53 protein-coding genes (2 of these 53 only partly in view) are annotated in these 56588 nt (G+C 64.2%); 10 read left to right on the top strand and 43 right to left on the bottom strand.

Features of this window, described 5'->3' with window-relative positions; all coding sequences use genetic code 11:
- The 14 genes from DIC66_RS09115 to DIC66_RS09050 all read right to left on the bottom strand — a co-directional run.
- Window positions 1-667, bottom strand: the 5' portion of a protein-coding gene (locus DIC66_RS09115; RefSeq protein ID WP_117176305.1) for an MFS transporter. The gene continues 602 nt to the left of window position 1, outside the view; only the first 667 of its 1269 coding nucleotides appear in the window; the start codon lies at window positions 665-667; its stop codon lies off the left edge, out of view.
- Between the two features lie 252 nt (window positions 668-919).
- On the bottom strand, window positions 920-2041 hold the full coding sequence (gene fic / locus DIC66_RS09110) for a protein adenylyltransferase Fic (RefSeq protein ID WP_117176303.1): 1122 nt from the start codon (window positions 2039-2041) through the stop codon (window positions 920-922).
- Between the two features lie 124 nt (window positions 2042-2165).
- Window positions 2166-2867: a LuxR C-terminal-related transcriptional regulator gene (locus DIC66_RS09105; protein ID WP_117176301.1), complete on the bottom strand. Its 702-nt coding sequence runs from the start codon at window positions 2865-2867 to the stop codon at window positions 2166-2168.
- A 22-nt stretch (window positions 2868-2889) separates the two neighbouring features.
- A complete protein-coding gene (locus DIC66_RS09100; RefSeq protein WP_117176299.1) occupies window positions 2890-4830 on the bottom strand; it encodes a type IV pili methyl-accepting chemotaxis transducer N-terminal domain-containing protein in 1941 nt (646 codons plus the stop codon).
- Window positions 4831-4866: 36 nt separating this feature from the next.
- On the bottom strand, window positions 4867-6099 hold the full coding sequence (locus DIC66_RS09095; protein ID WP_147321278.1) for an HD-GYP domain-containing protein: 1233 nt from the start codon (window positions 6097-6099) through the stop codon (window positions 4867-4869).
- Between the two features lie 129 nt (window positions 6100-6228).
- A complete protein-coding gene (locus DIC66_RS09090; protein WP_338052485.1) occupies window positions 6229-8499 on the bottom strand; it encodes a PBP1A family penicillin-binding protein in 2271 nt (756 codons plus the stop codon).
- Window positions 8500-8694: 195 nt separating this feature from the next.
- Window positions 8695-9594, bottom strand: a complete 900-nt coding sequence (locus tag DIC66_RS09085; protein ID WP_117176295.1) for a 2-hydroxy-3-oxopropionate reductase — start codon at window positions 9592-9594, stop codon at window positions 8695-8697.
- Window positions 9595-9627: 33 nt separating this feature from the next.
- On the bottom strand, window positions 9628-10410 hold the full coding sequence (gene garL, locus DIC66_RS09080) for a 2-dehydro-3-deoxyglucarate aldolase (protein ID WP_117176293.1): 783 nt from the start codon (window positions 10408-10410) through the stop codon (window positions 9628-9630).
- 19 nt (window positions 10411-10429) lie between these two features.
- Window positions 10430-11968, bottom strand: coding sequence for a galactarate dehydratase (gene garD / locus DIC66_RS09075; RefSeq protein ID WP_117176623.1), 1539 nt, complete (start codon window positions 11966-11968; stop codon window positions 10430-10432).
- 28 nt (window positions 11969-11996) lie between these two features.
- Window positions 11997-13292 carry a TRAP transporter large permease gene (locus DIC66_RS09070; RefSeq protein ID WP_117176291.1) on the bottom strand — a complete coding sequence of 432 codons (1296 nt, stop codon included), beginning with the start codon at window positions 13290-13292 and terminating at the stop codon, window positions 11997-11999.
- The gene (locus tag DIC66_RS09065; protein ID WP_117176621.1) at window positions 13283-13771 is read right to left on the bottom strand and encodes a TRAP transporter small permease; all 489 of its coding nucleotides are present in this window, start codon (window positions 13769-13771) and stop codon (window positions 13283-13285) included. Before DIC66_RS09065 ends, DIC66_RS09070 begins: the two co-directional genes overlap by 10 nt.
- A gap of 11 nt (window positions 13772-13782) precedes the next feature.
- Window positions 13783-14751 (bottom strand): TRAP transporter substrate-binding protein, encoded by a 969-nt coding sequence (locus DIC66_RS09060; protein ID WP_117176289.1) that lies wholly within the window; start codon window positions 14749-14751, stop codon window positions 13783-13785.
- On the bottom strand, window positions 14748-15698 hold the full coding sequence (locus DIC66_RS09055) for an SMP-30/gluconolactonase/LRE family protein (RefSeq protein ID WP_117176287.1): 951 nt from the start codon (window positions 15696-15698) through the stop codon (window positions 14748-14750). Before DIC66_RS09055 ends, DIC66_RS09060 begins: the two co-directional genes overlap by 4 nt.
- Window positions 15699-15702: 4 nt before the next feature.
- Window positions 15703-16530: an NAD-dependent epimerase/dehydratase family protein gene (locus DIC66_RS09050; RefSeq protein ID WP_117176285.1), complete on the bottom strand. Its 828-nt coding sequence runs from the start codon at window positions 16528-16530 to the stop codon at window positions 15703-15705.
- Between the two features lie 84 nt (window positions 16531-16614).
- Between DIC66_RS09050 and DIC66_RS09045 the strand changes: the two genes are divergently transcribed.
- The 3 genes from DIC66_RS09045 to DIC66_RS09035 are packed head-to-tail and all read left to right on the top strand — an operon-like array spanning window position 16615 to window position 20229.
- Window positions 16615-17394 carry a FadR/GntR family transcriptional regulator gene (locus DIC66_RS09045; protein WP_117176283.1) on the top strand — a complete coding sequence of 260 codons (780 nt, stop codon included), beginning with the start codon at window positions 16615-16617 and terminating at the stop codon, window positions 17392-17394.
- A 60-nt stretch (window positions 17395-17454) separates the two neighbouring features.
- Window positions 17455-18858, top strand: coding sequence for a glucarate dehydratase (gudD, locus tag DIC66_RS09040; protein ID WP_117176281.1), 1404 nt, complete (start codon window positions 17455-17457; stop codon window positions 18856-18858).
- Between the two features lie 9 nt (window positions 18859-18867).
- Entirely contained in the window at window positions 18868-20229 is a 1362-nt protein-coding gene (locus DIC66_RS09035; protein ID WP_117176279.1) for a glycerate kinase type-2 family protein, read from the top strand.
- 12 nt (window positions 20230-20241) lie between these two features.
- Here the strand turns inward: DIC66_RS09035 and DIC66_RS09030 are convergent, their stop codons facing one another.
- From DIC66_RS09030 to DIC66_RS09015, 4 genes are all read right to left on the bottom strand, one after another.
- Window positions 20242-21396 (bottom strand): aminotransferase class V-fold PLP-dependent enzyme, encoded by a 1155-nt coding sequence (locus DIC66_RS09030; RefSeq protein ID WP_117176619.1) that lies wholly within the window; start codon window positions 21394-21396, stop codon window positions 20242-20244.
- Window positions 21397-21492: 96 nt separating this feature from the next.
- Window positions 21493-22341, bottom strand: coding sequence for a phytanoyl-CoA dioxygenase family protein (locus DIC66_RS09025; protein WP_117176277.1), 849 nt, complete (start codon window positions 22339-22341; stop codon window positions 21493-21495).
- 45 nt (window positions 22342-22386) lie between these two features.
- The gene (locus tag DIC66_RS09020; protein WP_117176275.1) at window positions 22387-23247 is read right to left on the bottom strand and encodes a class III extradiol dioxygenase family protein; all 861 of its coding nucleotides are present in this window, start codon (window positions 23245-23247) and stop codon (window positions 22387-22389) included.
- Between the two features lie 17 nt (window positions 23248-23264).
- The gene (locus tag DIC66_RS09015; RefSeq protein WP_117176273.1) at window positions 23265-23618 is read right to left on the bottom strand and encodes a protocatechuate 4,5-dioxygenase subunit alpha; all 354 of its coding nucleotides are present in this window, start codon (window positions 23616-23618) and stop codon (window positions 23265-23267) included.
- A gap of 86 nt (window positions 23619-23704) precedes the next feature.
- Between DIC66_RS09015 and DIC66_RS09010 the strand changes: the two genes are divergently transcribed.
- On the top strand, window positions 23705-24619 hold the full coding sequence (locus DIC66_RS09010) for a LysR family transcriptional regulator (RefSeq protein WP_117176617.1): 915 nt from the start codon (window positions 23705-23707) through the stop codon (window positions 24617-24619).
- A 3-nt stretch (window positions 24620-24622) separates the two neighbouring features.
- Here the strand turns inward: DIC66_RS09010 and DIC66_RS09005 are convergent, their stop codons facing one another.
- The 9 genes from DIC66_RS09005 to DIC66_RS08965 form a co-directional block, all read right to left on the bottom strand.
- Window positions 24623-25501, bottom strand: a complete 879-nt coding sequence (locus tag DIC66_RS09005; RefSeq protein ID WP_117176271.1) for a sugar phosphate isomerase/epimerase family protein — start codon at window positions 25499-25501, stop codon at window positions 24623-24625.
- Between the two features lies 1 nt (window position 25502).
- Window positions 25503-26384, bottom strand: a complete 882-nt coding sequence (locus DIC66_RS09000) for a VOC family protein (RefSeq protein WP_117176269.1) — start codon at window positions 26382-26384, stop codon at window positions 25503-25505.
- Between the two features lie 107 nt (window positions 26385-26491).
- The gene (locus DIC66_RS08995) at window positions 26492-27448 is read right to left on the bottom strand and encodes a Gfo/Idh/MocA family oxidoreductase (RefSeq protein ID WP_117176267.1); all 957 of its coding nucleotides are present in this window, start codon (window positions 27446-27448) and stop codon (window positions 26492-26494) included.
- A complete protein-coding gene (locus DIC66_RS08990; protein WP_117176265.1) occupies window positions 27449-28318 on the bottom strand; it encodes a class III extradiol dioxygenase subunit beta in 870 nt (289 codons plus the stop codon).
- Window positions 28319-28320: 2 nt separating this feature from the next.
- On the bottom strand, window positions 28321-28764 hold the full coding sequence (ligA, locus tag DIC66_RS08985; protein ID WP_117176263.1) for a protocatechuate 4,5-dioxygenase subunit alpha: 444 nt from the start codon (window positions 28762-28764) through the stop codon (window positions 28321-28323).
- A gap of 2 nt (window positions 28765-28766) precedes the next feature.
- On the bottom strand, window positions 28767-29699 hold the full coding sequence (locus tag DIC66_RS08980) for an amidohydrolase family protein (protein ID WP_117176261.1): 933 nt from the start codon (window positions 29697-29699) through the stop codon (window positions 28767-28769).
- 72 nt (window positions 29700-29771) lie between these two features.
- Entirely contained in the window at window positions 29772-30455 is a 684-nt protein-coding gene (ligK, locus tag DIC66_RS08975; RefSeq protein ID WP_117176259.1) for a 4-carboxy-4-hydroxy-2-oxoadipate aldolase/oxaloacetate decarboxylase, read from the bottom strand.
- A 2-nt stretch (window positions 30456-30457) separates the two neighbouring features.
- Window positions 30458-31486 (bottom strand): amidohydrolase family protein, encoded by a 1029-nt coding sequence (locus DIC66_RS08970; RefSeq protein WP_117176257.1) that lies wholly within the window; start codon window positions 31484-31486, stop codon window positions 30458-30460.
- Window positions 31487-31535: 49 nt separating this feature from the next.
- On the bottom strand, window positions 31536-32255 hold the full coding sequence (locus tag DIC66_RS08965; RefSeq protein WP_233505850.1) for a substrate-binding domain-containing protein: 720 nt from the start codon (window positions 32253-32255) through the stop codon (window positions 31536-31538).
- Between the two features lie 115 nt (window positions 32256-32370).
- Here DIC66_RS08965 and DIC66_RS08960 point away from each other — a divergent pair, with 115 nt between their 5' ends.
- Entirely contained in the window at window positions 32371-33279 is a 909-nt protein-coding gene (locus DIC66_RS08960; protein ID WP_117176253.1) for a LysR substrate-binding domain-containing protein, read from the top strand.
- Between the two features lie 74 nt (window positions 33280-33353).
- On the opposite strand, the gene DIC66_RS08955 is transcribed toward DIC66_RS08960, so the two are convergent.
- The 11 genes from DIC66_RS08955 to DIC66_RS08905 all read right to left on the bottom strand — a co-directional run bounded on the left by DIC66_RS08955 (window position 33354) and on the right by DIC66_RS08905 (window position 45294).
- Complete coding sequence (locus DIC66_RS08955; RefSeq protein WP_117176251.1) at window positions 33354-34454, bottom strand: porin; 1101 nt, start codon at window positions 34452-34454, stop codon at window positions 33354-33356.
- A 214-nt stretch (window positions 34455-34668) separates the two neighbouring features.
- On the bottom strand, window positions 34669-35622 hold the full coding sequence (locus DIC66_RS08950; RefSeq protein ID WP_117176249.1) for an AEC family transporter: 954 nt from the start codon (window positions 35620-35622) through the stop codon (window positions 34669-34671).
- A 25-nt stretch (window positions 35623-35647) separates the two neighbouring features.
- Window positions 35648-36499: a shikimate dehydrogenase family protein gene (locus DIC66_RS08945; protein WP_233505849.1), complete on the bottom strand. Its 852-nt coding sequence runs from the start codon at window positions 36497-36499 to the stop codon at window positions 35648-35650.
- A 12-nt stretch (window positions 36500-36511) separates the two neighbouring features.
- Entirely contained in the window at window positions 36512-38416 is a 1905-nt protein-coding gene (locus tag DIC66_RS08940; protein WP_117176613.1) for a bifunctional sugar phosphate isomerase/epimerase/4-hydroxyphenylpyruvate dioxygenase family protein, read from the bottom strand.
- 24 nt (window positions 38417-38440) lie between these two features.
- Window positions 38441-38887, bottom strand: coding sequence for a type II 3-dehydroquinate dehydratase (aroQ, locus tag DIC66_RS08935; protein WP_117176247.1), 447 nt, complete (start codon window positions 38885-38887; stop codon window positions 38441-38443).
- A 73-nt stretch (window positions 38888-38960) separates the two neighbouring features.
- Window positions 38961-39956 (bottom strand): TRAP transporter substrate-binding protein, encoded by a 996-nt coding sequence (locus tag DIC66_RS08930; protein WP_117176245.1) that lies wholly within the window; start codon window positions 39954-39956, stop codon window positions 38961-38963.
- 94 nt (window positions 39957-40050) lie between these two features.
- A complete protein-coding gene (locus tag DIC66_RS08925) occupies window positions 40051-41331 on the bottom strand; it encodes a TRAP transporter large permease subunit (protein ID WP_117176243.1) in 1281 nt (426 codons plus the stop codon).
- Between the two features lie 14 nt (window positions 41332-41345).
- Entirely contained in the window at window positions 41346-41891 is a 546-nt protein-coding gene (locus DIC66_RS08920) for a TRAP transporter small permease (protein WP_117176242.1), read from the bottom strand.
- 165 nt (window positions 41892-42056) lie between these two features.
- Entirely contained in the window at window positions 42057-42761 is a 705-nt protein-coding gene (locus DIC66_RS08915) for a TetR/AcrR family transcriptional regulator (RefSeq protein ID WP_117176240.1), read from the bottom strand.
- 51 nt (window positions 42762-42812) lie between these two features.
- Window positions 42813-44537, bottom strand: coding sequence for a tannase/feruloyl esterase family alpha/beta hydrolase (locus DIC66_RS08910; RefSeq protein ID WP_199534693.1), 1725 nt, complete (start codon window positions 44535-44537; stop codon window positions 42813-42815).
- 16 nt (window positions 44538-44553) lie between these two features.
- The gene (locus tag DIC66_RS08905) at window positions 44554-45294 is read right to left on the bottom strand and encodes a siderophore-interacting protein (protein WP_117176609.1); all 741 of its coding nucleotides are present in this window, start codon (window positions 45292-45294) and stop codon (window positions 44554-44556) included.
- Window positions 45295-45363: 69 nt separating this feature from the next.
- Between DIC66_RS08905 and DIC66_RS08900 the strand changes: the two genes are divergently transcribed.
- Window positions 45364-45798 carry a MarR family winged helix-turn-helix transcriptional regulator gene (locus DIC66_RS08900; RefSeq protein ID WP_117176238.1) on the top strand — a complete coding sequence of 145 codons (435 nt, stop codon included), beginning with the start codon at window positions 45364-45366 and terminating at the stop codon, window positions 45796-45798.
- Window positions 45799-45850: 52 nt separating this feature from the next.
- Here the strand turns inward: DIC66_RS08900 and DIC66_RS08895 are convergent, their stop codons facing one another.
- From DIC66_RS08895 to DIC66_RS08875, 5 genes are all read right to left on the bottom strand, one after another.
- Window positions 45851-46690 carry a DODA-type extradiol aromatic ring-opening family dioxygenase gene (locus tag DIC66_RS08895; RefSeq protein WP_233505848.1) on the bottom strand — a complete coding sequence of 280 codons (840 nt, stop codon included), beginning with the start codon at window positions 46688-46690 and terminating at the stop codon, window positions 45851-45853.
- Between the two features lie 8 nt (window positions 46691-46698).
- Entirely contained in the window at window positions 46699-47538 is an 840-nt protein-coding gene (locus DIC66_RS08890; RefSeq protein WP_117176236.1) for an amidohydrolase family protein, read from the bottom strand.
- A 44-nt stretch (window positions 47539-47582) separates the two neighbouring features.
- The gene (locus tag DIC66_RS08885) at window positions 47583-48446 is read right to left on the bottom strand and encodes a shikimate dehydrogenase family protein (RefSeq protein WP_117176234.1); all 864 of its coding nucleotides are present in this window, start codon (window positions 48444-48446) and stop codon (window positions 47583-47585) included.
- A gap of 117 nt (window positions 48447-48563) precedes the next feature.
- A complete protein-coding gene (locus DIC66_RS08880) occupies window positions 48564-50285 on the bottom strand; it encodes an FAD-dependent oxidoreductase (protein ID WP_117176232.1) in 1722 nt (573 codons plus the stop codon).
- Window positions 50282-51073, bottom strand: a complete 792-nt coding sequence (locus DIC66_RS08875) for a shikimate dehydrogenase family protein (RefSeq protein WP_117176230.1) — start codon at window positions 51071-51073, stop codon at window positions 50282-50284. The genes DIC66_RS08880 and DIC66_RS08875 overlap by 4 nt, the downstream gene beginning before the upstream one ends.
- 137 nt (window positions 51074-51210) lie before the next feature.
- On the opposite strand from DIC66_RS08875, the gene DIC66_RS08870 reads away from it, so the two are divergent.
- The 4 genes from DIC66_RS08870 to DIC66_RS08855 form a co-directional block, all read left to right on the top strand.
- Complete coding sequence (locus tag DIC66_RS08870; RefSeq protein WP_117176228.1) at window positions 51211-52026, top strand: IclR family transcriptional regulator; 816 nt, start codon at window positions 51211-51213, stop codon at window positions 52024-52026.
- Window positions 52023-54383: an FAD-dependent oxidoreductase gene (locus DIC66_RS08865; RefSeq protein WP_117176226.1), complete on the top strand. Its 2361-nt coding sequence runs from the start codon at window positions 52023-52025 to the stop codon at window positions 54381-54383. The genes DIC66_RS08870 and DIC66_RS08865 overlap by 4 nt, the downstream gene beginning before the upstream one ends.
- Before the next feature lie 13 nt (window positions 54384-54396).
- Window positions 54397-55209: a sugar phosphate isomerase/epimerase family protein gene (locus DIC66_RS08860; protein ID WP_117176224.1), complete on the top strand. Its 813-nt coding sequence runs from the start codon at window positions 54397-54399 to the stop codon at window positions 55207-55209.
- Between the two features lie 176 nt (window positions 55210-55385).
- Window positions 55386-56588: the 5' portion of an ABC transporter substrate-binding protein gene (locus DIC66_RS08855; RefSeq protein ID WP_117176222.1), read on the top strand. The gene runs 15 nt beyond the window's last position; 1203 of the gene's 1218 nt are visible here — the first part of the coding sequence; the start codon lies at window positions 55386-55388; its stop codon lies off the right edge, out of view.

Below are 56588 nucleotides of genomic sequence, written 5' to 3'. Positions count from 1 at the left end.
ACACAATGCTGTAGTACTGGCAGTACTTGATCACCTTGGGGTCTTTGAGCGCCTTGAGCTGGGCGGAGAAGCTCTGCGTATTGGGCACCAGGTGGGCCGGGTCGCTGTGGCTGAACAGCCAGAACACCACCACCGTGCAGGCCATGATGGCGGCATACACCTGGGGCACCACGGTCCAGCCAAAGGCCACCAGAATCACCGGCGCGATGAATTTGTTGACGGCCGAGCCCGAGTTGCCCGCGCCGTAAATGCCCATGGCCGTGCCCTGCTTGCTCTTGGGAAACCAGCGCGCGACGTAGGGTGTTCCCACCGAGAACGAGCCACCGGCCAGGCCCACAAACAGGCCGATCACCAGAAAGTGCCAGTAGGCCGTGGCATAGCCCATGAGCCAGATGGCCGGCACGGTGACAGCCATCAGCGTGGCCATGACGATGCGCCCGCCAAAGCGGTCGGTCCAGATGCCGAGCGGCACGCGGATCAGCGAACCGGTGAGCACCGGTGTGGCCATCAAGAGGCCGAACTGCGTGGCGTTGAGGTCCAGCAGCTTCTTGATCGGGATGCCGATGACGCCAAACATCATCCACACCATGAAGCAGACGGTAAACGCCAGTGTGCTGACGATCAGGACCGACCAGGCCTGTTTGGGATTGTGGATATCAGACGCCATGTGCTCTCCTTGGGGACAGCCATGACTTTCGGGCTTGCGGCCCGCTCTGAACATCCTGCCGAGGAAGGCCTGGCAGCGCTAAAAAGAACTAGGGCGCTACAGGCGGACTAGTTCCAAAGTAGTAGAGGGAACAGCGAGTGGCCTGGGGTTGATCTGGCGCAAGGCGGGTGGGGGGTGTTGCGGGGTTGCAGGGGCCGCTGCCCGCAGCGCGTTAGGTGCTGGATGTTGGCGCTCTCATGCACCATGTTCTCTTCAAGCGTAGGGTGTGAATGTGTTGTCGTCTCTGCTCAACAACTGCAAGAGTTTGGGGTGAATGAAGAGCTTTTCTTTGCCCGCTTGCACTTCGCGCAATACGCCATTGGCGACCAGTTCTTTCAGATAGCGGGAGGCCGATTGGCGCTGGGCAATGTTCTTCTCGACCAGGTTGCCAATGCGGCAATAGGGCTGCTCAAAGACCACGTCCACCAGTTCGCGGGTGTAGATCTTGGGCAGGCGCGCACGCACATGGGCGGTGGTGTGTTCGGCCAGCGTGCGGATGGCGGCAATCTTGCCCGTTGTCCACTTGGCAGTTTCTTCCACGGCCTGCAGCATGAAGATGACCCAAGGCTCCAGGTTGCCGGTGCGGGTGGTGTCCAGCAGCAGGCGGTAGTAGTCGGCCTTGTAGGCAATGATGTGGCGGCTGAGGTAGAGGATGGGCAGTGTCAGCAGCTCGGCCTGAATCAGAAACAGGATGTTGAGCACCCGGCCCGTGCGGCCGTTGCCGTCGGCAAAGGGGTGAATGGCCTCAAACTGATAGTGGCCCACGGCCATGCGGATCAAGGGGTCCAACCCGGTCTGGTTGTGCAAAAAGCGCTCCCAGTTGGCAAGCAGGTCGCGCAGGCAGGCTTCGCCCTCGGGTGGGGTGTAGATAACCTCGCCCGTGCGGTCGTTGATGAGCTGGGCACCAGGGGTGCGGCGGATGTCCAGGTCGGCCGCCTTGATGGTGCGGCAGACTTCCACGGCGGTGGCCGTGCACAGCGGGCGTGCGGCTAAGGACTGGTAGCCTGCGTACAGCGCGGTGCGGTAGCGCAGTGCCTCTTTGGTGGCGGCGTTGGCCAGGTTGTCGCCACCCTGGGCGTACTGAAACAGCTGGTCGGCGGTAGTGACGATGTTTTCGATTTCCGAGCTGTCTTTGGCTTCCAGCAGGGGAATGGTGTTGATCAGCATCGTCTGGTTTGGAATCAGCTCTGCCGCCTGCTTGAGTTCGGCCAGCGCAGCGCGGGCCGTGATGCATTGCTTGAGCACGGCCTTGGTCTCCAAGTCTGCCGCAGGCGGCAGCGGAGGCAGTTGGTTCCAGGGTTTGTCGGCTCGCCAAAGGGGTGGGGAATCAGTCATGTCGATGTTTTCTGCTTTTTAAAACATGAAGCCAACACCTGTCGATGCCATCGACATGTGCAAATAACGTGTCTACATTTTCTTATTTCATCGACATATTAAAGCACGTGCCAGGAGCGCAGCGCTACCCCAACCCCCGCGCCGCCGCAAACACCGCCACCTGCACCCGCGAGCTCAGCTTGAGCTTGCGGAAGATGTGCTGCACATGCACCTTGACGGTGGTCTCGGCGATGTCGAGTTCGCGGGCGATGAGCTTGTTGCTGTCGCCGCGCGCAATCAGGCCCAGGATCTCGCGCTCGCGCACTGACAGGGACGCCAGGGCGGCATCGTCTGCGCTGGGCACCGCCTGACCCGCAGGGGCTTGGGCGTTTGCATCGGCAGCAGCTTCCTGAACCGGCGCCTTGGCGCGAAAGGCCGTCACGAACTTGGTCATCATGTCCGGACTGATGACGCACTCCCCGGCCAGCACTTTCTCGATCGAGTCGCACAGCTGCTCGGTCTCCACCGTCTTGAGCAGGTAGCCGTCGGCCCCGGCCAGCATGGCGGCGGCCAGGTCGTCTTCGTTTTCGCTCACCGTCAGCATCAGGATGCGCGCGCCCGGGTAGGCGTCTTTGAGGGCGGGGATGCCCTCGATGCCGCGCACGCCGGGCAGGTGGTTGTCCAGCAGGATCACCTCGGGCTGCACGCCAGTGCAGCAGCGCAGCGCCTCGCCCATGTCACCGGCCTGGCCAGCCAGGCTGAAGCGGCCGTCTTGCAAGAGCAGCGCGATCAGGCCGCGGCGGAACAGGGTGTGGTCATCAACCACCAGCAGGGGAATGGGTTTCATGGCCGGTATTGTGGACGCAGCGCTAGACGCGGCGCTCCAGGGCTGCCAGCGCCTGGGCATCCAGGTGCATGCCGCCCACGCTGGCGCCCGATACCGGGTGCGCGGGCAGGGTCAACACCATGGTTGTGCCCTGCCCCAACTCAGACTGCAGCTGCACCACAGCACCTATGCGCGCCGCGCGCTCCTGCATGATCTTCAGGCCCACATGGGTGCTTTGGCGATCGGGCATGTCCGATTGGAAGCCGCGGCCATCGTCCCGCACGGTGAAGCGCCAGCCCTCGCCCTTGGCAACCTCCAGCACCACCTGCGTGGCCTGGGCGTGCTTGCGCACATTGGACAGGGCTTCCTGCACCACATGCAGCACCTGCACCTGCACATCGGCCGGCAGGGGCAGGCCCTGGCCGCTCACCTGGAAGTGGGTGAGCAGGCCGGTCTGGTGCTTGAACTTCTGCAGCGTCTCCTGCAGCGCGGCTTCGATGTCCACGGTGTTGGTGCGGGTGCGAAAGTGCACCAGCAGTTCGCGCACATCGTTGATGCTTTCGCGCAGGCCGGCATCCAGCTCGTCCAGCGCGGTCTGCACATTCTCGGGCTGGGCTTTTTGCGAGGCGTGGCGCAATAGCTGCACCTGGATCTTGAGGAAGGCCAGCGACTGGGCTATCGAGTCATGCAGCTCGCGCGCCAGGAGGGCGCGCTCCTCACCCACGGCCGCCTCGCGCTCCAGGGCTGCGGCACGCAGGCTCTCCAGGCCGCTGGCCAGGTGGCTGGCCAGGGCATCGAGCAGGTCTTTTTCTTCGGAGCTGAGCTGCACGCTGCTGCGAAAAAACAGGTCAATCTCGCCCAGCACGCGTTGCTGCAGCCGCACCGGTACGCTCACCAGGCTCTCGTAGCCAGCCCGCGCGCAGGCGCGCATGGGGGAGGCGGCATGTTCCAGAATGGGTATCACCCGCGTACGGGCATCGGGCAAGAGGCTGCCGCAGGCGCAGGCCCCGGCCAGCAGGCTGCGCTCGGCCTCCAGCATCTCCTGCGGGAAGCAGTCCGAGGCCAGCATCAGGTAGCGCTGGTTGGCGTCGTCCGACCAGCGCACCGCCACCGCATCGGCATGCACCACCGCACGCACGCGCTGGGCAAAGCCGCGCGACAGCTCCTCAATGCTGGCCGCAGAGGCCGAGAAGGCGCTGATTTCATACAGCGACTCCAGGCGCGCACGCTGCGCCTCGATGTGCTGCGTCTTGACCTGCACCTGTGCCTCCAGCCCGGCGTACAGGGTCTGCAGCTCCGAGGCCATGCCATTGAAGCCGCGGGCCACCTGGCCGAACTCGTCGTCCGTGTCCACCTCCACGCGCGCCGTGAAATTGCCGGACTGGATGCTACGCAAGGCTTGCTGCAGTTGGCCCAGCGGGTTGATCACATACAGATAGCCCGTGTACAGCATGATGACCGCTCCCGCTATGGCCAGGGCCATCATCACGAACTGGGACAGGTTCAGAATGGCCGTGCGCCGGGACAGCTGCTGCTCGATGGAAGTGACCAGGCCATCCACCGCCGCCACGGTCTCTGAGGTGGCCGCCAGCGACTGCTTCACCTCCGGCGGCGCCCGGCCCTGCCAGATACCGCGGTGCGCCAGCCAGAGTGCCTGCACCTGCTCGAAGCGCGCTGTCACCTCCTCGTCCAGCGGCATGAAGAGGGGGCGGCCCGGGTCGCCCGCCTTGAGGAGTGCCAGGCTGTGGTCAAACTCCAGCACCAGATCGGCCACGGCCTGCTCTGAATGGGTGGACTGCGCGGTGCTGTTGAGGCGCCAGATCTGCATGCGCATGCGTCCGGCCTCGTTCACCGCGGCAGCGCCCCCTTCGAGCTGCCAGGTAACCCACAGGGTCAGGCCAATGGACACCAGCGCCACGCACAGCAGCACCGAACCGATGGAGACCAGTTTGGTGGAGAGGGAGTAGCGCTTTTGCAGGGCCATGGGCTTTAAGCGCCAGCCGCCTGTATCTGGCGGCCGCTAGAGCGCGGTTGCGTCCTGCTTGGGAATCAGCCGCAGCATGGCATCGATCTTGATGCTGACCCGGACCTCGCTGGCCACCAGGGTGTGCTTGACCAGCAGCTTCTCGCGCGAGGTGTCGTGCAGGCGGGGCTCGGCAATGGGTTCGTCGTTGCGGTTGAGCACGGCGGCCACCAGGGGCTCGCCGGGCTTGATGCCACGGCGGATCACTACGGCGGTTTCACCATTGACCAGCTTGACATAGGTGCCCGGTGGGCTGACCCCCAGAATGCGGACCAGCGCGGTGCCCACCTCATCGTGTTTGCTGGCCCCCGCCTTCACCACCACGCTGAGCACCGACTCGCGCGCCGTACGGCCCGAGCGTGATTTGCGCGGGCTCATGCCGGCGGTGTAGCGGTCCACCGTCTGCAGGATCTTGGTCATGCGCGGCACAGGCTCCCAATCGGCCAGGGATTCGGGTCCGTGCAGATGCGCATGGTGGCGCTCCACCAGCTCCAGCCACCTGTCGTCGGACACCTTGGCCGCCTGCAGGATTTGCTTGCCCACGGTGGTGTGGCTGTCAATCTCGCTGCGCTGGGCGGGATTGGGCTCGGACTTTTGCGCCGCCAGAATGTCCTGCAGGCGCGTCATGGCCACGTTCATGGTCAGCGCCGCACAGACCAGGCTGCCGCGCTGCTCTTCCGTCAGGTTGAAAAAAGGTGCCAGCAGGTGCACCAGGCTCGCGCACAGCAGGGAATGCATGACGCTGTAGCCATTGAAATGCGTGACCGCGCGGTTGAACAGCAAAAACTGCGAAGCCGATTTGTTCTCTGCCAGCAGGGACTGGATGTGCTTGTCCAGCAGGCGGATTTTTTTCTCGAAGTCGGCGGTGGTGCTGACGCTGGCCAACAGGCCGGCCAGCTTGCTTTCGACCTCACCCCAGCGTTCGGACAGGCTGCCGGTGAGCTTGTCATCTGAATCACCCAGGTTGAGTTTGAGGTGCTTGGAGAAATCCTTGATCGGGGCACCGATGTTGTTGAGCGTGGTGATGCCCTCCATCATTGCGCGTATGCCTTCTTCGGACTCATCGATCTCGACAAAGATCTTGTGTCGGCTGCGCAGGCCTTCGAGCTGCTGCGTGGTCTCAATCCGATGCCCTTTGGCCAACAGGATAGAGCCTGATTCGTCGCGCAACGTGAAGTTCAGCGACATGCCCAGCATCAATAGATTTTTACGAACTTCAATCAGATCCATGAAAAATCGCTCTTTGTTTTGATGGTCAAAGCATGTGGCATGGCTTGATCAGTATTGTCTCCTGCAGAGCACATTTACTCCACGGTTGACTATTATGCCCACAGGGGCGCAGGCGCGAGGGGTTCGGCCCTACGGTTTGACGCCAAACATGTCCTTGAGACGCTGCAGCAGGTCCAGATCCACCGCCGGTGCGGCAGCCGGGCCCTGGAATTCGTCATACACCCAGTCACCGCCCACCTGCGAGACCCCGGCGGGCTGCGGCATCTGGTAGACCGGTTTGCCCTTGAGGGCCGTAGCCATGAAGTCGCTCCAGATGGGCAGGGCCAGGGTGGCGCCAAACTCGCGCCCACCCAAAGACTGCGGCTCGTCATAACCCATCCAGGCTACGGCCGTGGTGGCGCCACTGAAACCGGCAAACCAGCCGTCAAAGGCCTCGCTGCTGGTGCCGGTCTTGCCGGCCAGGTCGGGGCGGCCCAGCTTTTGCGTGGAGGCGGCGGTGCCACTCACCGTCACCTCATGCAGCATGCTGGTGGTGACAAAGGCATTGCGCGCGTCGAGCACGCGGTCGCTCTCCTGCGCCAAGGCTGCGGGCTTGGCCTCAAACAGCATGGCGCCACGCGCATCCACCACCTTCTGGATCAGGTAGGGCGCGATCTGGAAGCCGCCATTGGCAAACACCGAATAGGCACCTGCCATCTGCAGCGGCGTAACCGAGCCGGTGCCCAGGGCCAGCGTGTAGTTCAGCGGATGTTTGGCAGGGTCCAGGCCGAAGCGCGGCAGGAAGTCGTGCGCATACTGCGGCGTGATGGCGCGCAGCAGGCGCACGGCCGCCACGTTTTTGGACATGGCCAGGGCATGGCGCAGGGTGATGGGGCCTTCGTACACATCGTCGTCGTTCTGGGGCGTCCAGGGCTGGCCGCCGGTCTCGGCACCACTGAGGGTGAGCGGCGCGTCATTGATCTGGCTGCCCGGCCCAAAACCTTTCTCGAGCGCGGCCGAGTAGATGAAGGGCTTCATGGCCGAGCCGGGCTGGCGCCAGGCCTGTGTGACATGGTTGAACTGGCTGCTGCCAAAGTCAAAGCCGCCCACCAGCGCGCGGTAGGCACCGGTCTGGTTGTTCAGGGCCACAAACGCCGCGCCCACATTGGGTATCTGGGTGATGGCCCAGCGGCCCTTGCTGTCCTGCTGCACACGGATCACCGAGCCGGGTTTGAGCTTGAGCGCGGCCGGAGCCTTGGGTGAGAGGGCGGCAGACGCCCGGCGCAGGCCGTCGGCAGCCAGCACCACTTCGTCGCCATTGGACAACTGGGCGCGCAGGCTTTGCGGCGTGACCGCGGTAGCCACGGCCGCCAGCATCTTGTCGCTGGGCGGGTGCTGGGCCAGCGTGGCCTCGATCAGCTTCTGGCGCTCCACGCCTTCAGCGGGCAGCGTGATGCTGGCCTCGGCGCCGCGGTAGCCGTGGCGCTGGTCGTAGGCCAGCACGTTGCGGCGCACTGCGTCATAAGCGGCCTCCTGCTCGGCGTTGACGATGGTGGTGGTAACACTGATGCCGCGTGTATAGGCCTCGTCCTTGAACTGGGCCACCATGGCCTGGCGCACCATCTCGGCAACAAACTGGGCGTGGGCGCTGTAGCTTTGCCCCTCCATGCGCACATGCAGGTCCTCCACCTGCGCGGCCTTTTGCTGGGCCTCGGTGATATAGCCCAGGTCGCGCATGCGCTTCAAGACCAGGCGCTGGCGCGCCTGGGCGCGCTTGGGGTTGGCCACCGGGTTGACGGTGCTGGGCGCCTGCGGCAGGCCGGCCAGCATGGCGGCCTGGGCAATCGTCACGTCCTTGAGCGATTTGCCAAAGTAGATGCGCGCCGCGCTGCTGAAGCCATAGGCGCGCTGGCCCAGGTAGACCTGGTTCATGTAGAGCTCCAGGATCTGGTCCTTGGTGAGCGTGCGCTCGATCTTGTAAGCCAGCATGACCTCGGTGAGCTTGCGTGAGAACAATTTGTCCTTGGTGAGAAAGAAGTCGCGCGCCACCTGCATGGTGATGGTCGAAGCCCCTTGTTTGAGGCCGCCGGTGAGGTCGGCAATCACGGCGCGCGCCACGCCCTTGAAGTCCACGCCGCCGTGCTCGTAAAACCGCGAATCCTCAATCGCCAGCAGCGCCTGCTTTTGGATGAGAGGGATGTCCTTGATGGCAATGAACTCGCGCCGCTCCTGGCCAAACTCGCCAATCAGCACACCCTCGCTGCTGTACACGCGCAGGGGAATTTTGGGCCGGTAGTCCACCAGCGCGTCCAGGTTGGGCAGGTCCAGCGGTGTGGCGGCCAAGGCGCTGCCGGCGCCCATGGCACACAGGGCCCACAAGCAGAGCAGGCGCGTGAGGAACAGGGTGAATGAAAAATTCAAGATGGGGCGCGGCGCTGGAGCTGCGTGGTTGGCGCGGTGGGGCGCAGTACAGACAAAGGGCCGGGTGGCATGGGCCCCGATTATCGCAAGCCGCGCCCCCGCGGCCTGCAACAGGCGCTTTGCAGTTGTAAATTTGGGTGAATAGGCCCACTGCCCTGCTGGCTTGGGCCGGGCAGGGCCAGCGCGGCGCGGTTTTCAGGCGGTAGCCGGGGTGCTGGCCACCTGGTGATTGGCCATGATTTCCAGGGCCCGTACCAGGCCCGAGTGGTCCAGATTCTGCAGGCCGTTGGCGCTGCATACCTGCATCAATTGCGCAGCCCCTGCCGTCTGGGGCAGTGCCATGCCGAGTTCGCGGGCGCCCTGCAGGGCCAGGCCCAGATCCTTCTGGTGCAGGCCGATGCGAAAGCCCGGATTGAAGGTGCGCTTGATCATGCGCTCGCCATGCACTTCCAGGATGCGCGACGCCGCAAAGCCGCCCATCAGGGCCTGGCGCACCTTGGCCGGATCGGCACCGGCCTTGCTGGCGAACAGCAGGGCTTCGCCCACCGCGGCAATGTTGAGCGCCACGATGATCTGGTTGGCCACCTTGCAGGTCTGGCCGTCACCGTTGCCACCCACCAGGGTGATGTTCTTGCCCATGCATTGCAGCAGGGGCAGCAGTTTCTCGAATGTCTCTTCGCTGGCACCCACCATGATGGTCAGGCTGGCGGCCTTGGCACCGACTTCGCCACCGGACACGGGTGCGTCCATGTACGCGCAACCCAGTGCGTTGATGCGCGCGGCAAAGTCCTTGGTGACCACGGGCGAGATGGAGCTCATGTCCACCACCGTCTTGCCAGCCGTCAGGCCTGCTGCCACGCCGTTGGCGCCAAACAGCACGGCTTCCACGTCGGGGGTGTCGGGCAGCATCAGAAAAATGACGTCAGCCTTTTGCGCCACCTCGGTGGCATTGCTGCAGGCCAGGCCGCCCGCGGCCAGCAGGTCGGCGGGAACCTGGCTGCGCGTGTTCAGGTACACCGTGTGACCGGCGGCGATCAGATGCCTTGCCATGGGTGCGCCCATGATGCCCAGGCCGATAAATCCAAGTGTGCTCATGTTGTTGAATCGTGAAGGGGGTTGAAAAATGGATCAGGCGGCGTAGCGGTCTTTGAGCGCCTGGGTGGCGCTGCGGAAGGCGCCCAGGTCACTGCCCACGGCCACAAACGTGGCGCCCATGGCCATGTAGCGGCGGGCATCGGCTTCCACCGGTGCCAGGATGCCGCTGGCCTTGCCCGCTTGTTTGGCGGTTGCAAAAATGTGCGCAATGGCGGCCTGCACCTCCGGGTGCGCGGCGTTGCCCAGGTGACCGTAGGTGGCGGCCAGATCGCTGGGGCCCACGAACACGCCATCCACGCCGGGGGTGGCGGCGATATCCGCTGCTGCGGCCACGCCCTGCGGGCTTTCGATCTGCACCATCACGCTGATCTGGCGGTTGATGTCCTGGAAGTAATTGGGCACCGTGCCATAGCGGTTGCTGCGCTGGGCCACTGACACGCCACGCACACCTTCTGGCGGGTAGCGGGTGGCGGCCACGGCCTCGGCTGCATCTTCGGCGCTTTGCACCATGGGGATCAGGAAGTTGTAGAAGCCGGCGTCCAGCAGGCGCTTGATTTCCACCGTGTTGTTGCAGGTGGGGCGCACCACCGGCGCGCTGCGGCTGTCTTTGAGGGCCATCAGCTGCGGCACGAAGGTGATGGCGTCGTTGGGCGAGTGTTCGCCGTCCAGCAGGATCCAGTCAAAACCGGCCACGCCCAGCACTTCGGTGGCTACCGGGCTGGCCAGCGAGCACCAGCAGCCAATCAGGCGCTGGCCCGCCAGCAGTTGCTGCTTGAAGGTGTTGGGGAAGGATTGGTAGGGTGTATGTTGTGTCATGGCTTGGGGCCTTGTGTGTTCAGGTAATGGGTGCGGGGTTGAACAGCACCAATGCGTTGTGCAGCTTCCAGTGTTCGGCCCAGGTTTTCTTCTCGCCGCTGGCCACAGCCAGCAGCAGGTGAAAGAGTTCCCAGCCGACATCGGCAATCGAGGCCTGGCCATCGGCAATGCGCCCGGCGTTCACATCCATCAGGTCGTGCCAGCGCGTGGCCAGGTCGGTGCGCGTGGCCACCTTGATGACCGGGCACGGGGCCAGGCCATAGGGCGTACCGCGCCCGGTGGTGAACACATGCATGTTCATGCCGGCTGCCAGTTGCAGCGTGCCGCAGATGAAATCGCTGGCAGGCGTTGCGGCGTAGACCAGGCCGCGCGTGCTGGCCTTCTCGCCCGGCGAGAGCACGGCACTGATGGGCACGGTGCCGGACTTGATGATGGAGCCCATGGCCTTCTCAACAATGTTGGACAGGCCTCCGGCCTTGTTGCCCGGCGTGGTGTTGGCGCTGCGGTCGGCACTGCCGCGGCCCAGGTAGGCGTCGTACCAGGCCATCTCGCGGGCCATGGCCTGGGCCACCTCGGGCGTGGTGGCGCGGGCCGTCATCTGGTCCACGGCGTCGCGCACTTCGGTGGTCTCGGAGAACAGCACGGTAGCACCGGCGCGCACCAGCAGGTCGGTGCAAAAGCCCACGGCCGGGTTGGCCGTCACACCCGAGAAGGCATCGCTGCCACCGCACTGCACGCCCACCAGCAGTTCACTGGCAGGCACGGTCTCGCGGCGACGGGCATCCAGACGCGCCAGATGCTTCTCGGCCGAAGCCAGGATGGAGTCCACCATGGACATAAAGCCCACGTGCGCCTCGGCCTGCAGGCAGACCACGTCCAGCACCTCGCCGGACTTCAGTTCAATGCTGCCGGGAGGCAGCAGGCGCTCGGGCTGCAGCTTCTCGCAGCCCAGGCTGACCACCATCACCTCGCCACCAAAGTTGGGGTTGCGGCTGATGTTGCGCAGGGTGCGGATGGGGATGATGGCGTCGGGCGCGTCGATGGCCACGCCGCAGCCATAGGCATGCTCCAGCCCCACCACGTCGTCCACGTTCGAAAAACGCGGCAGCAGTTCGGCCTTGATGCGCTGCACCGCAAAGTCCACCACTCCGGCCACGCATTGCACGGTGGTGGTGATGGCCAGGATGTTGCGCGTGCCCACCGAGCCGTCGGCATTGCGGTAGCCCTGGAAGGTGTAGCCCTCCAGGGGCTCCAGCGCTGCGGGCTGGTTGTTGGCCATGGGCAGGTCATCCAGGCTGCGCGCGGCGGGCATGTGCAGCAGGCGCTCATGCACCCAGGCACCAGCGGCGATGTCCTTGATGGCATAGCCGATGGGCACGTTGTAGCGGATGACGGGCGCGTCCTTGGCGATCGCCACCAGCGCCACCTTGTGGCCTTGCGGCACGCGGTCCAGCAGGCGCAGGCCATCGTCCAGCAGCGTGCCCGGACCCAGTCCCCCGTCATTGGCCACGATGGCGACGTTGTCGCCCGCGTGCATGCGGATGGTCAGGGGCTTCATGGGTGTGCTCTGTGTGTTGCCCATGGCTTTAGTTGAACATTACAAAGTGCGGCAGCCACAGCGAGAACGCGGGCACATAGGTCACCAGCATCAGGCACGCCAGCAGGGCACCATAGAACGGCCAGATGGAGCGCATCACCTCACCCACCGATATGCCGCCAATGGCGCAGCCCACAAACTGGGTGCTGCCCACCGGCGGGGTGTTCAGGCCCAGGGCGCAGTTGAGCAGCATCATCACGCCGAACTGCGAGGCATCCATGCCGTACTTCTGGCAGATCGGCAGGAAGATGGGCGTGCAGATCAGCAGCGTGGGTGCCATGTCCAGAAAGGTGCCCAGCAGAAACAGGATGATGTTGACCGAGAGGAAAATCATCCACGGCGTCTGCGTAAAGCTGGCCATCAAATCGCCGGTGCGCTGGGGCACTTCGTACATGGCCAGGAAGTAGCCAAAGGCCGCCGAGATACCAATCAGGAACAGCACCACGCCGGTGGTCTTGCAGGCCTTGGCGCAGGAGGCAATGAAGTCCTTCCAGGACAGGGAGCGGTAGGCCAGGCCGGTGACCAGCAGGGCCCACAGCACCGCCGTGGCCGCCGACTCGGTGGCCGTGAACACACCCGACAAGATTCCCACCAGGATGATGGCAATGATCAAGAGGCCCGGCAGTGCGGCCATGAAACTGTTGAAGACCTCGCCCCAGCCCTTGAAGGCGCCGCGCGTGGGGTAGCCACGCTGGACCGCCACACCGTAGGCCGCCAGCAGATTGAGCAAGGTCAGCAGCACGGCCGGAATCAGGCAGGCCAGGATCATGCCCAGCACGCTGACCGAAGCAATGCCGGCGGTGGCCAGGGTGTAGAGAATCAGGTTGTGGCTGGTGGGCATGAGGGCGCCCACCAGGGAGGCATGGGTGGTGACGTTGACCGCATAGTCGGTGTCATAGCCCTCCTTCTTCATCAGCGGAATCATCACCGAGCCCATGGCTGACACGTCGGCCAGGGGCGAACCGGCCACGCCGCCAAACAGGGTGCAGCCCAGCACGTTGGACATACCCAGGCCCCCACGCACATGGCCTACCAGGCTGTTGGCAAAACGCACGATGCGCTGCGCAATGCCGCCATGCAGCATGAGCTCGCCGGCGAAGATGAAGAAGGGAATGGCGAGAAAGGAAAACACCTGCATGCCCCCCACCATCTTCTGGAACACCACCGCCACCGGCAGGCCGGCCGCGATGATGGTGGCCACCGAGGACAGGCCCACGGCAAAGCCCACGGGCACGCCGATGAGCAAGAGCAGGGAGAAGCTCACTCCCAGAACAGTCAATTCCATGCTGGCACCACTTCCTTGCCCTGCACCAGGGCGATTACATGTTCAATCGTAAAAAGCACCACCAGCACGCCGGCAATGACCAGAGGCACATAGTCCACGCCTGAGGGCACCGGCAGCATGGGCTTTTGGTCATTCCACTTCAGGACCGCCCAGACATAGCCGTTGTAGGCCATGAGTGCGCCGAACGCCCCCACCAGCACATGGATGACGATCTCCAGCTTGAGCCGCAGGCGCTCGGGCAGCAGCGTGATGATGGAATCCATGCCGATGTGGCCTGCATCGCGTACCCCCACGGCCACGCCCAGGGACGTGATGTAGAGCACCAGCAGCAGGGCCAGGGCCTCGGCCCAGGTCGGCGTGTCGTTGAAAACATAGCGCCCGATCACCTGGTATTGCACGCAGGCGATCAGCACGATGAGGCCCACCACCGCCAGCATCAGGCTGAGCTTGGACAGGGTGGCGCACAGGCGGGTGTACAGGGCCATGGGCTTTACTTGGTGTCCTGCACGGCCTTGACCAGACGCTTCATGTCGGGCGTAGCGGCGAACTTCTCATACACCGGGGCCATGGCGTCCTGGAAGGACTTCTTGTCCACTTCCACGATCTCGCTGCCAGCGGCCTTGACCATGTCGAACTCTTTCTTCTCATAGGCAGCCCAGGCCTTGCGGTTGAAGTCCACCGAGGCGGTGGCTGCGGCGCGCACCATGTCCTGCTCGGCTTTGGGCAGCTTGTCCCAGGACAGCTTGGAGAACAGCAGCACCTCGGGGGCCATGGAGTGCTCGGTCTTGTTGTAGTACTTGGCCGCCTCGAAGTGGCGGAAGCCCGAGCCGTAGGAGGGGTAGTTGTTCTCGGCGGCATCCACCAGGCCGGTCTTCAGCGCGGTGAGCACTTCGCCTGCGGGCATCGGCGTGGGGTTGGCACCCATGGCACCTGCCACGGCCACCCACAGGTCCGACTGTTGCACGCGGATCTTCATGCCCTTGGTGTCGGCCACGGTCTTGACCGGCTTCTTGCTGTAGATGGAGCGCGAGCCCGAGTCGTAATAGGCCAGCAGCACAAAGCCCTGGGCTTCGCAATCCTTGGCAATTTCGGCGCCAATCGGGCCGTCCAGCACCTTGTGCAGATGGTCCACCGAACGGAACAGGAAGGGCAGCACCGGGATGTTGGTCTTGGCGCAGATCGAGTTCATGGGGCTGATGTTCACGCGCGTCATGTCCAGCGCGCCGATCTTCACCTGGTCAATGGTTTCCTTTTCGGTGCCCAGCGCGCCCTTGTTGAAGACTTTGATGGAGTGCTTTCCACCCGAGGCTTTGTTGAGCTGCTCGCCCATGAATTTGACGGCTGTGACCGTGGGGTAGTCATCGGAGTTGTGCACGTCGGAGGACTTGAATTCGGTGGCCTGTGCGCTAAGGGCAAGTGCTGCCACAGCGGTGGCGATCAGTTGGGGGGCGTGTTTCATGGTGTCTCCTGGAAATGGTTTTGGGTGGTTGAAACGGGAACAGAAAAATGGGCCAACGCAGGCTCGGCCAGGCCTTGCACAGCGGGCAGGTGGATGGCGAACAAGCCGCCATCCAGTGCATCCGCCGCGCTGCCTGCAGGGCGGATGGTGGTGATGTACAGGGTGCGCATGTCAGCGCCACCAAAGGCACACATGGCGGGCTTGGCTGCGGGCAGAGCTACCGACATGTCCAGCACGCCCGCAGGCGTGTAGCGGTGCACCAGACCGGCGTCGTTGCCGCAAATCCAGTAGCAGCCGTCGGTATCCATGGCCGCACCATCCGGTCGCCCAGCAAAGCCGGCCATATCAATAAAGGGGCGCGGCCTGGTGGGCAGGCCCTGCGCGGTGTCGTAGTCATAGGCCCAGACCTGGCGCACGCTGGCGTGCGAGTCGCTCAGGTACATGGTGCGGCCATCCGGGCTGAAGGCCATGCCGTTGGGCGTAATAAAACCCTGCAGCAGCGAACGCAAGGCGCCATCGGCCTGCAACTGGTAGATCTGGCCCACCGCGCGTGCAGCGGCCATGTCCATCAGCATGGTGCCGGCCAGAAAGCGGCCCTGGCGGTCGCAGCGGCCATCATTGAAACGCATGCCGGGCAGTGCATGGTCCACCGCGGCCAGGCGCGTGAAGCCCAGCGTGTCGTCGCGGCTGGTGTCCAGCGCGAACAGGCCGCTCTCGGCACCCACCACCCATTGCGTGGGGGCGCTGCCGCGCACGATGCAGGCCAGCATTTCGGGCGCACTCCACACCTGGTGCCGGCCGCTTTGCGGCTGCAACCGGTGCAGCTGCTTCGCGGGGATATCGACCCAGTACAGGGCCTGCTCGGCGGCATGCCAGACCGGGCTCTCGCCGGTGCTGTTGTGCACGTCCAGCACGCGCTCGGCGCTGCGGGTGGAAACACGCGACATGGCTTTACTTGCCGTTCTTGTGGGCGGTCATGGGGATGCCGGCCATCAGAAAGCCGCCACCCTGAAACTGCACGCAGGGGTCGCTCAGGTCGGGCTCCGGGGTGCGCGCGTAGATGGCATCCCGAAACACATCCGAGCTGTCCTTCGGCCGGTAGCCGATGGTGCGCACACTGTCGTTGTCATACCAGGCCACCGCGTTGTCGGAGATGCCGAAGATGATGCTGTGGCCCAGCACCGGCGTGGTCAGGCAGGCAGTAATCAGGCGGTGCAGGTCGTCAAAGCTCAGCCAACTCGCCAGCATGCGCCGGTCTTTGGGTTCGGCAAACGAAGAGCCAATGCGCACGCAGGCGGTCTCGATGCCGTAGCGGTCAAAGTACATGCGCGAGAGGTCTTCGCCAAAGGCCTTGGAGACGCCATACAGGCTGTCCGGGCGCGGCGGGTGGGCCGGGGTGATGGTCTCGTTCTGGCGGTAAAAGCCGGTGACGTGGTTGGAGCTGGCAAAGATCACCCGCTTCACGCCGTGCTGGCGTGCGGCCTCGTACAGGTTGTACACGCCCAGGATATTGCTTTGCAAGATGGGATCAAACGGGCCTTCCACCGACACGCCGCCCATGTGCACAATGGCCTGGCAACCCTTGACCATGTCTGACACCTGGGCTGCATCAGCCAGGTCGGCCAGCACGATTTCTTCGCCTTCTCTGGCCGGCCCAAAGTCGCTGCGCGCAGACAGGCGCAGCACCTCGCAATTGGCCTTCAGGCGCTCGCGCAGTGCGGTGCCCACGCCCCCGGCCGCACCGGTCAGGAGCAAAGTGTGGTGTACTTTGGTGGTCATAGTTTTAGAGAAATCTTGTCTGTTGTATGTTGTCTGATGTGTTAAATTGTCGAGACCCCCAGCAGCCAAGTCAAGGACTTTTCCATGAACCTAGTACAAACCCCTAGCCCCACCCCATCCGGTGGTGCTGCCGCGCAGGCCGCAGGTGCAGCGCGACCACGCCGCGCCCGCGGACTGGTCAACGAGGTGATGGAAAGCCTGGCCACCAGCATCCGCGAAGGCGCCATCAAACCCGGCGAAAAATTGCCCACCGAGTCCGAGATCGTGGCCCGCTTTGATGTCAGCCGCACCGTGGTGCGCGAGGCCATCTCGCGCCTGCAGGCCAACCGCCTGGTGGAGACGCGCCACGGCGTGGGCACCTTCGCGCTGGCCGCCGAAGACAGCGGCAATTTCAAGATTGCGGCCGTGGACTTTGCCACCGTCTCCGACGTGATCGCCCTGCTGGAGCTGCGTATCAGCCTGGAAACCGAGGCCGCCGGCCTGGCCGCGCAACGCCGCACCGCGCAGAATCTGGAGAGCATGCAGGCCATGCTGAATGCCTTTGCCGAAGCCATAGAAGACGACTCGGATGCCGTGCCCTCGGACTTCCAGTTCCATATGGAGGTGGCACGCGCTACCGGCAACCGCCACTTTGCCGACCTGATGACGTATCTGGGCACCATGATCATTCCGCGCACCCGCGTCAACACGCCCAACAGCGCGCCCGAGGGCCGTCTGGCCTACCTGCGCCGGGTCCATGGCGAACATGAAAGCATCTTCAGCGCCATCCGCAACCAGGACACGGATGCGGCCCGCGCCGCCATGCGCACGCACCTGGCCAACAGCAAGGACCGGCTCAAAAAGTCCCAGACAGAGACGCTTTAGTTGTATGATGACTGACCTTTAAAGGCAGCATTCCGGCTGCTGGAACCTGGAGCGCAGCCCATGTCAGAGTCCTCTTTTTCGTCTACTTCGCCTTCTTCCCCGGCCTTGCCCGCATCCCACAACCTGGGCGCCACTGCAGGCGCCAGCCCCACCATCACCGCCATGCGCGTGATTCCGGTGGCCGGGCGCGACGGCATGCTGCTGAATCTGAGCGGGGCGCATGCCCCCTTCTTCACCCGCAACCTGGTGCTGCTGACCGACAGCAGCGGCCACACCGGTGTGGGCGAAGTGCCCGGTGGCGAAAAAATCCGCCAGACCCTGGAAGACGCCAAGCCCCTGATCCTGGGCCAGAGCCTGGGCCGCTACAACGCCGTCCTCAACGCCATGCGCGAGGCCTTTGCCGCGCGCGACGACGCCGGCCGCGGCCTGCAGACCTTTGACCTGCGCATTGCCATCCACGCGGTGACCGCCGTGGAGAGCGCCCTGCTGGATTTGCTGGGCCAGTTTCTGAACGTGCCGGTGGCCGCACTGCTGGGCGAAGGCCAGCAGCGTGACAAGGTGGCAGTGCTGGGCTATCTGTTCTATGTAGGCGACCGCAGCGCCACCGACCTGCCCTATGCCAGTGAGCCGGAGCAGGCTGACGACTGGATGCGCCTGCGCCACGAAAAAGCCATGGATGCCGACGCCGTGGTACGCCTGGCCGAGGCGGCGCACGCGCGCTACGGCTTCCAGGACTTCAAGCTCAAGGGCGGCGTGCTGCGCGGCGAGGAGGAAATCGAAGCCGTGCAGGCCCTGCATGCGCGCTTTCCCAAGGCCCGCATCACCCTGGACCCCAATGGCGGCTGGCTGCTCAAAGATGCGGTGCGCCTGTGCCGCGACCAGCATGACGTGCTGGCCTATGCCGAAGACCCCTGCGGTGCCGAGGGCGTGTTCAGCGGGCGCGAGGTGCTGGCCGAATTCCGCCGCGCCACCGGCCTGCTGACGGCCACCAACATGGTGGCCACCGACTGGCGCGAGCTGGCCCATTCCCTGGCCCTGCAGTCGGTAGACATTCCCCTGGCCGACCCGCACTTCTGGACCATGCAGGGCTCGGTGCGCGTGGCCCAGACCTGCCAGACCTGGGGACTGACCTGGGGCTCGCACAGCAACAACCACTTCGATGTCTCGCTGGCCATGTTCACCCATGTGGCCGCTGCCGCCCCCGGCAAGGTCACGGCGATTGATACGCACTGGATCTGGCAGGACGGCCAGCGCCTGACACAGGAGCCGCTGCAGATTGTGGACGGCAGCATCACCGTTCCCACCAAGTCCGGCCTGGGTGTGGAGCTGGACATGGTGGAGGTGGAAAAGGCCCACCAACTCTACCTGCAGGAAGGCCTGGGCGCGCGCAACGATGCCATGGCCATGCAGTACCTGATTCCGGGCTGGGGCTTTAATCCCAAGTCACCCTGCCTGGTGCGGTAAATTGCAGCCATGCACACGTCCACGCCCTCCCCCGCCCTGAGCGCCACGCCCGACACACGGTCCCCAGACCCCACCAGCGCGCCGCTTGCGTTCCTGCAGCACCTGTACGCCGCCGCCGTGCGACGCGCCATGCCGCTGCACACCCTGGGTGCCTTCTTGCCGCCTCCCCCCAAGGGCCGTACCGTGGTGGTGGGCGCGGGCAAGGCCGCCGGCGCCATGGCGCATGCGGTGGAAGCGCTGTGGCCGCAGGACGCGCCGCTCACCGGACTGGTGGTCACGCGCTACGGCCACACGCCCGAGCGGCCGGCGGGTCTGGTGCCACGCATCGAGATTCTGGAGTCGTCCCACCCGGTGCCTGATGCGGCCGGTGTGGCCGCGGCCGAGCGCATCATGGAGTTCCCCAAGGGCCTCACCGAAGACGACCTGGTGCTGTGCCTGATCTCGGGTGGCGGCTCATCGCTCTTGACCCTGCCCGCCGAGGGCATGACGCTGGCGGACAAGCAGCAGGTCAACCAGGCCCTGTTGGAGAGTGGTGCGGGCATTGGCGAGATGAACTGCGTGCGCAAGCACCTCTCACGCATCAAGGGCGGACGTCTTGCGGCCGCCTGCGCCCCGGCGCGCGTGCTCACCCTGCTGATCAGCGACGTTCCCGGTGACGAGGCCAGCGTGATTGCCAGCGGCCCCACGGTGCCAGACGCCACCACCTGCGCCGATGCCCTGGGCATCCTGCGTCGCTACCACATTGCCATCCCCGAGGCGGTGGCGCAGGCCCTGGCCAGTGGTGCGCTGGAGAGCGTGAAACCGGGCGATGCGGTGTTTGCCAAAGCCGATGTGCATCTGATTGCCACACCGCAGCAGTCACTGGAGGCAGCGGCCGACGCAGCCCGCGCCGCAGGCATCACGCCCTACATCCTGAGCGATGAAATCGAGGGCGAGTCGCGCGAAGTGGGCAAGGTGCATGCCGCCCTGGCCCGCTCCGTGGCGCACCGGGGCCAGCCCTTTGCGCGACCCTGCGTGATCCTGAGTGGCGGTGAGACCACCGTCACCATCCGCCCGCGCCAGCCCGGTGCTGCACGCGGGCGTGGCGGGCGTGCGGGTGAGTTCTGCATGGGACTGGCGCAGGCGCTGCAGGGCCAGCCCGGTGTGTACGCACTGGCCGCAGACACCGATGGCATTGACGGCGTGGAAGACAACGCGGGCGCCTTTGTCACGCCCGACACGCTGGCACAAGCCGCGGCCTTGGGACTTAAGCTCAGCAACTACCTGGACCGCAACGATGCCTATGGTTTCTTTGACGCGCTGGGGGCGCTGTTTGTGACAGGCCCCACGCACACCAATGTGAATGACTTCCGCGCGCTGCTGATTCTTTAGCGCTGCGAAAAATTAGGCCGCCTGCGCTTCGGCCTCGCGGATACCCATGGCATCCAGCGCGGCGGCCAGATGGGCCACGCTGCGGTCCACGTTGTGCAGCTTCTCCAGGCCGAAGAGGCCGATGCGGAAGGTCATGAAGTCGGCCGGCTCGTCGCACTGCAGCGGCACACCGGCAGCGGTTTGCAGGCCCAGGGCCAGGAACTTCTTGCTGCTCTGGATTTCTGCATCGGTGGTGTAGCTCACCACCACACCGGGGGCCTTGAAACCCTCGGCCGCCACGCTGACAATGCCGCGGCGCTCGAACAGGGCGCGCACTTTGTGCCCCAGAGCGAGCTGCTCCTGGCGCACTTTCTCGAAGCCGTAGCTGCGCGTCTCGACCATCACCTCGCGCAGGCGGATCAGCGCGTCGGTGGGCATGGTGGCGTGGTAGGCGTGGCCGCCTTTTTCGTAGGCCTCCATGATCTGCAGCCACTTCTTCAAATCGCAGGCAAAGCTGGTACTGGTGGTGCCGTCAATCGCGGCGCGGGCGCGGGCGCTCAGCATCACCATGGCGCAGCAGGGCGAGCCGCTCCAGCCCTTTTGCGGGGCCGTGACCAGCACGTCCACGCCGAGTGCTTCCATGTTCACCCACAGGGCACCAGAGGCAATGCAGTCCAGCACAAACAGGCCGCCCACCTCGTGCACCGCATCGGCAACAGTGCGCAGGTAGTCGTCGGGCAGGATCATGCCGGCCGAGGTTTCCACATGCGGGGCAAACACCACATCGGGCTTCTTCTCGCGGATGGTGGCCACCACCTCGGCAATCGGGCACGGCACCCAGGGCGCCTGCTTGCTGTCGTTCACGCGGCGTGCCTTGAGCACCGTGGCTTCAGACGGGATATGGCCCATGTCGAAGATCTGCGTCCAGCGGTAGCTGAACCAGCCGTTGCGGATGACCAGCGCCTTTTTGCCGGTAGCAAACTGGCGCGCCACCGCTTCCATGCCAAAGGTGCCACTGCCCGGCACCAGGGCCACGGAGGGTGCGTGGTAGACCTCTTTCAACATCGCGGAGATGTCACGCATCACGCCCTGGAAGCGCTGCGACATGTGGTTGAGCGCGCGGTCGGTGTAGACCACCGAAAACTCAAGCAATCCGTCCGGGTCAATCTGGGGTACGAGTCCTGGCATGGTGGTGGTCTCCGTCAAGTTGTTGTGGTCTCAGAAGGGAAACCAGCTTAGCACGGCAAGCCGAATCGTGCTGCCGCCAGGACAGTGCCACTTCGCCTAAACGAAGCCGCGTACGGGTAAGTCCGTACTGCGCTGTATCCAGTTGGTAGGCGCATAGGCCGTGCGGCCATCGGTCACGTGCAGGGTGTAGGCGTGGCGCGAATGGGCCGAGCGGTTGGGCGCGCTGTAGTGCGGCAGCAGGCCGTGGAACACCACCAGCGTGCCAGCCTTCACCTCCAGCGGCACGGCGGTTGTGCGGTCCGGCCAGGGTGTGGCGTCCAGCTTGTCCATGGTGACCACGTCGCCTGCGCGCACAAAGCGCTCGCGCAAGGGGCCGCGGTGGCCGCCGGGCTGCACCCACAGGCAGCCGTTATCCAGGGTGGCATCTTCCAGCGCAAACCAGAAGGTGGTGACGCTGATGGGCGTGCTGTCAAAGAAGGTGGCGTCCTGGTGCCAGCCCACCTCACCGCCTATGCCGGGCTGCTTGAAGATGTACATGGACTGCCAGAGCTGCGGCTGCTGCAGGCCCAGACCGTGCGCCAGCGCATCCAGCGCGGCACCGCGCGAGAAGGCGTCAAACACCGGGTCCAGGTCATGCATGGCATGGCCTATCTTGTTGATGGACAGGGCCTTGGGCTGCTTGAGATGGCCCTCTGCATCAAAGGCTTCTTCTTCAAAGAAGCAGCGGCTCTGTGTGGCCGAGTCCAGAAAGTAGCGGTCCACCGCGCGCACCTGTTCGTTGGTGGTGAAGATGGTGCGGCTGCTGGCCGGGTCAAAGGCTTGCACCAGTTCTTCGGCACGCGCACGCAGCGCGGCCATCTGGGCTGCGGTCTTGAAGTCCGGCAGGGCCAGGTAGCCGTCTTGCTGGTAGCGCGTGGTCTGTTCGGGGGTAAGTTCGAATGGCATCCGCACATCTTGCCACCGAACACGGAACTTCGGGTGCCCTCCCTTCTAGCCTAAGCCAGCTACCTTTTCCAAAGCCAGCAGACCCGTGGCGGTGTTGGAAATCGGGATGTGGTAGTTGCTGTGCACCTTGCGCACACCGGCACCCGCACCGGCGGTGAGTGCGGCGCGCATGGCCAGCCAGTTCAGCAGTTCCACGCCCTGGGTGCCGCTCTTTTCCACCAGTTCATGGATGCTGTACTGGGTGGCCCACTCGGGGTTGGTCAGCAGGCTTTCCATGAACTGCAGGTCAAACGCCTTGTTGATAAACCCGGCGCGCTCGCCGTCGAGCTGATGGCTCAGGCCGCCGGAGCCGATCACGGCAACGGTCTTGCTGCTGTCCCAGGCGGCGATCGCTTCGCCCACGGCCCGGCCCATGGCATAGACCCGGCTGGCCTTGGGCAGCGGGAACTGGACCGTGTTGATGCAGACCGGCACCACCGTCACCGGGCAAGGTCCCTCGGGCCAGAGCAGCTTGAGCGGCAGGGTGCAGGCGTGGTCCACCAGCATTTCCTGGCAGGTCACGACGTCGAACTCTTTCTCCACCAGCGTGTTGATGATCTGCCAGGACAGGTCCACCTCCCCCTTGAAGGGTGGCAGCGTCGGGATGCCCCAACCCTCGTCGGCGTTGTTGTATTGGCTTGCAGCGCCAACGGCAAAGGTGGGCATTTTGTCCAGGAAGAAGTTCAGGCCGTGGTCGTTGTAGAAAACAACCACCACGTCGGGCCGGGCCTGGCCCAGCCATTCACGCACGGGCGGGAAGCCGTCAAAGAAGGGCTTCCAGTAGGGCTCCTGTTGAATGCCCTTGTGAATGGCGCCGCCGATGGCGGGGATGTGCGAGGTACCGATGCAGCCTATGAGTTGTGCCATTGTTTGCTCCTTGTTGTTTATTGACCGGCGGCCACCAGGCGCGCCTTGAATTCGTCTTTTGTCAGGCCGGTTTGCTGGGCGCCTATGTCCTGCATGTCCAGGCCAAAGATGCCGGCAAATTTGGCCAGGTAGTAGGCATTGCCGCCCGCCGCAATCAGCTGCAGCACATTGCGCGCACGGATGGCGGCGGCCTGTGGCCCGGTCAGCTGGTACAGGCGCATGTAGGCCTCTTCGTCCTGCTTGAAGCTGGCCCGGTTGTCTGCCGCGTTGAACGAGAAGCACATCTTGTTGAGGGCATAGCCTTTCTTGGCCTGCTCGCCGTCAAAGGGTGTGGTGCCAGGTATGGGGGGCAGCGGGGTCTGCGAAGTCATGGGCGGTCTCCTTTTCTTGGTGATGGACTGGCCGCAGTATCCGGCTCCGATTGCAAAAGATAAACGCATGATTCATGATGCAACACATGAATAAATTCGATCATTCAGATTTGAACGGGCGGCTGTTGCAGCTGCTGCTTGCAGTGGTGGAAACAGGCTCCATCACGGCGGCAGCAAGCCGGATGGGTGTCACGCAATCGGCCGTCAGCCACCTGCTGGACAAGCTGCGCGCCATCACCGGCGACCCGCTGTTCGTGAAGTCCGGGCGCGGCATACAGGCCACCGCACATGCCCAGGCGCTGGCCCTGCGCGCGCGCGATCTGCTGGGCGAGCTGGAACGCTTCACGCAGGCCGGGGCCTTCGACCCGCTGCACTGGAACACCCGCTTCACGGTGGCCGCCAATGAGTTCCAGCGTGACGTGCTGCTGCCCGAACTGATGCAGCGCCTGCGCGTGAAGGCGCCCGGCGTGGTGCTGCAGGTCATCCCCTCGGGCATTCCCAGCCTGGAGATGCTGCGCCAGCAGCAGTGCCAACTGGTCATCAGCCCGCGCCCGCCCGATGGGGCCGACATCATGCAAAAGCGATTGTTTGAGGACCGTTACCGCGTGTTCTATGACCCTGCACAACGCGCAGCACCCCAGACCAAAGCCGAGTACCTGGCGGCCCGGCACGTCACCGTGGTGTACGAAGGTGGACGGGCGCTGGACGTGGACCAATGGATGACCACCCGTGGTGTGCGGCGCAACTTCGCCGTCCTGGTGCAGGGCTTCTCCGGCTTGGCGCCCTTTCTTCAGGGCAGCGCGTTGCTGGCCACGGCCCCCGGCCTGCTGCAATCGCGCATACCCCAAGGCCTGGCCAGTGCGGCAGTGCCTGTGCCCTGCCCCAAGCTGCCCATGTTCATGGTCTGGCACCTGCGCCACCAGCAGGATGCGGCGCACCGCTGGCTGCGCCAGGAGCTCGAAGCCCTGGTGCCCGCGGTGCTCAACCCGCAGCGGAGCTGAGCGTCAGGGCAAAGGCAAGGGGGCCGAGCGCAGCAGCACCTCCTCGCGCAGCCACAGCGCACTGCGCCGCGCGCGCTCGGCCACCGTGGGCAGGGGCAACTGCAGATAGTCCTGGTTGCAGACCGCAAAGCTGTAGTCGCCCTGGTAGCCAATGGCGTCCAGGCGCAGCACCAGATCGGCCAGCACCTCGCTGTGCACGCCCTCACCGGGAAAGACCCGGAAGCTGCGTGCGCTGTTGGATGGATCGTCCGCGCTGCTGGCGTCATGCCACATGAAGTCCGAGAGCTGCACCAGGAAAATACGGGAGGCGTCCAGGTCTTCCAGCGCGTCCAGCGGTGTCTCATCCGCAAAGATATGGAAGGAGTCCAGGCCCAGCCCCAGGTTGGGACAATCCGCCTGGCACACCACATCCCAGGCTGTGGAAAAGTCCTTGACCCGGCGTCCCCAGGACAGCGCGTCATAGGCCACCCGTATGCCCAGCGGAAGCGCCAGCATGGCGAGCTTGCGCAGGTCCCGGGCGATGGCATCCGGGTCACTGCTGGCGTGGTGGGAGGTGGACGAGCTGGCCAGCAGCACCGGGCTGCCCAGGGCCTGGCACATTTCCAACAGCGACTTGGCGATGTCCACCTTGTAGGCATGCAGATGGCCCGACAGGCCTTCGAAGTCGCGCAGTGCCTGAAAGCCCACCGGGCGCAAGCCGCTGACCTGCACCGCCTGCACGGCTGCTGGCACGCCACCGGGGTGGCTGGCCAGATCGCCCGCGCTGAGCATCAGCTGCGAGAAACCGGCACCCGCCATGGCAGCGAGCTTGGCCTCCAGCGGCCCGGCCAGCGTGGCCGTGTCCATTGCAAAGCCGCCGAGAATGCCCGAGGAATGCCGCATGTCAGACCCCCTGGTGGACCAGTTCGAACGACACCGAACCCAGCACCGTGCGCGTGAGGGCGCCGCGGTCTTCCGGGTGCAGCAGGCGGGACTCTACAAACTCGACGCCATTGGCCTTGAGTGCCGTAACCGCCGCGCCCACATCGGCGGTTCCCAGGCCGATGCGCTGCAGGCACTCTGGCGCGTTGTCATCGTCCATGCCCGGGTCCGGCTCCACCAGCTGCCACAGGAAGCCGCCACAGGGGCTGCGCATCAGCTTGCCCTTGGGCAGGATGCCAAAGCGCTGCTCGTCGGGTATCTGCGTGAAGCCAAAGAGGTTCTCGTAATAGGCCATCCAGTCCACCGAGCGGCCCGCGCCTATGTACTGCACCAGGCCAAAGTAGGACATGCCGGCCAGTGCGGCGGGATGCTGATCCACTGTGGGAATCGGCACGAAATCGATGTCGTAGATGGAGAACTCTTTCCAGCGGTCCACAAAGTAGAAGCGGCTGCTTCCCGGTCCGCGTATGCCCGGTATGTGCAACTCCATGGCACGGGCGTGGCTTTGCACGTCCCAGGCGCCCAGCTCCAGGCAGCGGGTGTGGGCCTTGAGCGCATCGCGCACACGGAAGGCCACGGCCACCAGGGCCGGGTTGCCACTGGCTGTGGCACCACGGCGCACATCATCGGTCGGGGCACTCACCACCAGGTTCATGCTGCCCTGGCGGTACAGCGTGACTTCGCGCGAGCGGTGGCGCGCCACCGGCCGGAAACCCAACGACTCCAGCACCTGCCCCAGGGCCTGCGGCCGGCTGGTGGCGTATTCAATGAACTCGATGCCATCCATGCCCAAAGGATTGGCCAGCTCGGGCACGGATTCGCGTTGCGAAATGATGGACGACATGGGAACCCTTTTCTTTACCGAATCATCGCAACAGCATAACCCGCGCCAAGCCCCTGGCGCCCCGGAAACGGCAGCATTTCAGCAGGCCAGCCTGGCCCGCATCTGCCTCAAGCCGCCAGCTGCTGCTCCAGCTGGTGCAGCACCTCGTAGCAGGCCAGCACACCGGCCACGCTGCTGTTGGGCTCGCGGCCCTCGCGGATGGCGGCGAAGAATTCGCGGTCCTGCAGTTCAATGCCGTTCATGGACACGTCCACCGGGCTCACATCGATCTTTTCTTCCTTGCCGGTGAACAGGTCGTCGTAGCGTGCCAGGTAGGTGGCCGTGTCGCCGATGTAGCGGAAGAATGTGCCCAGCGGGCCATCGTTGTTGAAGGACAGGCTCAGGGTGCAGATGGCGCCGTTGGCGGCCTGCAGCTGGATGCTCATGTCCATGGCGATGCCCAGCACCGGGTGGATGGGCCCCTGGATGGCATTGGCCTTGACGATGGGGCTGCCGCACTGGTAGGCAAACAGGTCCACGGTGTGGGCCGCGTGGTGCCACAGCAGGTGGTCGGTCCAGGATCTGGCCTGGCCCAGGGCGTTGGTGTTGGTGCGGCGGAAGAAGTAGGTCTGCACATCCAACTGCTGGATGTTGAACTTGCCGGCCGCAATCTGCTTGTGCACATACTGGTGGCTGGGGTTGAAGCGGCGGGTGTGGCCGCACATGGCCACCAACCCGGTCTGCTTCTGCAATGCCACGACTTCCTGCGCGCCCTTCAGGCTGTCGGCCAGGGGAATCTCCACCTGCACATGCTTGCCTGCCTTCAGGCAAGCGATGGTCTGCTCAGCGTGCATTTGCGTGGGCGTGCAGAGGATGACGGCGTCCAGGTCCGGCAGCGCCAGGCTGTCGGAGAGCTCGGTGGTGACGTGGGCGATGCCGTACTTGTCGGCCACTTCACGGGTCTTTTCCAGATCACGGCTGATCAGAGAGACGACTTCCACGCCGTCGATGTTCTGGATGCCGTCCAGGTGTTTGATGCCGAAGGCACCGGCGCCTGCCAGCGCTACTTTGATGGTTTTGCTCATTTATTTGTTCTCCAGAATCAGGTGTCCCACGGCCGTGTTCGAAGCCGGTACGTGGAAGAAGCGGTGCTTGAGGTTCACGCCATCGGCGCGTCCCGCCACATCGGCCATGGCGCCACGGGCAATCAGCCACATGACCAGTTCAATGCCTTCGCTGCCGGCTTCACGCACATAGTCGATGTGCGGGATGGCTGCGGCTGCCGCCGGATCGGCAATCAGCTTGTCCAGGAAGGCGTTGTCAAAGTCCTTGTTGATCAGGCCGGCGCGCGGGCCCTGCAGCTGGTGGCTCATGCCACCTGTGCCCCAGATGTGCACGTTCAGGTCTTCGTCATAGCTTTCCACGGCACGGCGAATGGCCTGGCCCAGGTTGAAGCAGCGCTGGCCGCTGGGCACGGGGTACTGCACCACGTTCACCGCAAACGGGATCACCGGGCATGGCCAATGGAAAGCGTCTTTGGGCGGGTTGCCGCACATCAGCGAGAGCGGCACGGTCAGGCCGTGGTCCACGTCCATCTTGTTCACGATGGTCAGGTCGAAATCCTGCTGGATCACCGACTGCGCAATGTGCGAGGCCAGCTCCGGGTGACCAATCACCGTGGGCACGGGGCGCGCGCCGTAGCCTTCGTCGGCAGGCTGGTACTGCGCTGCGGTGCCGATGGCGAAGGTGGGAATCATGTCCAGGCTGAAGGCGGTGGCGTGGTCGTTGTAGACCAGGAAGACGACGTCGGGCTTGTTGTCCTTCATCCACTGCTTGGAATAGTCGTAGCCGGCAAACACCGGCTGCCAATAGGGCTCTTTGTCTTTGCCGGCATCGAGTGCGGCGCCAATGGCGGGGACATGCGAGGTGTAAACGGAGGCGGTGATGCGTGCCATGGTCAGGCTTCTTTCTTTTTGTTGGCCGCGCCTTGCGGCTGGTTCTTGGCCTGTGCATCACCGTCTTCGCCAATGTAGCGGTTGCCTTCCACACTGCGGCCTCCGCTGATCATCATGGCGCGGTATTCGTCTTCGGTCATGCCGGTCATGCTGCCTGCCATCTGCTGGAAGGACAGGCCGTCGGTGGCGCCTATCTTGGCCAGGAAGTAGATGTTGCCGCCGGTGGCCATGCAGCGGTTCAGGTCACGCGTGAGCACGCCCTGCTTCTGCTCTTCGGTCATGGGCCACTCGTCCAGATAGGCCCGCTCATTGGCCTTGAAGCGCACGCGGTTCTCGGCCTTCATCAGGGACATGCAGAACTGGTTGAGGTGGTAGCCCTTGCGGGACTGCTCGGCATCAAAAATGATGGTGCCGGGGACGTCGAGATACGGTTTGTCGAGTGACATGGTTACACCTCTTCGGGCCAGTACAGGCGCATGGGGTTGGTTACCAAAAGCTTCTGCTGCAATTCTGCAGTCGTGGCGATGTGCGGGATGAAGTCCACCAGCAGGCCATCATCGGGCATGTGGTCTTTCAGGTTGGGGTGCGGCCAGTCGGTGCCCCAGAGCACGCGGTCCGGGAACTCGTCGACGATGCGTTTGGCAAAGGGGATCACATCGGTGTAGGCGTTCTGCTCGCCGTTCAATGCTTTGGGTCCAGTGACCGACAGGCGCTCCGGGCAGCTCACCTTGCTCCACACGTTGGTGTGCTCGCGCATGAACTTCACAAACAGCTCGAACTCCGGCCCATCCACCGGCTTGTTCACATCCGGGCGGCCCATGTGGTCCACCACCACGGTGGTGGGCAGGGCGGTGAAGAAGTCCCACAGCTCGGGCAGGTCCACGGCCTCGAAGTAAATCACCACATGCCAATTCCACTTGGCAATGCGCGAGGCAATTTCCAGCAACTCGTCCTTGGGCGTGAAGTCCACCAGGCGCTTGACGAAGTTGAAGCGCACACCGCGCACACCGGCGTCGTGCATGGCCTGGATTTCGGCGTCGCTGACGCTGCGTTTGACCGTGGCCACACCGCGCGCCCGGCCTTGCGAGTGGACGAGCGCATCCACCATGGCGCGGTTGTCAGCGCCGTGGCAGGTGGCTTGCACCACCACGTTGCGGGCAAAGCCCAGGTGGTCTCTCAAGGCATACAGCTCGGCCTTGGAGGCGTCACACGGGGTGTACTTGCGCTCAGGTGCGAAGGGGAACTCTGCACCCGGTCCGAAGACGTGGCAGTGCGCGTCCACTGCGCCAGCGGGCACGGTAAAGCGGGGCTTGGCGGGGCCGGTGTACCAGTCCATCCATCCGGAAGTCTTGGTGAAATCACCTGTTGTGGGTTTTGACATAGAAAGTGAAGGAGTGAAGTTGCCGAGAAGCAATGGGGCTGCGTAGCCCCAATGCTGACCGAGGAAAGTGACTTAGTCGATGTACCTCAAACCGGCCTTCTCCAGCGGCTCACGCATCTTGTACATATCCAGCCCCAGCACACCGGCGGCAAACTTTTCGCGCTTCTCGCCTTCAAAGCTTTCGCGCTTCTCGGCCGCATCGGCCACTTCCTGTGCGCGTGCGGCAGGCACCACGACGATGCCGTCCACATCGGCAATCACCACGTCGCCGGGCTTCACCTGTGCGCCGGCACAGACCACGTCGATGTTGACCGAGCCCAGGGTCGCCTTGATGGTGCCCTTGGCATTGATGGCACGGCTGAACACGGGGAAACCCATTTTTTCCAGCTCGTCCACATCGCGCACGCCGCCGTCAATGATCAGGCCCTTTGCGCCGCGCGCCTGGAAGCTGGTGGCCAGCAGGTCGCCAAAGAAGCCGTCGAAGTTGTCGGTGGTGCAGGCCGCCACGACCACGTCACCAGGTTTGATCTGCTCAGCAGCCACATGCATCATCCAGTTGTCGCCGGGTTGCAGCAGCACGGTGATGGCGGTGCCGCACATGCGCGCGCCCTTGTAGATGGGGCGCATATAGGTCTTCATCAGGCCCACACGGCCCATGGCCTCGTGGATGGTGGCCACGCCGAAGCGGCTGAGCTTTTCAACGGCCTCCGGGGTGGCGCGGGTGATGTTGCGTTTGACAATGCCGAGTTCGTACATGCTTATTTTCCTTTGGCTTGCAGCAGCGTGTTGAGGCGCGGGAACACGCGGCGCACGTTGCCTTCATAAATCTGGAAGCGGTCATCGTCATTCAGAATTTTGGACGATTCGATGTAGCGCTTGGTGTCGTCGTAGTAGTGGCCGGTCTGCGGATCAATGCCGCGCACCGCGCCAATCATCTCGGACGCAAACAGCACGTTCTTTACCGGGATCACGGTGTTGAGCAGGTCGATGCCGGGCTGATGGTAGACGCAGGTGTCAAAGAAAATGTTGTTCAGCAGGTGCTCTTCCAGCAGCGGTTTTTTCAGCTCTTGCGCCAGACCGCGGAAGCGCCCCCAGTGGTAGGGCACCGCGCCGCCGCCGTGCGGAATCAGGAAGCGCAGGGTGGGGAATTCCTTGAACAGGTCGCTGGTCAGGCACTGCATGAAGGCGGTGGTGTCGGCGTTCAGGTAGTGCGCGCCGGTGGTGTGGAAGCAGGCGTTGCAGCTGGTGCTCACATGGACCATGGCGGGGATGTCGTACTCCACTATCTTCTCGTAAATGGGGTACCAGTGCTTGTCGCTCAAGGGGGGTGAAGTCCAGTGGCCGCCGCTCGGGTCCGGGTTCAGGTTGATGCCGACGTTGCCGTATTCCCTGATGCACTTTTCCAGCTCGGAAATGCAGGTGGCCGGGTCCACACCCGGAGACTGCGGCAGCATGGCCACGGGCACGAAGTGGTCGGGAAAGAGCTGGCTCACGCGGTAGCAGAGCTCGTTGCAAATGGCAGCCCAGGTGCTCGACACATTGAAGTCACCAATGTGGTGGGCCATGAAGCTGGCGCGGGGCGAGAACAGGGTGATGTCGCTACCGCGCTCCTTCATCAGGCGCAGCTGGTTGAGCTCAATGGTCTCGCGCAGTTCGTCGTCGCTGATTTTCAGGTCCGAGACTTTGGGCATGGCCGACGGATTCTTGATGCCAGCGATCTGGGCATTGCGCCAGTTCTCCAGCGCCTTGGGGGCCGTGGTGTAGTGGCCGTGGCAGTCGATGATCAATGGTTTCTTCATGTGCTCCTCTGTGTTTGCTTGTTGTGTGGGTGTTGGTTCAGGCGCGTGCGGGATCCATCCCCTGCTGGCGTATGGTGTCTGCCGCCTGCGCTGAGTTCAGGAACTGCAGCAAGGCCCGCGCCTCGGGCTGGTGGGGCGAAGCCGTGTCGATGGCAGCTGAAAACGTGGTGGTGATCTGGATGGCCTCGGGCAGGTTGCCCAAGAGCGTGATACCACGCAGGTGCATCAGCTCGCTGAGCTGCTGAAAGCCCAGCTCCACTTCGCCACTGGCCACCAGACTGCCCACAGGCACGCCGGGTGGAGCGGTCACGATGCGGCCCTGCAGTTGCCCGGTGATGCCCCAGTCCTCAAACAGTTTGGCCAGTGCCACGCCACTGGGGCCGGTGGAGTAGCTGATGTTGCGCGCAGCCAGAACGGCCGCGCGGACAGCTTCTGCAGTGGAGATGTCGGGCCTGGGGGCACCCGCCTTGACGGCCAGGGCCACACCGCTATGTGCCAGGTCGACCCGGGACGCGCCATCCAAGTGGCCTGCGGCCACCAGCTTGTCGATGGCGTCACTGGCCAGGAAAACGATGTCAAACACCTCACCGGCGCGCACCCGCTTGGCCGCATCCACACCGCCCACCGACTCCAGTTGCAGCTCACTGCCGCCCTGCTTGGCATACAGGGCCAGCAGCACCGTCAGCAACTGGCGCGTGGCCATGGACGAGATGCCTTTAAGAACAGGTACAGGGGCTGAGTGCGCAGGGGAATTCATGCGGGACATTGTGGCCAGACGCACCCCTTCCGTGAAGACCGGCTTCGCTCTAGCAGATATTGCAATTAAGCATAATCAGGGGCCCGATATCCGGGCGATTTCCGAGACTCTCGCTATGGACCTCAAACAACTGGAATACTTTGTGCGCGTGGCCGAACTGGGCAGCTTTACGCGCGCCGCGATTGCGCTGGACGTGGCACAACCGGCCTTGAGCCGACAGGTGCGTCTGCTGGAGGTTGAACTGCGGCAAACCCTGCTGACGCGCAACGGGCGCGGTGCCACCCCCACCGAGGCGGGCCAGCTGCTGTTGGCCCATGGCCGGGGCATATTGCACCAGGTGGAGCGCGCGCTGGAAGAGCTGGGCCGAGTTCGCGGCTCACTGGCCGGCCACGTGGCCGTGGGCCTGCCCACCAGCCTGGCCAGGGTGCTGACGGTGCCGCTGACCCGGGCATTCCGCCAGCACTTGCCCGATGCCAGCATTTCCATCAGCGAGGGGCTGTCGGTTGCCATGCGCGAGTCGCTGATCAATGGGCGGCTGGACATTGCAGTGCTCTACAACCCCCAGCCCGGCAACGAAATCGAGATCCGTCCCCTGCCGGACGAGACGCTGCTGCTGGTGCAAAAACGCACACCCGGCATGCCGGAGCCAGAGGGCCCGATTGCACTGCAGGAGATTGCGCAATTGCCGCTGGTGATTCCCAGCCGCCCCAATGCGATACGGATGCAGGTCGAATCGGAAATGGCCACGATCGGGTGCCGCCCCAAAATTGCCCTGGAGATTGACGGCGTGTCGGCCATCCTGGACCTGGTGGTTGATGGTGCGGGCAGTGCCGTGCTGTCACGCAATGCGGTGGCCAGTTACGCGCGGCCCGAAGAGCTGGCGGTGCGCCCCATCCATGCGCCCGAACTCAAGACCCGGGTGGCACTGGCGACCAGCTCGCTGCGGCCCAGCACGCTCACGCAGCAGGAGACACTGACACTCATACGCCAGACCATGGAAGCCGTCTGCAAGACGGACGTTTGATTCACTGACGTCGCAAGGCAAAAAAAAGGGGCCCCGTAAAGGGCCCCAAAACCTTGGATTGTCCGAATTGCTGTTTAGAACGCGGTGCGCAGACCCAGTTGCACAACCGTCTTCTCGCTGATGTAGTCCTTGAGGTCGCCCACGGCGGTGGAGACACCGGCGTACACATAGGTGTCCTTGCCCAGGTCATGGCGAACGGCGGCGGCGATCTTGCCAACATTGGCAGTCGCGCCGGCAGCGCTTTCGTAGGTCATCAGGGTGTAGTTCACACCAACCACATCGGCTGTGCCCACGGGCACTTCAGCACCCAGTGTGTAGCCGCTGAGCTTGGTGAAGGCGAAGGCACCGCTGGGGCCCGTCACGGTGTTCAGGTAGCCGCCGGCGGTGCCGTTGCCAGCCGTGGTGGTGAAGTCGGTGGTGTTCTGCAGGCCGCCCAGGAGCTTGAAGCTGCCGAAGTTGTAGTTGGCGCTCAACGACACCACCTTGTTGGTGTTGTTGCTGGTGGTGCGGTCCTTGTTCCACTCGTAGCTGCCACCAATGTTCAGGGGGCCACTGGCGTACACGGCGCGCACGCCGTAGAAGTCGTCAGACGTGGTCTCGCCAGGCGCGGCCTGGATGGCGGCGGTCAAACCAGAGAATGACGGGGTCTGGTACTGCAACACGTTGTCTGCGCGCGAGGGGTTCAGGAAGTAAGGCAGCGCATTCTTTACATCGGTTACTTTGGTGGTGGGGTTGGTCACCAGCGCATTGCCGAAGGGGTTGCCCATGCCGATGACGGAGTCGCTGAGCACGTACTGGCGGCCGATGCGCAGCTCGCCCGCGCCTTCCTTGGCCAGCGACACAAAGATCTGGCGGCCAAAGGCCAGGCCACCTTGACCGGCAGCGCCGTTGTCAACGTTGACACCGGCTTCCAGCTGGGCACCGATGGTAAGGCCAGCGTTCAGGTCTTTCTGGGCCTTGATGCCCCAGCGCGAACCGTTCAGGCCATTGGTCACGCCGTCCTGCAGCACCAGCTTGTTGCCCGCGGCACCGGTGCCGTTGGACAAGTCGCCAGCGGAGTAGTTGGACAGGTTGATGTCCAGCAGGCCGTACATCTTGACGGAGTCTTCGGCGCTTGCGACACCGGCCAGTGTGATGAGGGTGAGGGCCACGAGGGGCTTGGTCTTGAATTGCATGGTTTCTCCAGATATTGATGAACTGTGGATTTGCTACGCACTGCACCGATTCACAATGCGCCGCTCTCCTGCAACTAATGTACGAACTGGTACGTTTCTTAAATAAGGGGTTAACCCTCGAAAACTGGAGAGGAAAAAAGCTAGCTGTTATGCCGTTTTTTTCTAGGTGCAGGTTCCGACTGGCACCTGCATCTGACGCCGGCAATACAAATGCTCAGTGCGGCGGCAGCCAATGGGCTGGCATCCAGGCCAGATACAGACCTATCGTGGCAAAAGACATGACAGTAGCCACCAGCAGGGCTGCAGAGCACAGGCGCTCATGGCCGTGGCGCTGGGCCAGCACGGGGTAAATGCTCATCATGGGTACCGCTGCAAACAACACGGCCGCCGTGCCCAGCAAGAGGTTGGCCGGCGGAAACACCAGCACCAGGACCAACACGCACAGCGGATGCAAGACCAGCTTGCCCAGCACGATCAGGGCGATGTCGCTGCGGATGCCGCTCAGGCGCAGGCCCACCAGCGAGCCACCGATGACAAACAGGGCCACGGGCGATGTGGCGCTGGCTGTCATGGCCACAAACTTGTCCAGCACCTCGGGCATCTGCAGGCCGCTGGCAGACACCATCAGGCCGGCCACCATGGCCACGATCATGGGGTTGCGCGACAGGTTCACCAGGTTGGCCCTGAGCATGGGCCCCAAGCGCGCGCCGCCCTCGCCGCCTTGGGCATCCGCCAGCGCCAGGCCCAGCGGAATCACCAGCAGGTTTTCCACCAGCGCGCACAGGGCCAGGGCCAGTCCCGCCACCGGGCCTATGACCTGCACCGCAATGGGATAGCCCAGGAACATGCTGTTGGAGCCTGATGCCCCCAGGCCCTCCAGGGCGGCAAGCGCAAACGGGCGGCGCAGCACGCGGGTAGCAAACAGCATCACCAGCGCCATGGAGGCCAATGAGCCCAACGCATACACGGCCAGATAGTCCGGGTTGAACACGGCGCCCAGGCTCTGGTGCGAGATGGATTTGAACAGCAGCGCCGGCACACCGACTCGCACCGTGTACTTGCCCAGGGTGCGTACATCGGCCGGCTCCAACCAGTCCAGCCGCACGGCGAGGTAGCCCAGGGCTATGCCCAGGTAGATGGGTAACGTGACGGCAAAAACGTAGTCCATGCGCGGGCGATCTGCAGGGCTGCGCTCAGTAATGCAGGGTGGCGACCGCGCGCAGTTCTTCCGGCGTGGCAACCGGCAAACCGAAATACTCCAGGTAGGCCGGGATCTGCTCGAACAGCATGTCCGAGCCAATCTGGAAGCGGCAGCCGCGCGCCTTGGCAGCGTCCAGAAAGGCCGTCATCTCGGACTTCATCACCACTTCGCCCACGAAGGTCGAGGCTGCAATGCGGTCCACATCCATGGGCATGGGGTCACCCGCATTCATACCCATGGGCGTGGCGTTTACCACCACGTCAAAGCCGACCGGGTCCTTGCTGCCGGTGCTGACTTCTAGCGCGGGATAGTGTTTTTGCAGGCGCTCGGCCAGGCCGGTCTGCGATGCGGCATGGGGATCGAACAGGGCAATGGCTGCAATGCCGGCCGCCGCCAGGGACGCCGCAATCGCCGAGCCCACGCCGCCACAGCCCACCACCAGCACGCTTGCCCCCTTGAGCACACAGCCCTTGCGCAGCACGCCGCGCACAAAGCCTTCGCCATCAAACATATCGCCCTGCAGCTGTCCGTCCGCGCCCAGGCGCACCGCGTTGCAGGAGCCGGCAATGGCCGCCGTGGGCGACACCTCATCGAGCAGGCCTACGGTGACGATCTTGTGCGGCATGGTGATCAGTGCGCCCCGGATGTTGGAGAGCTTGAACAGGGACCGCAGAAACGCAGGAAAGTCCTCCGGCTTGCAACCCATGGGCACGACGACAGCGTTGACACCGCACTTCTCGAACCATGGGTTGTAGATCATGGGCGCCTTGAAGGCGTGCGTGGGAAAGCCGATGTGGGCGATGAGTTCGGTATTGCCGTTGATGTGCATGGGGTGTTGTTCCATTAGGGATGTGTATCAGGTGGATGCTGCGGCTTCACGCTCGCGCAGCAGGGCCATGGCGGCCAGACGGAAGGGCGCATTGGGTGCGCCATAGCCTGCGTACCCTCCGCGGCGCTGGGTGAATTCAAAGTGGAAGCGGTCATCAAACGGCACCACATACAGCTGGAAGAATTCGGCACCGCCCGGCTCCTGGTCGTACAGGATGCCGTGCTCCCGCATGGCGGCCAGCAGCTCGGGCGCGATATCAAACTTGGCCTGCAGGTCGTCGTAGTAGTTCTCGGCAATCGGCAGCAGTGGCGCGCCCAGCGATTTCAAATGGCGCGCCGTGGCCACAATGTCGGCCACCGCCAGCGCGATCTGCTGCACACCGCCGCCGCGAAAGCGGCTGACCGCGCGCGACACCGAGGTGTTGTCGCGGTCCGAGTTGGTGACCGACACGCGCATGGCCCGGTCAGCAGACTCGATCTCGCGGCTGCGGATCACGCCATAGGGGTCGTGCAGCACGATGTTGCGCTGCGCCGACAGGCCCAGGATGGCGCGGTAAAACAGCACCCAGGGTTCGACCTGGCCGCCGGGCACAGCCTGCACCACGTGGTCGATGGTGGTGCTGGCAGCCACGCTGGCCAGGGCAGTGGTGTCCATCACGAAGTCGGACTCGAAGCGGTGGCGTCCGCCCTCTGGCGCATCGCAGAAATACAGCAGGCTGCCGTCCGGTGCGCGCACCGCCGGAATGCTGAGCTCGCCCTGCCCCAACCGGCCTGCCACGCGCGGGCACAGCAAGGCCTCGGCACGGGCAAAGGCGGCGGCGGTGTCGGTCGTGGCAATGGCCATGGCGCAGGCCGAGGTGCCATGCATCTCGAAGTGGGCGCGGGCCACCGAGTCTTCTTCCAGGTTGAGCACGATGCGCACTTCGCCCTGCCCGTACAGGTCCACCTTCTTGGACTTGTGCTGCCCTATGCGCGCAAAGCCCACGCTGGCCAGCCACGCGCCCAGGCGCACAGCAGCCGCCGGGTCGGCCGCAAACTCCACAAAGCCCCAGCCACTGAAGGCCGGTGGTGGTGGCGGATCAAACAGAGCCACCTTGTAGGACGGCGTGGCCGGTGTGCGGGCCAGGCGGATCTGCTCTTCCAGCCAGAGCAGCGAGCGCTTGGCATCCACCGCATTGCTGCGCGCAGGGGCCGAGCGGAATTCGTCGTTGAAAATTTCCAGCGACAGCGGGCCGGTGTAGCCGGCATCGAGTGCCGCCTTGGTGAAGCCAGTCACATCGAACTCGCCCTGGCCGGGGAAGCAGCGGTAGTGGCGGCTGTGGGTCAGCACGTCGGTGTTCACCCAGGGCGCATCGGCCAGTTGCACAAAGAAGATCTTGTCACCGGGCAGCTGCGCGATGCCGCCGGGGTCATCGCGCAAGGACAGGGTGTGGAAGCTGTCCAGCGCCAGGCCCAGACTGGGGTGCTTGACCCGCTGCACCACGTCCCAGGCCTGTGACCAGAGTTTGACCTTGCTGCCCCAGGCCAGCGCCTCGTAGGCCACGCGCATGCCGCGCTGGCCCGCCAGCTCGGCCAGTTGGGCAAACTGCTCGGCCAGCAGCGCCGGGTCCGACAAGGCATCGGGCTGCACATTCGAGCAGACCAGAATGAGGGAGGTGCCAAGCTCTTCCATCACATCGAACTTGCGCGCTGCCCGCTCCAGGTTGCGCTTGACCTGCGCGGCGCTGTTGCCGTCAAAGTCGCGAAAGGGCTGGAACATGTCGATGGCCAGGCCCAGGTCTTCACACAGGCGGCGCACCTCGCGCGGCGTTCCGGGGTACTGCAGCAGGTCGTTCTCGAAAATCTCGACGCCGTCAAAATGCGCGGCGGCTGCGGCCTGCAGTTTTTCGCGCAACATGCCCGACAGCGAGACTGTGGCGATTCCGTGTTTCATGGTCAGCACTCCGGTGGGCGGGGTTCAGGTCCTGGCTGCGTTCACGGCGGACACTGCCGCACGCAAGGCCAGGGTATAGCTGTCAGCGCCAAAGCCGCAAATCTGGCCGCGTACGATTTCGGCAAACACCGAGTGGTGGCGAAACGCCTCACGGGCATGGATGTTGGACATGTGCAGCTCCACAATCGGGCAGGTCAGAATGGCCAGCGCATCGCGCAGGCCGTAGCTGTAATGCGTCCAGGCGCCCGCGTTGATCAGCACCGCGTCCACGCCCTCGGCAAAACCCTGGTGGATGCGCTCGCACATGGCGCCTTCGCTATTGGTCTGGAAGGCTTCGATCTCGGCGCCCAGCTCCTGCCCCAGCGCCACCAGACCGGCATTGATTTCGTCCAGCGTGATGGTGCCGTACTGGGCCGGATCGCGCTTGCCGAACATATTGTGGTTTATGCCGTGCAGCATCAGTACCTTCATGGAGGCCTCCTTCAAAGGAATATCGAAAGGGGCTGCACTGCCAGCCCGCCGGGCAGCAGTGCAGCCGGTGCGTTTACTTGCGCAGCTTGGCCAGTTCGGCCTGCACCTCGGCAACCACGGGGCCCACCAGGGCGCTGTGCTTGTCGATCACCGGCTTCATCTTTTCACGCAGCTTGGTGAGCTCGGCGGCCGGCAACTGGGTCACAGTCATGCCGTTTTTCTTCAGCAGTTCCAGGTTGGCAGCCACGGAGGCACGCGCCGCTTCGCGCTGGGCTTTGGTGGCTTCGTCGGCCGCATCGTCAATGATCTTGCGGTCGGCTGCAGACAGGCTGTCCCAGACCTTCTTGCTGAAGATCACCGACTGCGGGTTGTACTGGTGGTTGGTTTGCGCCACGAACTTCTGCACTTCCCAGAACTTGTTGGAGGCAATCACGGAGATCGGGTTTTCCTGTCCATCAATGGCGCCCTGCTCCAGTGCCGAATACACCTCGGTAAACGGCATTGGTGTGGGATTGGCGCCCAGGGCCTTGACCCAGTCCACGTTGATGGCGTTGGGGATCACGCGCAGCTTCAGGCCGGCAATGTCGTCCACCTTGTTGATCGCGCGCTTGGCGGTGGTGATATTGCGAAAGCCCAGCTCCCAGTAGGACAGGCCGATGGTGCCCTTGTCCGCCAGCGCGGCGTGCATCTTCTGGCCTATGGGGCCGTCCACAATCGCGTCAGCCTCCTTTTCGTTGTTGAACAGGAAAGGGAAGTCAAACACCTCCAGTGCCTTGACTTCGCTGGCCAGAATGCCGGAATTCATCACCGCCATTTCCACCGTCCCGCCCTTGATGGCCGACAGGGTGGCCTGGTCGCTGCCCAGCGTGCCGTTCAGGAACAGCTGCACCTTGATCCTGCCGGCGGACTTGGCTTCCACCGCGGCAGCAAACTTCTTCATGCCGGCCACTGCGGGGTGGCCCTCGGGGCCGTTCAGGCCGAACTTGAGTGTGCGCTCCTGCGCCGCAGCCAGGCCCACGCTCGCGAGTGCGACGGTGGCCAATAGGGTTTTGATGAATATGCGTTTCATAGGGTGTCTCCTCGACGGTTGTGGGTGGATTTGGATGCACGCTTTCAGCGGAGCCTGTGCGCGGCGTACCCAGACGCGCACAGGACGGTCTTGGCTATTTGTAGAACCAGTGCGCGGGCACCATCACCAGATCGGGGAAGGCCACCATCAGGAACATGATGACGAATTGCGCCACCATGAATGGGACTACGCCCCGGGTCACTTCGTCCATGCTCATCTTGCCGGCGCCGGCCACGGCATTGAGCACGGTTCCCACGGGCGGCGTGATCAGGCCGATGGCATTGTTGATGATGAACATCACGCCAAAGTAGACCGGGTCTATGCCGGCGGCCTTGACCACGGGCATCAGCACGGGCGTGAGCAGCAGGATGGTGGGCGTCATGTCCAGGGCCGTGCCCACCACCATGGTCAGCAGCATGATGGCCAGCATTAGCAGGCGTGGACTGTCCAGGATGGGGGTCAGCAGCTCCACGATCTGGGCCGGCAGGTTGGCCACCGTGATCAACCACGCCGAGACCATGGCCGCAGCCACCAGGAACATCACTACGGCACTGGTCTTGGAAGCCGCAATGAACAGGGGCAGCAGCTGGCTGAAATTGAGTTCACGGTAGACCACGGTGGCCACAAACAGCGAATACACCGCAGCCACCACGGCCGCTTCGGTGGGTGTGAAGATGCCGAACTTCAGGCCAAACACGATGATGAGGGGCAGCATCAGGGCCCAGGTGGCAAGGCGCAAAGCCTCCATGACTTCGGCGGCACTTTTGCGGGGAGGCGGCACCAGGGTTTCCTTGCGCACCAGCCACCACCATGTGGCCACCAGGGACAGCGCCAGCCAGACGCCGGGGAAGATGCCGGCCATGAACAGCTTGGAGATGGACACACCGCCGGCCACCCCGAACACCACAAAACCAATGGAGGGCGGGATGATGGGTGCAATGATGCTGCCCGAGGCAATCAGCCCGGCAGAGCGCGCCTTGTCGTGGCCCGCAGCCACCATCATGGGCAGCAGCAAGGCGGTCAGTGCAGCCGCATCGGCAACTGCAGAACCGGACAGGGACGCCAGGATCACGGCGGCCACAATGGTCACATAGCCCAGGCCGCCCTTGACGTGTCCGACCAGCGCCATGGCGAAGTTGACAATGCGGCGCGACAGGCCCCCAGCATTCATCAACTCGCCTGCCAGCATGAAGAAGGGGACCGCCAGCAGCGAGAAACTGTTGGAGCCTTCGATCAGGTTTTGCGCCAGGATCTGGGCATCGAAGTTGCCCATGTGCACCATCAACGCCACACCGCACAGCAGCAGCGAAAACGCAATGGGCACACCCAGGGCCATGGCGGCCATGAGGGATCCGAGAAAGACGATAACGGTCATGGTGTGGCTCTGCTTCAGTGGGTTTTGGAACTGCCGGTGTCGGCGTGGGGTGACTCTTCCGACTCCTGGATCAGCATGAGGTGGTCGTCATCAATCTGGCCACTGAGCAGCTTGTAGAGGTCCTGCAACAAAATGGGGGCGCCCAGCGCCGAGAAAGCCATGCCGCAGGCATAGAACCAGCCCATCGAGGCCTCCATGACCGGGCTGTCCGAACCCACGTTGAGCTTGAACTGCTCCAGCGAGCCCCGGAACAGCAACCACAGGCAATACAGCATCAGCGCCAGCGACAGGCCCATGCAAATGCGCCGGCCCAAGGGGCCCAACTTGCCCACCAGCATGTCGGTGCCCAGGTGGGCGTTGTCGCGCAGGGCCACCACAGCACCCAGGAAGGTGAGCCATACAAACAACCAGCGCGACAGTTCCTCGGACACGGTAAAGCCGGAGTTGAAGGCGTAGCGCATCACCACATTGCCAAACACCAGCACCACCATCACCAGCAGGGCGGCGGCTATCAGATAGCCTATCAGGCGGCAATAGCCGCTGATGAATTTGTCGATCACGGGGGTCTCCTTGTTTTGGACTACCCCTTAATGTACGAACTGGTTAGTTTTATGCCTTGAGGGTTAACCCTAGATCCACAATCCCGTCGTGACTACCTGTTATACCGATTTGGTTTAGCTGGCACCCCAGCCAAGGGCGCAGACGCTGCCGTGCCCGCGGGCGAATCAGGCCTGGACGAAGCGCAGCACCATGTCGGTGATGCTGGCACGCCGCAGGGCGGCGGCCTCGGCGCTCTGGCGCTTGTTCTTGAAGATCAGGCCAAAGGTGTGCTGGTTGGAGACATTGAAAAAAGTCAGCGCCGAGATGGAGGCATGGATGTCCACCGCATCGAGGCCACGGCGAAAAACGCCCTTTTTCACGCCGCGTTCGTACAGCGCCTGAATCGCCTGGATGGCGGGGATGTTGAGCTCGCGGATGGTCTTGCTCTGCGCCAGGTAGGCACCACGCTCCATGTTCTCGTTCATTACCAGGCGGATGTAGTCTTCGTTGCCGCTGTGGTGATCAAAGGTGAATTCCACCAGGCTGCGCAGGGCCTGCAGGGGCTCCAGATCCTGCAGGTGCAGCTCGCCCTCGATCTGGCGCATGCGCCGGTAGGCCTCCTCCAGCACCGCCAGGTACAGCCCTTCCTTGCTGGTGTAGTAGTAGTAAATCATGCGCTTGCTGGTGCGCGTGGCCTCGGCAATGGCGTCTATGCGCGCGCCGCTCAGGCCCTTGGCAGCAAATTCCCGGGTAGCAACTTTGAGGATTTCGGCCATGGTGCGGGCCGGATCGTTGGTGCGCGTGGCAGCTTGCTTTTTGGCGGCTGGTGCAGCGGGTTTGCGCTTGGCAGCAGGCTTGCGACGTATGATTGAAGGTACCGATTCAGGCATCCGGCGAGTATAGACGCGCCCACCACCATCGACCAAACGACCCCTGCATCTTCAGCGCATGCGCGGCGTATAAGGCAGGAAGAAGTCCGATCCCATCCAACCAGATGCATCCACAGGCACTGCAGACGCACTGCCGGCATACGGACTGATCCAGCGCGCCTTGACCGGGGTTGCGGTCAGGTCTGAAGCCGGTGGCGCAAGGACTGGCATGGCCACGCCCGGGGGCAGTTTGGGCATGCCGAACCCAGACGGTGCAGTCCGTGGTGCAGGCGGCAGGGCCTGAACCTTGCCAGGTGCCGCGCCCTGTTCGACCCAGTCCATCATGGGGCTCAGCAAATCGATCGCGCTGGGTCCTTCGCCACCCTGGCAGTGGTAGACGCCCGGCAGCAGGTACAGGCGTTCAAACTCTGCCGCCTGTGCTGCTCCCAAGGTGGTTTGCACAGCCTCGTGGTAGGCGATGGTGTTGAGCGGGGATATGTGCGGATCGGACCACCCATGCCAGAGTATCAATTTGCCACCTGCGGCTTTAAAGGCGGACAGGTCCGGGTTGGTCGCATCGAGCAGCGGGTGCCTGGCGCGCAGTTTGTCGAAGGTGGCCTGGTTGAAAACCAGGTCCTGCAGCGTGAAGCTTGCAGGGGGTGTCTCTTCAAACACCAGGTTTTTCAAGGCATCCATGGCGATGCTGGTACTGAACAGTTCCGTGCTTCCCTGCGGTGCTACGAACACGCCGGCCCAGGACAGTTCAGAGCCCGGTTGCGGCCCGCCTGCGGTGAGGCGCTTTCCGGTCGCCGGATCGCGCGGGCCGTCGTACAGCTTGCGGATGGTCTCCACCTCAGCCGAGGATAAACAATCGCTTTGCGGCGAAGCACCAGGCAAGGGGCATTGCAGGGTCTTGGGATCGAAATGGCAGGCCCGCGGGTCTTCTATCAGGCCGTCACGCTGTCCATCGAGTGCGTCGCACTGCGCGAGCACCGCACGATGCAACAGGGGAAGCCTGTCCGCAGTCAGCACCGGCTTTCCGTCAGCTGACGTATTGGCGGTAGATTGCCAAGCGTGGTAGAGGCCATTCTGGACCTGGAAATTCATGGCCGCAGCACCGGCGATGATGCCGTTGAAGTCCTGCGGATAGCGTTGTGCCTCCATCAGTGCCTCGCGCCCGCCATCGGAGCAGCCACTGAAGTAGGCATAGGCCTGGCGCTGGCCGTAAAAGGCCTGGATCAGCTTCTTGGACGCCAGCGCGGTGAGGTGAACGCCGCGGTAGGCGAAATCGGCCCGGCTTTGTGTGTCACGGCCAAACTCACCACCCATGCCCTGGTGCCCCATGTCGGTGGAGGCCATGGCAAATTCACCCGACTCCAGCGCAGCGCACCCGTTGGCCGCACCGGCATCCATGGAGATGCTGCCGCACAACCCGCCACAACCCACTTGCAGGTAGCGCTGCGTCCAGCCGACCATGGGCAGCTTGAGCTTGAAGTGGATTGCAGGGGCCAGCAAGCCCTCCACGGCACACTGGCTTTTCCCGTTTTCCGTGTTGACGGATGCCGTCAGCACCCGGCTTCCAGCCCCGCCGATATCCGACAGGTCCTGGGCTTGCAGGGCCTCGCAGTGCATCACCGGCGCTACGGCCTGCAAGGCTGCTGCCTTGTCGGGTCCGCTGGCGGCCCGGGCGTTGCTTTGGCCCATGCCCAGGGCAAGCAGGCACAGACACAGTGTCCACCCCCACCAGAGTTGCAGAGAAGGCTTGCGCTGTATGCGCGGCGTGTGTGTGGTGTGCATATGCAGTTTCTTTGGCTCAGTGTTCTCTGGCTTCATGGTAGTCCGCAGCGCCGGCCTTCCAGTAGGCTGAAATGCGCGCAGACTCACGCGGCACCTGCCTTGCACCCAGCAATGTTTTGCGTACCCGGGCCATGGACGACGACTCTCCGGCACACCAGACAAAGCCTTCGCCAGAGGGCAACTGCACCTGTTCGATGGCCTGCACCAGCGCCTCTGGCGTAGCCAGCCATTGCACGTGCAAATCGGCCCGGCTCTGGAAGTCTCTCTGGTCCTCGGGCTGGGGAACCTGCACCAGCACCAGGGCGCGCACGCCTGCTGGCAGTTCCTCCAGGCGGCGCTGGATAGCGGGCAGCGCGGTGGCGTCACCGGCCAACAGATGCCAGGCGTAATCGACCGGAACAACCATGGAGCCGCGCGGGCCGCCAATGACCGCCCGGTCGCCAATCTGCGCCTGGCGCGCCCACTCACAGGCCACACCGCTGGCGTGCAGGGCGAACTCCAGCGTCAGTTCGCGCTTGTGCAGGTCAAATCGCACGGGGGTGAAGTCGCGCCGGTGCATGGTGCCATGGGCGTCGGTGAGCATGAGCTTGACGTGGTCGTCAAAAGACAGGGAGACAAAACTCGACAGCGACTCGCCCGCAAAGGTAATGGCCAGAAAGCCGGGGCTGATGCGCTGGATATGGCTGACCCGCACTTCGCGGGCCAGCAGCTCATGCCGGACGCGTTGCACGCGGCGGTTGGAGGAGAAAAAGTTCATGGGAAAAATGATTTGGTTGATAATGTCATCAATTATCAACAAACAAGTTGACTATGTCAACCAAAAAACATGCCTGGTGAAAATGATTTGCTGGAACTCATGCATGCCGTGATGCACCAGGTGCGCTCGCGCCAACTGCGCGGCGTGGGTGACGGTTCGCACGACATTGCGCCCATGGAGGGCAAGGTGTTGGGCTTCTTCTCGCGCCACCCGGGAGCGACCCAAAGCGAGCTGGTCGCGCACACCGGCCGCGACAAGGGGCAGATAGCCCGCCTGATCGCCGGCCTGAAAGACAAAGGCCTGCTGGAAGCGCAGGCAGACTCACAGGATGGGCGGGTCACCCGTCTGCATCTGAGTGCGCAGGCGCAAGCCATGCACCTGGATGTGCAGCGCCAACGCCAAAAGCTGTCCGCACTGGCTGTTGCCGGCATGAGCGCCGGGCAAAAGCAGCAGCTCAGGGAATTGCTGCAGCTGATGCAAAACAACCTGCAACAGCTTCCCTGAGCAGCGCATCCCACGCCACCCAGCCCGTACGGGCTGGGCAGCGAGGCCTTGTCTAGTCAAAGGCCCAGGCCGCCAGACAGCTGGGGCCCACGGCGCCGCGCCACAGCCTGCGTGCGGGCGCATCGGAGCCCGCGCCGCTGGCCACCATCAAGGGCAGCAGGTGTTCTTCGCGCGGGTGCGAGGCACGTCCACCGGGCGCCTGGCTCCATTGCGCCAGCAGCCGGGTGCGTTCGTCCCGGTTGGCTGCAAGCGTCTGGTCCAGCCAGTCATGGAAGGCAAACGACGCCGGTGCGGCAGCGGCGAAATTCGCCAGGTTGTGGTAGCTCATGCCGGCCCCCACGATCAGCACCCCGGCATCGCGCAGGCTGTGCAGTGCAGCGCCCATGGCGCAATGCAGCGCAGGGTCCAGACTGGCCTGCAGCGACATGGCCACGACCGGAATGTCGGCCTGTGGATACATCACCTTCAGCGGAATGAAAACCCCGTGGTCCCAGCCGTAGTGGCCGTCCACCGCGGCGGGCAGGCCAGCGGCCTGCAGCAAGGCGGCTGCCTGGGCAGCCAGCGCGGGCTGGCCCGGTGCGGGGTACTGCAGCGCATAGGTCTCGGGTGGAAAGCCGTAGTAGTCATAGATCAGCTCCGGCTGCGCCGCGCCGGTGAAGGACACCACATCGGCCTCCCAATGCGCTGTCACGATCAGGATGGCGCTGGGCTTTGCGGGCAGCAGGTGATCGATGCTGCGCAGGAAATCTTCGGCGGCCTGGTAGCGCTGCTTGCGCTCACCGCCCATGAAAAACGAGGGACCGCCGCCGTGGGGAATGTAGAGCGCGGGCATGCGTGAGGCCGGCACCTCCGGGGCGGCCATCGTCGAAGCGGAAACGGCCGTAGCAGGCATGCGCGGCCTCAGTGGGTGGCAGGGTCGAAGCCCAGCACGCGGCAGGGCGTGTCCCAGAACAGGCGGCGCCGGTCGGCGACATCGGGCAGCAGCTTTTCAATCCAGCGCAGCAGCGGGCCCACATCGAGCCGCTCCGAGGCTTTCAGGAAGGGCCAGTCGGAGGCCCATACGCACTGGTCCAGGCCGTAAGCCTCGATCAGGGCGTCCACATAGGGCAATGCGCTGGCAAAGGGCCAGCCCCCGGTAGAGAACTTCTGCAGACCCGAGAGCTTGACGGTGGCCCGACCGCTGCGGGCCAGTGCCAGCACGGCCTGGAAGCCGGCCTGGCCCAGGCCACGGGCCGGGTCCGGGCGACCGCAATGGTCGATCAGGATCTGCGCGCCGCTGTCCAGCAGCACGGGCGCCAGCTCCACCATCTGGTCTTCATGCACCTGCACCTGCACCAGCATGTCCAGATCGGCCAGGCGCCGCATCAGGTCTTTGGCGTCTGCGTAATAGGCCAGGCCTTGCAGCGACGGGTTGAAGGCAATGCCCACCACGCCTTGCCCCTTGAGCTCCAGCAGCCGCTCGGTTGGGGTGTGGTTGGGCACCACGGCAATGCCCTTGAAGGCACCACGGCTTGCAGCCAGTGCAGCGAGCAGGCAGCGGTTGTCTTCGCCATAGCCGGAATTGGGCCCGACGATGAGCGCGCGGCGCATGCCATAAGCCTCCATCACCGCTGCGTGCTGTACCTGACTGCCTATCTCCTGACCTGCAGGGCGGTAAGCCACGTCGGCAGCGTAGGGGAAATGCAGCGGATCGAGGATGTGGTTATGGCAATCGATCTTGTCTTCGTCAAAGATGCTCATCGTCTTGGTCTTCCGGTGGGGAGGGTGCCTGCGGGTGTGCCCGCTTACTTCGGGTAGAGCATCTGACGCACTTCGGTCAGATCCTGCTGCAGAGTGGCTGCGAGTTCGGGCATGCCGAAGAAACGCATGTACTCGGGCACCTGCTGCACCAGCATCTCGAAGCCGGCGTGGGCATGGAGGCCGCGCGCGCGGCAGGCCGCCAGCAAGGGGGTGGGCTCTTTGGTCATGATGATGTCGACCACGGCCGCACCCGCGTCAATGCGCGCGGGGTCGGTGGGCAGGGCGTCACCGGCCTTGAGGCCCTGCGAGGTGCAGTTGACGATCACATCAAAGCCGGCCGGGTCGGTGCTGGTGGTGCACGAGACAGGAACCTCAAAGCGGGGTTGCAGGCGATCCACAATGGCTTGCGCTTTGTCGATGGAACGGTTGGCAATGACCAGGCTGGACGGGCTGCGCTGGGCCAGGGCCGCAGCCACGGCCTGTCCGCCGCCACCGGCACCGAGCACCAACACCCGGCGGCCCTGCACGGCGATGCCAAAGTGGTCCAGGCCCTTGATGAAGCCCAGGCCATCAAACAGCGCACCTTCCAGTGCACCTTCCGTCGCGCCGTTGGCTTTGCGCCGCACCGCGTTGACGGCACCGGCCACCTCGGCCACCGGGTCGCATTCCTGCATCAGCGCCTGCATGGCCGCCTTGTGCGGGATGGTGACCCAGAAGCCGCCGAAGTTCTCTGCGGCAAAGGCGTTGCGCACAAAGCCCGCCAGCTGCGCTGCGGACACCTTCACCGGCACCAGCACGGCGTCTATGCCATGGGTGGCAAACAATTGGTTGTAGACCTCGGGTGCGCGCACCTGCGCAACCGGGTCGCCGATGATCATGAATACGCGTGTCTTGCCGCTGATGGCCATGCTGTTGTCTCCTGCATTTTGTTTAAATGACTTCAGAGCCTACAGCCAATCCGGCCCGCTGCGACAGCGGGACCGTCCACTAGCAGCTATCGAAAAAACGCATGGCTCTGCCAACCCTCATGCGTGCCGGCTGCGGGCTACCGCATGGCGGGCCGCGATATAGCCAAACACCATGCCCGGCCCGATGGTGATGCCCGGTGCCGTGTAGACACCGCCCATGATGGAGTGCATGTCATTGCCCACCGCGTACAGGCCATCGATCACCTGGCCACTGGCGTCCAATGCCCGGGCTTCGGTATCGGTGGCAAGGCCGGTGGAGGCACCAATGTCGCCCGGATACAGCTTGACTGCGTAATAGGGTGCGGTCTGCAGGGCGCCCAGATTGGGATTGGGGTTACCCGCCGTGGCATCACCAATGTTCTGCTGGTAGGCGGTCACGCCGCGGCCGAAGTCGGGGTCGGTGCCGGTATGCGCATAGCGGTTGATCTGCTCCACGCTCTTTTGCAATCCCGCTGCATCCACACCCAGCTTGTCAGCCAGTTCCTGCACCGTGGCGTCCGCGCTCAGGTAGCCATCCTGCAAAAAGGGCACGAGGTTTTTGCAGCCGGGGCGCACCATGCCCATGCCGTACTTGCGCAGGGCGGCGGCATCACACACCAGGTAGGCGGGAACGGCGGGGCTGGTCCGGTGGGCCTCCTGCATGGCCAGGGCAAACAGGTGGTAGGACGTGCTCTCGTTGACAAAGCGCTGGCCCGCCTGGTTCACGGTCACAAAGCCGGGCTTGGCACGGTCCATCACAAAATGCGGAAACACCGCCGTGCTGCCGTCTGCGCGTTTGCGCAGCGACACCGGCGCCCAGAAGGCGTGGCTCTTGCCGCCCTGCGCAAAATGCGCGCCGCGCCGCAGGGCGAGTTCCTGCGCCAGGCCGGTGTGGCCGGGGGCTGCAGGGCACCAGGCCGCGTCGGCACCGGGCAGCTTGTCCTGGCGCTGGGCCGCGTGGCGGTTGAAGCCGCCACTGGCCAGCACCACGCCACCACGTGCCTGCACGGTGCAGCGCCGGCCGTCCTGGCTGATCACCACCGAATCCACCCGGCCCTGGGGGCCACCGAGTTGCTCCACCGAGGTATTGAGCGCCAGCGTCACATTCGCATGGCGGGAGAGGGAGTACAGCAGCCGCGCCACCAGCGCATTGCCCATCACCAGGCGGGTGCCCCGCGGGTAGGCCAGCCGGTCTTTGGCGTGGCGCAGCACGATGGAGAGGGAATGCTTCAAGGAGGCCCAGGAACCGGTCATGCCCAGCAGGTGGTTGATGTCGGTGCGGTCCACCATCATGCCGCCCAGCACGGTGAACTCCGGAATCGGCGGGCGCAGGAGTGCGAACTGTTCGCCCAGCAGGCGGCCATCAAAGGGCAGCGGCTCCAGGGCCCGGCCGCAGAGGGTGGAGCCTGGCAGGTCCGAGATGTAGTCGGGGTGCTTGGGGTAGGGGCGGTAGTGCACCTCGCTGTGGTCTTCCAGGCGCTGGACGGCGGCAGCGCCATGGTCCAGAAAGGCCTGGCGCAGGGCCGGTGCCGCATGGTCGCCGATGGCGGCGTCCAGGTAGGTGCGCGCATCCGCCAGCGTGTCACTTGGGTTCACTTTGGCAGCGTGCTGGGTGCCGGGGACCCAGGTGGTGCCGGCAGACCAGGCGGTAGTGCCACCCACAAAAGCCGTGTGCTCCACCACCAGTACAGAAGCACCGTCGAGCGCGGCAAACAGGGCCGCCGACAGACCGGCGCCACCCGCGCCTACCACCACCAGGTCGTAATGTACCGTCTCGGGCAGTTTGTGCAGGATGTTCATGCCAGCAGGAACTCCACCATCAGCTCGCGCACCTGGGCAAACATGTCGGCCCCGGTGGACGTGTTGCAGCCCCGGGCACGCGCGGCGGCGATCAGCGGCGTGATGGCCGGTGCCGTGATGACGCAGCCAATGAACATGTCCGCCGTGATGGCGTCCACATCCATGGGCAAGGGGTCAGTTGCCTGCATGCCCACGGGCGTGGCGTTGACCGCGATGTCAAAACCCGCAGGGCTGGCACTGCCGGTGCTAACGCGAGCCAGGCCCAGGCTGTTGAGCCGCGCAATCAGGGATTCGCGGCGCACGGTGTTCTCGTCGTGGATGGCCAGCTCGCCCACACCCGCCAGCACCAGGCTGTGGGCAATGGCCGAACCCGCACCGCCCGCACCCACCAGCAGGGCCTTCTTGCCGCTCAGGTCACAGCCGCGCGCCTGCATGGCTGTGACATAGCCCAGGCCATCAAACATGTCGCCGTGCCAGCTGCCATCGGCATTGCGGCGCAGGGTGTTGACGGCACCCAGAAAGGCTGCCCGCGGCGAGCTGGTGGCGCACAGCGCATGGCAGTCAAATTTGTGGGGCACGGTGACGATGACGCCGTCCACATTGCGCGCCAGCGAGATGCCGGCAAACCACTGTGCCAGGTCCGCAGGGGCCACGTGGGCCGGGACGCAGATGGCGTTGCGGCCGCTGGCTTCAAAGGCCTGCGTCACGCCATAGGGCGACTTGACCTGGGCGATGGGGTCGCCCACGATGAGGTGAACACGGGTGGCGCCACTGAGATTGTCGAGCATGGTGAACAGGGTGAAAGTGGAGGAATGCGGCGCAGTGTAGCAAAAAGTGGAACGTCGTTCCACTTTGGAATGTAATTTTGTTTTTGTGATAAAGTGCCCGGACACCCTGCCCCAACCACCAACCATTTACACCCCATATGAGCGGCTTACTCGAACGAACCCTGGGCATCCTGGAATACCTCTCCGAGCAGGAGCAGCCGGTGGAACTGGCGCAGCTCTCGGAGCAGCTGCAGATCCCCAAGAGCGCTGCGCACCGCATGCTGGCGGACCTGATACGCAACGGCTACGTACGCCAGACGCGCGACCAGGGCGCCTACGCGCTGACCTACAAGCTGGTGTCGCTGGGCCTGAGCTACCTGAGCAAGACCGGTGTGATTGACATGGCGCAGCCGTTGCTGGACCGGTTGGCCGCGCAAAGCGGCGAGCTGGTGCGCCTGTCGGTGGTGGATGGTGACCGCCTGACCTGGGTGGCACGTGCGCAGGGTGCGCGCCAGGGTCTGCGTTACGACCCCGACATGGGCAGCACCGCACGGCTGAGCTGCTCGTCCTCGGGCTGGGCCTGGCTGTCCACCATGGACGATGACGCGGCACTGGCGCTGGTGGCGCACCAGGGCCTGGGCCTGCCCAAGGACTTCGGGCCCAACGCGCCCAAAAGCATGAAGGCCGTGCTCAAGGCCTTGCAGGACACGCGCAAGCAGGGCTTTGCCCTCACCGAGGAAACCTATACCGCGGGCCTGAATGCCATCGCAGCGCCGGTGGGCCTGGTGGGCCAGCCGCCCATGGGCACCATCAGTGTGGCCGGGCCGTCGGCGCGGCTCACGCGCCAGCGCATGGTGGACCTGTCGCATGACCTGATTTCCTGCGCCGCCCAGTTGGCGGCTGCCGGTGCCGTCTCGCCCATGCTGGCCAGCGGCAAGAGTGGCACGCGGCTGCAACCCATTTACGCGCCGTGAGCAGGGTGGGCACGAACAAGCCAGCCGTCGACTGCGACCTGCTGGTGCTGGGCTCTGGCGCGGGCGCACTGTCGGCCGCTGTGACGGCAGCCCACCTCGGGCTCAAAGTGCTGGTGGTCGAAAAAGACCCGCAGTACGGTGGCACCACCGCCTGGTCGGGCGGCTGGATGTGGATACCGCGCAACCCGCTGGCCCTCAAGGGCGGCCTGGCCGAGCCGATTGAAAAGCCGCTGTCCTACCTGCGCCATGAACTGGGTGCGCGCTTTGACGAAGTCCGCGTTCTGGCCTTTCTGGAAAACGGTCCGCGCATGGTGCGCTTTTTCCAGGAGCACACCGCCCTGCAGTTCATCGATGGCAATGCCATCCCCGACTTCCACGGCCGCACACCCGATGCGGCCATGGGTGGACGCTCACTGTGCGCCGCTCCGTTTGATGGCCGACGGCTCAAGACCATCCGCAAGCTCAAGCCCCCGCTGCACGAGACCACCTTCCACGGCATGGGCATTGCGTCGGGCGCCGATCTGCGCCACTTCCTCAACGCCTTGCGTGCCTGGCCTTCGTTTGTGCACGTGACCCGGCGCGTGCTGCGGCATGTGCGCGACCTGCTGCTGCATGGCCGCGGCATGCACCTGGTCAACGGCAACGCGCTGGTGGCGGGCCTGGCCCAATCGGCCTTTGACAAGGGTGTGGAGATCCGCGTCAACACCCCGGCCCTGCGCCTGATTGAGGAGGACGGGCGAGTCTGCGGCGCCGTGGTGCTGCAGGAGGGGGTGGAGACCACCCTGCGCGCGCGTCGCGGCGTGGTGATTGCCACCGGCGGCTTTCCGCATGACCCCCAGCGCAAGAGCGCCTTGCTGCCGCACGACCCCGATGGCCGCCAGCATTTCTCGGCCGCCTCGCGCGGCAACACCGGCGACGGCCTGCGCATGGCCGAAGCCGCAGGCGGCGTGGTGGCCACCGATCTGCGCCAGGCCGCGGCCCTGGCGCCGGTGTCGCTGGTGCCGCGTGCCGATGGCAGCGTCGCGCATTTCCCGCACCTGATCGAGCGTGGCAAGCCGGGCCTGATTGCGGTGACCCGCCGGGGCCGCCGTTTCACCAACGAGGCCGACTCGTACCATGACTTCATGCAGGGCCTGCTGGCCGCACTGCCTGCGGGCGAGCCGGTAGAGGCCTGGCTGGTGGTGGACCACCGCTTCATCCGCCGCTGGGGCCTGGGTGCCGTGAAACCCGCACCCGTGCCGCTGCGCGCCATGCTGGCCAACGGCTATTTGCAGCGCGGACAGACCCTGACTGAATTGGCCCAGCGCTGCGGCATCGATGCACCCAATCTGCAAGCCACAGTGGCCCGATACAACACCCAGGCCGTCACCGGCTGGGACGCAGACTTTGCCAAGGGCCAGACCGCCTACAACCGCATGCAGGGCGATGCCACGCACGCCGGTGCCAACCCCTGCATGGCGCCCCTGGGCGATGGCCCGTACTACGCCGTGCGCGTGGTGGCCGGCAGCCTGGGCACCTTTGCGGGCCTGCGCTGCAATGCACAGGCGCAGGTGCTGGATGCAGACGGCCAGCCCATTGCCGGCCTGTATGCCGGTGGCAACGACCTCTCCAGCATCATGGGTGGCAACTACCCCAGCGGTGGCATCACCCTGGGGCCGGCCATGACCTTTGGCTTTATTGCCGCACACCACGCCGCAGGTACGGCACCCCTTCCCTCATTTTTCAAAAGGAAAACCATGTATTACGAACTCGCCACCATGACACTGCCCTTCGGCACCGCAGGCCAGGCTGCCATCAACGTGCAAACCTTTGCCAGCCAGGGCCAGGGCGAATTGCTGGGCTGCTGGTTCACCGATATCGGCACCCTCAACCAGATGGTGGTGTTGCGCGGCTTTGAGGACCTGGCCACGCTGCAATCCGAGCGCCAGCGCACCCAGCAAAACGCCAGCCCCTTTGGCTGCGGCGAGATCTTCCAGAGCCTGGAGCAGCACAGCTACCAGGGCTTCCCCTGGATGAAGCCGGTGCGCCCCAGTGCCGAGAGCGGCATCAGCGGCCCGGTGTACGAGATCCGCACCTACGGCATCAAGCCCGGCGGCGTACAGCCCACCATCGACCTGTGGGAACAGGCCATGCCCGCGCGCGAAAAAGTGTCGCCCTGCGTGATCGCCATGATTGCCCTGGACGGCCCGCTGCGCTTTACCAACATCTGGGCCTACCCCACGCTCGATGCGCGCAGCAAGGCGCGCGCCGACTCCGTGGCCCAGGGCATCTGGCCACCCAAGGGTGGCCCGGCACACCTCAGCACCAACATGGTGTCCACCATTGCCATGCCCACGGCCGTGTCTCCCCTGAAGTAAGCACCGTCCCGCCATGCGCACCTATTCGCTCGCCTACCTCACGGTCAACACCTCCAGCGCCCCACAAGCCGTCAGCATGGCGGCCGAGCTGGGCTATGGCTTTGTGGGCCTGCGCCTGCAGGCCAATGCACCGGGCGCACCGCACCAGAGCTATCTGGAAGACGTGGCTGTGCAACGTGAAACCCTGGCACGCATGAAGGACACCGGCGTGCAGGTGTTTGACCTGGAGATCATCCGCATAGGGCCACAGTTTGAGCCGCTGCACTACCGCGCCCTGCTGGAGGCCGGTGCTGCGCTCAAGGCTCGCGCCGTGCTGGTGGCAGCCGATGACACCGATGAACACCGGCTGGCACAGAACTACGCCCGCCTGTGCGAATTCACCAAGCCCTATGGCCTGAGCGCCGATCTGGAATTCATGCCCTGGACGGGCGTCAAGGACGCCGCAGCGGCCCTGCGCGTGGTCGATCTGGCCGGGCGGCCCGACAACGCCGGCATTCTGGTGGACGCCCTGCACTTTGGCCGCTCCGCCACCCGCCTGGCCGACATTGCCGCGTTGCCGCCGCAGCTGTTGCACTACGCCCAGATGTGCGATGCACCAGCGGGCCTGCACTTCAGCACCGACGAGATGATCCACAGCGCGCGCCAGCAGCGCATGCTGCCGGGCGAGGGCTCAATTGACGTGAAGGGATTGTTCGCGGCCCTGCCTGCGGACATCCCGGTCAGCGTGGAGATTCCCGAGTTCCAGCGCGCCGCACGGCTGGGTGAAAAAACCTGGGCCCGGCAGGCCCTGCAGGCCACCAAACAGGCACTGGGCGACCTAGACTGAATCGGCATAACAGCTAGTTCCCCATCGAAAGCCGCATCAAGGGTTTACCCTGCGGAGGTCCAATGTACCGCTCAGTACATTAGACGCCGGTGCTGTACTGCAGCCAAGATTCCTGATGGCAGTTTGTCCGGGCCCACATTTGTTGGCTCTTTTGAAAATCGAATGAGGAGAAATGTATGAATAAGCGTATGACATTGAAGGCTGTTGCGGCAGCTGCTGTTTTTGCACTGGCTGGCCTGGGTGGCCTGGCACAGGCCCAGCAGACCATCAAGATCGCCAACATCGTGGAGCTGTCCGGCGCCGGCGCAACCTCTGGCACCAACTTCAAGAACGGTGTGGAGCTCGCCGTCAAGGACATCAATGCCGCAGGCGGCATCCTGGGCAAGAAGATCGAGACCAGCACGGCCGATACCCAGAGCAACCCCGGCGTGGCCAAGGGCCTGACGCAAAAAGCGGTGGATGAGGACGTGTTTGCCATCTTCGGCCCGGTGTTCTCCGGCTCCATCATGGTGTCCATGGCCGAGAGCCGCCGCGCCGAGATCCCCAACTTCACCGGTGGTGAGGCAGCCTCCATCACCACACAGGGCAACCCCTACATCTTCCGCACGGCCTTTGGCCAGGCCCAGAGCTTCCCCAAGATCGGCCGCTACATCAGCGACGTGGCCAAGGTCAAGAGCCTGGCCGTCATCTACGTGAACAACGACTTCGGCAAGGGCGGCCTGGACAACATCAAGAAGGCACTGGCCAACACCGGCACCAAGATCGTGTCGGAGATCTCCACCGAATCCGGCCAGGTGGACTTCTCGGCGGCCGTGCTCAAGGCCAAGCAAAGCGGCGCAGACGCCCTGTTCAGCTACTCCAATGAAGAAGAGTCCGCCCGCATCCTGCGCGAACTGAAAAAGCAGGGCTGGAACAAGCCCGTGATCGGCGAGACCACACTGACCGGCCAGAAGGTGATCGAGTTGGCCGGTGACGCCGCCAACGGAGCCGTAGGCCACGTGGGCCTGACGGTGGATGCACCCAACCCCGAAGTGCTGAAATTCAAAGCCAGGTTCTACCAGGAATACAAGTACATCTCTGACCACAACGGCATCAAGGGCTACAGCGGCATGTACATGCTCAAGGCTGCTATCGAGAAGGTCGGCAAGTTCGACCGCAAGGCTGTGGCACAGGCCCTGCACGGCCTGGTGATCAGCACCAAGAAGTACCCCGGCGTGCTGATGGACGTGGCGATTGACCAGAACGGCGACCTGGACCGCGAAAGCTTCCTGGTGGAAGTGAAGAACGGCAAGCAGGAAGTCACCACCGTGCTGCCACCCGTGAACCCCGCCCTGTTCGCCTCTGCTGCACCGGCACCTGCCGCTGCTGCTACTGCCAAG

It is taken from the genome of Rhodoferax lacus, assembly GCF_003415675.1.
GTDB classification, from domain to species: domain Bacteria; phylum Pseudomonadota; class Gammaproteobacteria; order Burkholderiales; family Burkholderiaceae_C; genus Allorhodoferax; species Allorhodoferax lacus.
The sequence above is the reverse complement of the archived record's forward strand: the minus strand, read 5'-3'. Positions and strand labels throughout refer to the sequence as shown.

Coding starts and splice junctions, on each gene's coding strand:
- DIC66_RS08890 (WP_117176236.1), bottom strand. CDS start 47,538: ATGAGCATCTTTGACGAAGACAAGATCGATTGCCATAACCACATCCTC.
- DIC66_RS09010 (WP_117176617.1), top strand. CDS start 23,705: ATGAATAAATTCGATCATTCAGATTTGAACGGGCGGCTGTTGCAGCTG.
- DIC66_RS08875 (WP_117176230.1), bottom strand. CDS start 51,073: ATGCTCGACAATCTCAGTGGCGCCACCCGTGTTCACCTCATCGTGGGC.
- DIC66_RS08955 (WP_117176251.1), bottom strand. CDS start 34,454: ATGCAATTCAAGACCAAGCCCCTCGTGGCCCTCACCCTCATCACACTG.
- DIC66_RS09050 (WP_117176285.1), bottom strand. CDS start 16,530: ATGACCACCAAAGTACACCACACTTTGCTCCTGACCGGTGCGGCCGGG.
- DIC66_RS09015 (WP_117176273.1), bottom strand. CDS start 23,618: ATGACTTCGCAGACCCCGCTGCCCCCCATACCTGGCACCACACCCTTT.
- DIC66_RS09035 (WP_117176279.1), top strand. CDS start 18,868: ATGCACACGTCCACGCCCTCCCCCGCCCTGAGCGCCACGCCCGACACA.
- DIC66_RS09045 (WP_117176283.1), top strand. CDS start 16,615: ATGAACCTAGTACAAACCCCTAGCCCCACCCCATCCGGTGGTGCTGCC.
- DIC66_RS09000 (WP_117176269.1), bottom strand. CDS start 26,384: ATGTCGTCCATCATTTCGCAACGCGAATCCGTGCCCGAGCTGGCCAAT.
- DIC66_RS08915 (WP_117176240.1), bottom strand. CDS start 42,761: ATGCCTGAATCGGTACCTTCAATCATACGTCGCAAGCCTGCTGCCAAG.
- DIC66_RS08930 (WP_117176245.1), bottom strand. CDS start 39,956: ATGAAACGCATATTCATCAAAACCCTATTGGCCACCGTCGCACTCGCG.
- DIC66_RS08960 (WP_117176253.1), top strand. CDS start 32,371: ATGGACCTCAAACAACTGGAATACTTTGTGCGCGTGGCCGAACTGGGC.
- DIC66_RS09020 (WP_117176275.1), bottom strand. CDS start 23,247: ATGGCACAACTCATAGGCTGCATCGGTACCTCGCACATCCCCGCCATC.
- DIC66_RS08895 (WP_233505848.1), bottom strand. CDS start 46,690: ATGCCTGCTACGGCCGTTTCCGCTTCGACGATGGCCGCCCCGGAGGTG.
- DIC66_RS08905 (WP_117176609.1), bottom strand. CDS start 45,294: ATGAACTTTTTCTCCTCCAACCGCCGCGTGCAACGCGTCCGGCATGAG.
- DIC66_RS08880 (WP_117176232.1), bottom strand. CDS start 50,285: ATGAACATCCTGCACAAACTGCCCGAGACGGTACATTACGACCTGGTG.
- DIC66_RS08990 (WP_117176265.1), bottom strand. CDS start 28,318: ATGGCACGCATCACCGCCTCCGTTTACACCTCGCATGTCCCCGCCATT.
- gudD (WP_117176281.1), top strand. CDS start 17,455: ATGTCAGAGTCCTCTTTTTCGTCTACTTCGCCTTCTTCCCCGGCCTTG.
- garL (WP_117176293.1), bottom strand. CDS start 10,410: ATGACACAACATACACCCTACCAATCCTTCCCCAACACCTTCAAGCAG.
- DIC66_RS08945 (WP_233505849.1), bottom strand. CDS start 36,499: ATGGAACAACACCCCATGCACATCAACGGCAATACCGAACTCATCGCC.
- fic (WP_117176303.1), bottom strand. CDS start 2,041: ATGACTGATTCCCCACCCCTTTGGCGAGCCGACAAACCCTGGAACCAA.
- DIC66_RS08995 (WP_117176267.1), bottom strand. CDS start 27,448: ATGAGCAAAACCATCAAAGTAGCGCTGGCAGGCGCCGGTGCCTTCGGC.
- DIC66_RS09095 (WP_147321278.1), bottom strand. CDS start 6,099: ATGGATCTGATTGAAGTTCGTAAAAATCTATTGATGCTGGGCATGTCG.
- DIC66_RS08910 (WP_199534693.1), bottom strand. CDS start 44,537: ATGCACACCACACACACGCCGCGCATACAGCGCAAGCCTTCTCTGCAA.
- DIC66_RS08900 (WP_117176238.1), top strand. CDS start 45,364: ATGCCTGGTGAAAATGATTTGCTGGAACTCATGCATGCCGTGATGCAC.
- DIC66_RS09055 (WP_117176287.1), bottom strand. CDS start 15,698: ATGTCGCGTGTTTCCACCCGCAGCGCCGAGCGCGTGCTGGACGTGCAC.
- DIC66_RS09105 (WP_117176301.1), bottom strand. CDS start 2,867: ATGAAACCCATTCCCCTGCTGGTGGTTGATGACCACACCCTGTTCCGC.
- DIC66_RS09100 (WP_117176299.1), bottom strand. CDS start 4,830: ATGGCCCTGCAAAAGCGCTACTCCCTCTCCACCAAACTGGTCTCCATC.
- ligA (WP_117176263.1), bottom strand. CDS start 28,764: ATGTCACTCGACAAACCGTATCTCGACGTCCCCGGCACCATCATTTTT.
- DIC66_RS08980 (WP_117176261.1), bottom strand. CDS start 29,699: ATGTCAAAACCCACAACAGGTGATTTCACCAAGACTTCCGGATGGATG.
- DIC66_RS09005 (WP_117176271.1), bottom strand. CDS start 25,501: ATGCGGCATTCCTCGGGCATTCTCGGCGGCTTTGCAATGGACACGGCC.
- DIC66_RS08925 (WP_117176243.1), bottom strand. CDS start 41,331: ATGACCGTTATCGTCTTTCTCGGATCCCTCATGGCCGCCATGGCCCTG.
- DIC66_RS09060 (WP_117176289.1), bottom strand. CDS start 14,751: ATGAAACACGCCCCCCAACTGATCGCCACCGCTGTGGCAGCACTTGCC.
- garD (WP_117176623.1), bottom strand. CDS start 11,968: ATGAAGCCCCTGACCATCCGCATGCACGCGGGCGACAACGTCGCCATC.
- DIC66_RS08860 (WP_117176224.1), top strand. CDS start 54,397: ATGCGCACCTATTCGCTCGCCTACCTCACGGTCAACACCTCCAGCGCC.
- DIC66_RS09085 (WP_117176295.1), bottom strand. CDS start 9,594: ATGAGCACACTTGGATTTATCGGCCTGGGCATCATGGGCGCACCCATG.
- DIC66_RS09030 (WP_117176619.1), bottom strand. CDS start 21,396: ATGCCAGGACTCGTACCCCAGATTGACCCGGACGGATTGCTTGAGTTT.
- DIC66_RS08950 (WP_117176249.1), bottom strand. CDS start 35,622: ATGGACTACGTTTTTGCCGTCACGTTACCCATCTACCTGGGCATAGCC.
- DIC66_RS08965 (WP_233505850.1), bottom strand. CDS start 32,255: ATGAATTCCCCTGCGCACTCAGCCCCTGTACCTGTTCTTAAAGGCATC.
- aroQ (WP_117176247.1), bottom strand. CDS start 38,887: ATGAAGGTACTGATGCTGCACGGCATAAACCACAATATGTTCGGCAAG.
- DIC66_RS09070 (WP_117176291.1), bottom strand. CDS start 13,292: ATGGAATTGACTGTTCTGGGAGTGAGCTTCTCCCTGCTCTTGCTCATC.
- DIC66_RS09025 (WP_117176277.1), bottom strand. CDS start 22,341: ATGCCATTCGAACTTACCCCCGAACAGACCACGCGCTACCAGCAAGAC.
- ligK (WP_117176259.1), bottom strand. CDS start 30,455: ATGTACGAACTCGGCATTGTCAAACGCAACATCACCCGCGCCACCCCG.
- DIC66_RS08940 (WP_117176613.1), bottom strand. CDS start 38,416: ATGAAACACGGAATCGCCACAGTCTCGCTGTCGGGCATGTTGCGCGAA.
- DIC66_RS08870 (WP_117176228.1), top strand. CDS start 51,211: ATGAGCGGCTTACTCGAACGAACCCTGGGCATCCTGGAATACCTCTCC.
- DIC66_RS08885 (WP_117176234.1), bottom strand. CDS start 48,446: ATGGCCATCAGCGGCAAGACACGCGTATTCATGATCATCGGCGACCCG.